General features: G+C 34.9%; 54 protein-coding genes, 3 tRNA genes and 1 pseudogene (2 of these 58 running past the window's edge). 33 read left to right on the top strand and 25 right to left on the bottom strand.

All coding sequences use genetic code 11. From position 1 onward, the window contains the following. Both V5J73_RS13605 and V5J73_RS13600 read left to right on the top strand, forming a co-directional pair. On the top strand, window positions 1-1,229 hold the 3' portion of the coding sequence (locus V5J73_RS13605; protein ID WP_445236427.1) for a prolyl oligopeptidase family serine peptidase. It extends 865 nt beyond the left edge of the window; 1,229 of the gene's 2,094 nt are visible here — the last part of the coding sequence; the start codon falls outside the window, past its left edge; its stop codon occupies window positions 1,227-1,229. A 206-nt stretch (window positions 1,230-1,435) separates the two neighbouring features. Then, complete coding sequence (locus V5J73_RS13600) at window positions 1,436-1,750, top strand: HPF/RaiA family ribosome-associated protein (protein ID WP_338646514.1); 315 nt, start codon at window positions 1,436-1,438, stop codon at window positions 1,748-1,750. A 95-nt stretch (window positions 1,751-1,845) separates the two neighbouring features. Here V5J73_RS13600 and V5J73_RS13595 read toward each other — a convergent pair whose 3' ends face one another. Next, on the bottom strand, window positions 1,846-3,426 hold the full coding sequence (locus V5J73_RS13595; protein WP_338646513.1) for a L,D-transpeptidase family protein: 1,581 nt from the start codon (window positions 3,424-3,426) through the stop codon (window positions 1,846-1,848). 616 nt (window positions 3,427-4,042) lie between these two features. Between V5J73_RS13595 and V5J73_RS13590 the strand changes: the two genes are divergently transcribed. Next, the gene (locus tag V5J73_RS13590) at window positions 4,043-4,552 is read left to right on the top strand and encodes a nuclear transport factor 2 family protein (protein ID WP_338646512.1); all 510 of its coding nucleotides are present in this window, start codon (window positions 4,043-4,045) and stop codon (window positions 4,550-4,552) included. An 89-nt stretch (window positions 4,553-4,641) separates the two neighbouring features. On the opposite strand, the gene V5J73_RS13585 is transcribed toward V5J73_RS13590, so the two are convergent. Both V5J73_RS13585 and V5J73_RS13580 read right to left on the bottom strand, forming a co-directional pair. Further along, window positions 4,642-6,687 (bottom strand): M13 family metallopeptidase, encoded by a 2,046-nt coding sequence (locus tag V5J73_RS13585; RefSeq protein WP_338646511.1) that lies wholly within the window; start codon window positions 6,685-6,687, stop codon window positions 4,642-4,644. Window positions 6,688-6,928: 241 nt separating this feature from the next. Further along, window positions 6,929-8,530 carry a L,D-transpeptidase family protein gene (locus V5J73_RS13580; RefSeq protein ID WP_338646510.1) on the bottom strand — a complete coding sequence of 534 codons (1,602 nt, stop codon included), beginning with the start codon at window positions 8,528-8,530 and terminating at the stop codon, window positions 6,929-6,931. A 212-nt stretch (window positions 8,531-8,742) separates the two neighbouring features. Between V5J73_RS13580 and trmB the strand changes: the two genes are divergently transcribed. The 6 genes from trmB to V5J73_RS13550 all read left to right on the top strand — a co-directional run bounded on the left by trmB (window position 8,743) and on the right by V5J73_RS13550 (window position 12,540). Next, window positions 8,743-9,420, top strand: a complete 678-nt coding sequence (gene trmB / locus V5J73_RS13575) for a tRNA (guanosine(46)-N7)-methyltransferase TrmB (RefSeq protein WP_338646509.1) — start codon at window positions 8,743-8,745, stop codon at window positions 9,418-9,420. Window positions 9,421-9,474: 54 nt separating this feature from the next. Further along, window positions 9,475-10,110, top strand: a complete 636-nt coding sequence (locus V5J73_RS13570; RefSeq protein ID WP_338646508.1) for a LysE family transporter — start codon at window positions 9,475-9,477, stop codon at window positions 10,108-10,110. Window positions 10,111-10,155: 45 nt separating this feature from the next. Then, on the top strand, window positions 10,156-10,485 hold the full coding sequence (locus V5J73_RS13565; RefSeq protein ID WP_338646507.1) for an MGMT family protein: 330 nt from the start codon (window positions 10,156-10,158) through the stop codon (window positions 10,483-10,485). 200 nt (window positions 10,486-10,685) lie between these two features. After that, window positions 10,686-11,813 (top strand): Mrp/NBP35 family ATP-binding protein, encoded by a 1,128-nt coding sequence (locus V5J73_RS13560; protein WP_338646506.1) that lies wholly within the window; start codon window positions 10,686-10,688, stop codon window positions 11,811-11,813. 49 nt (window positions 11,814-11,862) lie between these two features. Beyond that, window positions 11,863-12,102 carry a NifU family protein gene (locus V5J73_RS13555; protein WP_091172742.1) on the top strand — a complete coding sequence of 80 codons (240 nt, stop codon included), beginning with the start codon at window positions 11,863-11,865 and terminating at the stop codon, window positions 12,100-12,102. 120 nt (window positions 12,103-12,222) lie between these two features. Continuing rightward, the gene (locus V5J73_RS13550; RefSeq protein ID WP_035668621.1) at window positions 12,223-12,540 is read left to right on the top strand and encodes a 2Fe-2S iron-sulfur cluster-binding protein; all 318 of its coding nucleotides are present in this window, start codon (window positions 12,223-12,225) and stop codon (window positions 12,538-12,540) included. Window positions 12,541-12,576: 36 nt separating this feature from the next. Here the strand turns inward: V5J73_RS13550 and V5J73_RS13545 are convergent, their stop codons facing one another. The 6 genes from V5J73_RS13545 to V5J73_RS13520 form a co-directional block, all read right to left on the bottom strand. Further along, window positions 12,577-13,302 (bottom strand): SGNH/GDSL hydrolase family protein, encoded by a 726-nt coding sequence (locus V5J73_RS13545; RefSeq protein WP_445236402.1) that lies wholly within the window; start codon window positions 13,300-13,302, stop codon window positions 12,577-12,579. Window positions 13,303-13,365: 63 nt separating this feature from the next. Then, a complete protein-coding gene (locus V5J73_RS13540) occupies window positions 13,366-14,148 on the bottom strand; it encodes a DUF3050 domain-containing protein (RefSeq protein ID WP_338646505.1) in 783 nt (260 codons plus the stop codon). A 91-nt stretch (window positions 14,149-14,239) separates the two neighbouring features. Beyond that, window positions 14,240-15,418, bottom strand: a complete 1,179-nt coding sequence (locus V5J73_RS13535; RefSeq protein WP_338646504.1) for an acyl-CoA dehydrogenase family protein — start codon at window positions 15,416-15,418, stop codon at window positions 14,240-14,242. 236 nt (window positions 15,419-15,654) lie between these two features. Further along, a complete protein-coding gene (locus V5J73_RS13530) occupies window positions 15,655-16,368 on the bottom strand; it encodes a tRNA1(Val) (adenine(37)-N6)-methyltransferase (protein ID WP_338646503.1) in 714 nt (237 codons plus the stop codon). 119 nt (window positions 16,369-16,487) lie between these two features. Further along, entirely contained in the window at window positions 16,488-17,012 is a 525-nt protein-coding gene (gene rimM / locus V5J73_RS13525; protein WP_099713725.1) for a ribosome maturation factor RimM, read from the bottom strand. 15 nt (window positions 17,013-17,027) lie between these two features. Beyond that, a complete protein-coding gene (locus V5J73_RS13520) occupies window positions 17,028-17,585 on the bottom strand; it encodes a 30S ribosomal protein S16 (protein ID WP_338646502.1) in 558 nt (185 codons plus the stop codon). A gap of 200 nt (window positions 17,586-17,785) precedes the next feature. Here V5J73_RS13520 and V5J73_RS13515 point away from each other — a divergent pair, with 200 nt between their 5' ends. Together V5J73_RS13515 and V5J73_RS13510 are read left to right on the top strand one after the other, a co-directional pair. Further along, on the top strand, window positions 17,786-18,271 hold the full coding sequence (locus V5J73_RS13515; protein ID WP_338646501.1) for a DUF6252 family protein: 486 nt from the start codon (window positions 17,786-17,788) through the stop codon (window positions 18,269-18,271). A 155-nt stretch (window positions 18,272-18,426) separates the two neighbouring features. Then, window positions 18,427-18,789 (top strand): RNA recognition motif domain-containing protein, encoded by a 363-nt coding sequence (locus V5J73_RS13510; RefSeq protein WP_099713722.1) that lies wholly within the window; start codon window positions 18,427-18,429, stop codon window positions 18,787-18,789. A gap of 159 nt (window positions 18,790-18,948) precedes the next feature. On the opposite strand, the gene leuB is transcribed toward V5J73_RS13510, so the two are convergent. From leuB to leuC, 4 genes are all read right to left on the bottom strand, one after another. Beyond that, on the bottom strand, window positions 18,949-20,010 hold the full coding sequence (gene leuB / locus V5J73_RS13505; RefSeq protein WP_338646500.1) for a 3-isopropylmalate dehydrogenase: 1,062 nt from the start codon (window positions 20,008-20,010) through the stop codon (window positions 18,949-18,951). Between the two features lie 33 nt (window positions 20,011-20,043). Then, complete coding sequence (locus tag V5J73_RS13500) at window positions 20,044-21,570, bottom strand: alpha-isopropylmalate synthase regulatory domain-containing protein (protein ID WP_338646499.1); 1,527 nt, start codon at window positions 21,568-21,570, stop codon at window positions 20,044-20,046. A 138-nt stretch (window positions 21,571-21,708) separates the two neighbouring features. Next, complete coding sequence (gene leuD / locus V5J73_RS13495; protein WP_099713719.1) at window positions 21,709-22,305, bottom strand: 3-isopropylmalate dehydratase small subunit; 597 nt, start codon at window positions 22,303-22,305, stop codon at window positions 21,709-21,711. Between the two features lie 196 nt (window positions 22,306-22,501). Further along, window positions 22,502-23,896 (bottom strand): 3-isopropylmalate dehydratase large subunit, encoded by a 1,395-nt coding sequence (gene leuC, locus V5J73_RS13490; protein ID WP_338646498.1) that lies wholly within the window; start codon window positions 23,894-23,896, stop codon window positions 22,502-22,504. Window positions 23,897-24,539: 643 nt separating this feature from the next. Between leuC and dnaE the strand changes: the two genes are divergently transcribed. The 6 genes from dnaE (at window position 24,540) to V5J73_RS13460 (ending at window position 32,423) form a co-directional block, all read left to right on the top strand. Next, the gene (dnaE, locus tag V5J73_RS13485) at window positions 24,540-29,084 is read left to right on the top strand and encodes a DNA polymerase III subunit alpha (RefSeq protein WP_338646497.1); all 4,545 of its coding nucleotides are present in this window, start codon (window positions 24,540-24,542) and stop codon (window positions 29,082-29,084) included. 208 nt (window positions 29,085-29,292) lie between these two features. Continuing rightward, window positions 29,293-30,204 (top strand): outer membrane beta-barrel protein, encoded by a 912-nt coding sequence (locus V5J73_RS13480; protein WP_338646496.1) that lies wholly within the window; start codon window positions 29,293-29,295, stop codon window positions 30,202-30,204. A 280-nt stretch (window positions 30,205-30,484) separates the two neighbouring features. Beyond that, complete coding sequence (gene trxA / locus V5J73_RS13475; protein WP_071184740.1) at window positions 30,485-30,802, top strand: thioredoxin; 318 nt, start codon at window positions 30,485-30,487, stop codon at window positions 30,800-30,802. A 168-nt stretch (window positions 30,803-30,970) separates the two neighbouring features. Then, a complete protein-coding gene (locus V5J73_RS13470; RefSeq protein WP_338646495.1) occupies window positions 30,971-31,906 on the top strand; it encodes a DUF58 domain-containing protein in 936 nt (311 codons plus the stop codon). Window positions 31,907-31,992: 86 nt separating this feature from the next. Then, window positions 31,993-32,066 (top strand) — tRNA-Asp (locus V5J73_RS13465). A gap of 283 nt (window positions 32,067-32,349) precedes the next feature. Then, window positions 32,350-32,423 (top strand) — tRNA-Asp (locus V5J73_RS13460). 73 nt (window positions 32,424-32,496) lie between these two features. Here the strand turns inward: V5J73_RS13460 and V5J73_RS13455 are convergent. Then, window positions 32,497-32,997: a DUF456 domain-containing protein gene (locus V5J73_RS13455; protein WP_338646494.1), complete on the bottom strand. Its 501-nt coding sequence runs from the start codon at window positions 32,995-32,997 to the stop codon at window positions 32,497-32,499. A 50-nt stretch (window positions 32,998-33,047) separates the two neighbouring features. Between V5J73_RS13455 and V5J73_RS13450 the strand changes: the two genes are divergently transcribed. Beyond that, window positions 33,048-33,437, top strand: coding sequence for a hypothetical protein (locus V5J73_RS13450; protein ID WP_338646493.1), 390 nt, complete (start codon window positions 33,048-33,050; stop codon window positions 33,435-33,437). A 42-nt stretch (window positions 33,438-33,479) separates the two neighbouring features. Next, a complete protein-coding gene (locus tag V5J73_RS13445; RefSeq protein WP_338646492.1) occupies window positions 33,480-33,956 on the top strand; it encodes a hypothetical protein in 477 nt (158 codons plus the stop codon). Window positions 33,957-34,058: 102 nt separating this feature from the next. On the opposite strand, the gene V5J73_RS13440 is transcribed toward V5J73_RS13445, so the two are convergent. Together V5J73_RS13440 and V5J73_RS13435 are read right to left on the bottom strand one after the other, a co-directional pair. Then, a complete protein-coding gene (locus V5J73_RS13440) occupies window positions 34,059-35,156 on the bottom strand; it encodes a glycosyltransferase family 2 protein (protein ID WP_445236426.1) in 1,098 nt (365 codons plus the stop codon). A 10-nt stretch (window positions 35,157-35,166) separates the two neighbouring features. Next, a complete protein-coding gene (locus tag V5J73_RS13435; protein ID WP_338646490.1) occupies window positions 35,167-36,141 on the bottom strand; it encodes a hypothetical protein in 975 nt (324 codons plus the stop codon). A gap of 23 nt (window positions 36,142-36,164) precedes the next feature. On the opposite strand from V5J73_RS13435, the gene ruvC reads away from it, so the two are divergent. The 5 genes from ruvC (at window position 36,165) to V5J73_RS13410 (ending at window position 39,978) form a co-directional block, all read left to right on the top strand. Beyond that, on the top strand, window positions 36,165-36,719 hold the full coding sequence (gene ruvC, locus V5J73_RS13430; protein ID WP_338646489.1) for a crossover junction endodeoxyribonuclease RuvC: 555 nt from the start codon (window positions 36,165-36,167) through the stop codon (window positions 36,717-36,719). Window positions 36,720-36,783: 64 nt separating this feature from the next. Continuing rightward, window positions 36,784-37,938 (top strand): radical SAM family heme chaperone HemW, encoded by a 1,155-nt coding sequence (gene hemW, locus V5J73_RS13425; protein WP_338646488.1) that lies wholly within the window; start codon window positions 36,784-36,786, stop codon window positions 37,936-37,938. A gap of 92 nt (window positions 37,939-38,030) precedes the next feature. Continuing rightward, the gene (locus V5J73_RS13420) at window positions 38,031-38,816 is read left to right on the top strand and encodes a cyclase family protein (RefSeq protein WP_338646486.1); all 786 of its coding nucleotides are present in this window, start codon (window positions 38,031-38,033) and stop codon (window positions 38,814-38,816) included. Between the two features lie 9 nt (window positions 38,817-38,825). Then, the gene (locus V5J73_RS13415) at window positions 38,826-39,197 is read left to right on the top strand and encodes an MmcQ/YjbR family DNA-binding protein (RefSeq protein WP_338646485.1); all 372 of its coding nucleotides are present in this window, start codon (window positions 38,826-38,828) and stop codon (window positions 39,195-39,197) included. Window positions 39,198-39,267: 70 nt separating this feature from the next. After that, on the top strand, window positions 39,268-39,978 hold the full coding sequence (locus V5J73_RS13410) for a PH domain-containing protein (protein WP_338646484.1): 711 nt from the start codon (window positions 39,268-39,270) through the stop codon (window positions 39,976-39,978). Window positions 39,979-40,060: 82 nt separating this feature from the next. On the opposite strand, the gene V5J73_RS13405 is transcribed toward V5J73_RS13410, so the two are convergent. The 3 genes from V5J73_RS13405 to V5J73_RS13395 form a co-directional block, all read right to left on the bottom strand. After that, window positions 40,061-41,161: a DUF4407 domain-containing protein gene (locus V5J73_RS13405; RefSeq protein ID WP_338646483.1), complete on the bottom strand. Its 1,101-nt coding sequence runs from the start codon at window positions 41,159-41,161 to the stop codon at window positions 40,061-40,063. Window positions 41,162-41,315: 154 nt separating this feature from the next. Further along, window positions 41,316-42,917: a phosphoenolpyruvate carboxykinase (ATP) gene (pckA, locus tag V5J73_RS13400; protein ID WP_338646482.1), complete on the bottom strand. Its 1,602-nt coding sequence runs from the start codon at window positions 42,915-42,917 to the stop codon at window positions 41,316-41,318. Window positions 42,918-42,991: 74 nt separating this feature from the next. After that, on the bottom strand, window positions 42,992-43,384 hold the full coding sequence (locus V5J73_RS13395; protein WP_338646481.1) for a DUF423 domain-containing protein: 393 nt from the start codon (window positions 43,382-43,384) through the stop codon (window positions 42,992-42,994). Between the two features lie 180 nt (window positions 43,385-43,564). On the opposite strand from V5J73_RS13395, the gene V5J73_RS13390 reads away from it, so the two are divergent. Then, the gene (locus V5J73_RS13390) at window positions 43,565-44,935 is read left to right on the top strand and encodes a saccharopine dehydrogenase family protein (protein WP_338646480.1); all 1,371 of its coding nucleotides are present in this window, start codon (window positions 43,565-43,567) and stop codon (window positions 44,933-44,935) included. A gap of 400 nt (window positions 44,936-45,335) precedes the next feature. Then, the gene (locus V5J73_RS13385) at window positions 45,336-45,863 is read left to right on the top strand and encodes a hypothetical protein (protein WP_338646479.1); all 528 of its coding nucleotides are present in this window, start codon (window positions 45,336-45,338) and stop codon (window positions 45,861-45,863) included. A gap of 212 nt (window positions 45,864-46,075) precedes the next feature. On the opposite strand, the gene V5J73_RS13380 is transcribed toward V5J73_RS13385, so the two are convergent. The 6 genes and pseudogenes from V5J73_RS13380 to V5J73_RS13355 all read right to left on the bottom strand — a co-directional run bounded on the left by V5J73_RS13380 (window position 46,076) and on the right by V5J73_RS13355 (window position 51,492). Continuing rightward, entirely contained in the window at window positions 46,076-47,539 is a 1,464-nt protein-coding gene (locus tag V5J73_RS13380; RefSeq protein ID WP_338646478.1) for an energy transducer TonB, read from the bottom strand. Then, window positions 47,536-47,655: pseudogene (locus V5J73_RS13375) on the bottom strand (BlaI/MecI/CopY family transcriptional regulator); the annotation flags it as partial. The gene V5J73_RS13380 and the pseudogene V5J73_RS13375, both read right to left, overlap by 4 nt. A 37-nt stretch (window positions 47,656-47,692) precedes the next feature. Next, entirely contained in the window at window positions 47,693-49,054 is a 1,362-nt protein-coding gene (locus V5J73_RS13370; RefSeq protein ID WP_338646477.1) for a M56 family metallopeptidase, read from the bottom strand. Further along, complete coding sequence (locus V5J73_RS13365; protein ID WP_121363828.1) at window positions 49,051-49,425, bottom strand: BlaI/MecI/CopY family transcriptional regulator; 375 nt, start codon at window positions 49,423-49,425, stop codon at window positions 49,051-49,053. The genes V5J73_RS13370 and V5J73_RS13365 overlap by 4 nt, the downstream gene beginning before the upstream one ends. A 9-nt stretch (window positions 49,426-49,434) precedes the next feature. Next, window positions 49,435-49,860 (bottom strand): hypothetical protein, encoded by a 426-nt coding sequence (locus tag V5J73_RS13360; protein ID WP_338646476.1) that lies wholly within the window; start codon window positions 49,858-49,860, stop codon window positions 49,435-49,437. Between the two features lie 243 nt (window positions 49,861-50,103). Then, window positions 50,104-51,492 (bottom strand): dipeptidase, encoded by a 1,389-nt coding sequence (locus tag V5J73_RS13355; protein WP_338646475.1) that lies wholly within the window; start codon window positions 51,490-51,492, stop codon window positions 50,104-50,106. A 108-nt stretch (window positions 51,493-51,600) separates the two neighbouring features. Between V5J73_RS13355 and V5J73_RS13350 the strand changes: the two genes are divergently transcribed. From V5J73_RS13350 to V5J73_RS13320, 7 genes are all read left to right on the top strand, one after another. Beyond that, a tRNA-Leu gene (locus V5J73_RS13350) sits at window positions 51,601-51,682 on the top strand. 346 nt (window positions 51,683-52,028) lie between these two features. Continuing rightward, window positions 52,029-53,621: a type I restriction-modification system subunit M gene (locus tag V5J73_RS13345; protein ID WP_338646474.1), complete on the top strand. Its 1,593-nt coding sequence runs from the start codon at window positions 52,029-52,031 to the stop codon at window positions 53,619-53,621. Between the two features lies 1 nt (window position 53,622). Next, window positions 53,623-54,813: a restriction endonuclease subunit S gene (locus V5J73_RS13340; protein WP_338646473.1), complete on the top strand. Its 1,191-nt coding sequence runs from the start codon at window positions 53,623-53,625 to the stop codon at window positions 54,811-54,813. Between the two features lie 11 nt (window positions 54,814-54,824). After that, window positions 54,825-55,016, top strand: a complete 192-nt coding sequence (locus tag V5J73_RS13335; protein WP_338646472.1) for a hypothetical protein — start codon at window positions 54,825-54,827, stop codon at window positions 55,014-55,016. 136 nt (window positions 55,017-55,152) lie between these two features. Then, window positions 55,153-55,842: a DUF3800 domain-containing protein gene (locus V5J73_RS13330; RefSeq protein WP_131480014.1), complete on the top strand. Its 690-nt coding sequence runs from the start codon at window positions 55,153-55,155 to the stop codon at window positions 55,840-55,842. Next, on the top strand, window positions 55,832-56,371 hold the full coding sequence (locus V5J73_RS13325; RefSeq protein ID WP_338646471.1) for a hypothetical protein: 540 nt from the start codon (window positions 55,832-55,834) through the stop codon (window positions 56,369-56,371). Before V5J73_RS13330 ends, V5J73_RS13325 begins: the two co-directional genes overlap by 11 nt. 140 nt (window positions 56,372-56,511) lie before the next feature. Further along, window positions 56,512-57,671, top strand: partial view of a type I restriction endonuclease subunit R gene (locus V5J73_RS13320; RefSeq protein ID WP_338646470.1) — the start only. The gene runs 1,678 nt beyond the window's last position; only the first 1,160 of its 2,838 coding nucleotides appear in the window; the start codon lies at window positions 56,512-56,514; its stop codon lies off the right edge, out of view.

The following is a 57,671-nucleotide window of genomic DNA, read 5'->3' as shown; positions in this document are numbered from 1 at the left end:
ATAACATCATCGAAAACGAAGGCGGGAAATTATTCATAGAAACCGACTTGAATGCGCCCAACAAACGTATCGTTACCGTCGATGTTAACAACCCGAAACCGGAAAATTGGAAAGATTTTATTGCAGAAACGGAGAATGTGTTGTCTCCATCAACAGGTGGCGGATATTTCTTTGCGAACTATATGAAAGATGCCGTTTCGGTGGTGAAACAATATGATTATTCAGGAAAATTGGTGCGTGAAATCCAATTGCCGGGCGTAGGAACTGCAGGTGGTTTTGGTGGAAAGAAAAAAGAAAAAACATTGTACTATTCTTTCACAAATTACATCACACCGGGTTCTATTTTTTCATTCGAACCAGCAACAGGAACTTCGGCGGTGTATGAAAAACCAAAAGTAGATTTCGACAGCGAACTATACGAGTCTAAACAAGTATTTTATACTTCCAAAGACGGAACTAAAATCCCAATGATTATAACGCATAAAAAAGGGTTAAAACTTGACGGAACTAATCCAACAATGCTTTATGGTTACGGAGGTTTCAACGTGAGTTTGACACCAAGTTTCAGTATTGCCAATGCCGTTTGGATGGAAAACGGAGGCGTTTATGCCGTGCCTAATTTACGTGGCGGTGGCGAATACGGGAAAAAATGGCACGATGCTGGAACCAAAATGCAAAAACAAAATGTATTTGATGATTTCATCGCAGCAGCAGAATATTTGATTGCTCAAAAATACACGTCGCCTTCCTATCTTGCCATTCGTGGTGGGTCAAACGGAGGATTGCTTGTGGGCGCTACCATGACGCAACGTCCAGATTTGATGCGAGTTGCTTTACCGGCAGTAGGCGTGATGGATATGTTACGTTACCACACCTTTACCGCAGGTGCAGGTTGGGCGTATGATTACGGAACGGCGCAAGATAGCAAGGAAATGTTCAGCTACATCAAAGGGTATTCTCCAGTACACAACGTTAAGGCAGGAGTACAATATCCAGCCACAATGGTGACAACGGGCGATCATGATGATAGAGTAGTGCCAGCGCACAGTTTCAAGTTTGCTGCTGAATTACAGGAAAAACAAACCGGAACCAACCCAACATTAATCCGTATTGATATCAATGCAGGACATGGCGCCGGAAAATCCGTGGCGGCAACCATTCAGGAAAATGTGGATATTCAGGCTTTTACGCTTTACAATATGGGTATTAAGGAATTGCAAAAATTGTAAAGGGATTGTGAGGAACAAAGTAATCATATCACAAATTGATAAGAAGTTCAAAAAACGCTATTCGAAAGAATGGCGTTTTTTTTTGATACCCTATTTAATAATTTTATTGAATAGGGCCTCTTGATTTTCATAATGTTTTATTAATTGACTCGGTTTTTCGTACTTCATTCGGTAAATTTGAGAGACAATCATTAAATACATAAAACATGACAGTACAGATCAACACAGACAATAATGTAGAAGGACATGCACGTTTGAAAGCGTATATTGCAGAGGAACTAGGAACCGCTTTAGCGCGTTTTGAAGATAAAGTAACCCGTTTAGAGGTGCACCTTGCAGATGAGAACAGTGATAAATTTGGTATCAATGACAAACGATGCCTTATCGAAGCTCGTCCAGTAAATATGCAAGCAGTAGCGGTTACTAATCATGCCGATACTACCGAAAAAGCATTTCACGGTGCATTGGACAAAATAAAAAAAGTGTTGGACACTGCTTTCGAAAAACAGAAAGCGTATTAAATAGTTGCCTTTTGGCAAACAAAAAAATGACACTGTCTAAATAAGATAGTGTCATTTTTTTTTGGTTGTTATTCTCTGGAGAAAGAGAGTGTCTTTTATTTGTCAAAAAGTAAAGTTGCTAATGCTTCGTCTCTTTTATAAACATCTTCATAGAAATGAACTACGCCTTCAGTATCTACCCAAGCGGTGAAATAACCAATATAGACTGGAATTTTATTTTTTAAAGTGTACCAATATTCGTCTCCACTATTCATCTTGGTCTCGATTTTTTCAGGATTCCATTTTGGATCATTTTTCATAATCATGGCTGCGAGTTCTCTTGGCTTGGCCACACGAATACATCCGTGGCTAAAAGCGCGATCTTCTTTCCCGAATAAACTTTTGGATGGGGTATCATGCAAATAAATTGCATTTGAATTAGGGAATAAAAACTTGACTAATCCCAATGAATTTTCTGGACCAGGTCTTTGTCTTACATTGCCGTCCTTCCATTCCATATTGTGCTCGGCGAGGTAATTTGGATTCTTTTCAATGGCAGGAAGAATCTCTCTCTTCAAAATACTGGTGGGTACATTCCAATACGGTCGGAATACGATGTATTTCATCGGCGCACTAAAAATTACCGTTTTGTGCATGGCTTTTCCCACGACTACCTTGGATCGTAATTCTGGTTTTCCATCTCTAAAAAAAGTTAGTTCATAAGCTGGAATATTTACTACAATCAATTCTTTTGATTTGGTAATGTCATTAGAAATCCAACGACAACGTTCCATGTTTACCATAATGGTTTTGATGCGATCTGCAACAGAAACATTCATGTACTTGATATGTTCTGGCAGAATTGTTTTGTTGAGGAGATTACCGCTTCTCTTTTTGAATTTTAAAATTCCAGTGGCCAATTCATCATCATATACGGCACTTTTAGAATCTCGGGAAATATCGTCGGTGATAAAAAGACGGGTTCTGATTTGTGCAATTGCCGTTGCACTGTCACCAGGTTTATACGATTTGATTGTTGTGTCAATAGCAATGGATTTCCATCCTCCATTTTTTTCTATTTTGCGGTACTGTTGCAAGACTTCTTTTAATAGATAATATTGTTTTAATACTCCTTTTTCTTCTTTTTGAATTAACGAAGGGTCGATTAACAACGAATCTAAATAATTGACATACGATTGCTTTTTTCGTGGCAAAAACCAACCTAAATCTTTCGTTTTTTGAGCGTCGATACCATCATATACTTTGTCAGCATAAAAAAAGTATAATGCTGAACTCAACAATTCAGTGTCAATAGTTGCTTTTTGATTTTCTTCAGGATTGTCATAGATGTTATCCAGTTTTTCCTTGTACGGAATCACGGTTTCTAGACCTTCCTTGCTCAAATTATTTATCTTATTGTACAACAAACCAGCAAATTCGTTAAGGCCATCCTTGTCAAACCAGATGTAATGAAACTGATGCTTGCGGTATAATTTTTCAACCTCTACTTGGTAAGGTTGTAGTTTTGGATATTTTCCAAAGAAGGTTTTAATTTGGGTGCTATCAAACGCAACTTCTATTGTATTTAAACTGGTTTCAGTATTGGCAGCAAGAGGTGTCTCTTTCTTTTTACAAGAAGCGATGGTAAAAAGCAGTATAAAAACAACAAGTGATAGTGGGTAATGTAACTTTCTCATAATTCGAACTTTAAATCTTAAATCTTTCTGTCTAAAGCAAGACAAAAATACATCAAAACTCAATATGTATTACCGCCGTTGGTTTCCCAGATTAATGTGGTCTATGAGCAAAATTCTACTTTGAACTGCCAAGAATGAAAGTAATAAATTTTTAAAAATCTGGTAGTTAATGAGTTGTAAATTTTGTTTTGATTTTAAAGCTGAGTCTTGAATCAAATAGGAACGTCTAAATCCAAAAATTATGAAAGAATTTAGAGGAATTTTCTAAGTTTTTACTTCAAAAGTTTTGAAGGGTACTATTCTCGTATTTTGGGGTCATTTTGCATTTTTTTTTGAACTTGTGGTTTTGATTTGAAATCGAAATTCAGTTTATAGAAAAGCTAGTTTTATAGGATTAATTTCGTAACCGTATGTTTTTATGCTATCTTTATTTCAAACAGAAATGAGGATGCAGAAATCATTTTAGGAGTATGTTACTGCTTTAGATTTTGTTTTCTTATGAGATTGAAAGGACTGAAAAGCGTAATAAAGGAATTATATAGTCTGTACTGGCAATTAATGTAGAATGAAAAATAAAATTAGATGGAATAAAAACTATGAATAAATACCCAACAATATGAAAAAAATACTAGCTGTTCTTGTCGTTGTAACTTTATCTGGATGCAAAAGCATGATGGAGAATCAAACTGTTTCAAAAGCAAATGTCAATGCGACACTCGATGCTTGGCATAAAGCCGCAGCGGAAGCTAACTATAACAATTATTTCGATTTAATGACAGCTGACGCTGTTTTTATTGGTACTGATGCGACGGAGAATTGGAACAAAATCGCTTTTCAAGCGTATGCAAAACCACATTTTGATAAAGGAAAAGCATGGAATTTTACATCTTTGGAACGCCATATTTATTTTGATGAAACGGGTAAATTAGCTTGGTTTGACGAATTGTTGAATACTCAAATGAAAATTTGCCGTGGGTCAGGCGTTTTAGTGAAAATAGGTCAAGAGTGGAAAATAAAACAGTACGTCTTGTCCATGACGATTCCAAATGATAGCTCGAATGAAGTTGTAAAAGTCAAATCATTCTTGGAAGATGAGCTGATAAAAACATTAAAATCAAAACAATAAATTTATTTAATAGTACCTGTCGGATTATTTTTTACATAAAAAAAACCTCTGTTTAAACAGAGGTTTTTTATTAGCTTTAAATCCTATGATTACCAGATTTTGACTCTTTTCTCTGGAGCCAGATACAAGGAATCGGTAGGCTGTATGTTGAAAGCAGTATAAAACTCAGGAATATTTCGGACTACACCATTAACTCTGAATTTTGCCGGAGAATGAGGATCAGTAGCGATTTGATTTCGCAAAGCTTCATCACGAGTTTTATCTAACCAACATTGTCCCCAGCTTAATAACACGCGTTGTTCACCGGTGAAACCATCTAAAACTGGCGATTCTTTTCCTTCCAGACTCATCTTGTAAGCTTTTAAGGCAATTGATAATCCACCTAAATCGCCTATGTTTTCTCCTTGCGTAAATTCACCATTTACACTAAGGTCAGGAAATGCTTTGAACATGTTGTACTGCGCTACTAATGCGCCCGTTTTTTGTTTGAAAGCAGTTAAATCTTCCGGTGTCCACCAATTGCGCAACACTCCATCTCCATCAAAGGTGCTTCCTTGATCGTCAAAACCATGGCCTATCTCATGGCCAATTACAGCCCCAATTCCGCCATAGTTTGCTGCGTTTTCTACTTTTATATCAAAGAATGGAGGTTGTAATATAGCTGCAGGAAATACGATTTCATTAAGTGGAGGATTGTAATATGCGTTTACAGTTTGTGGAGTCATTCCCCATTCAGTTCTGTCAACAGGTTTTCCTAACTTATTAATTTGTCTGTTGTATTCAAAAGTGGTCGCTTTTTGTTGATTTCCGTACAAGTCACCTTTTACGACTTTCAAGGTTGAATAATCTCTCCATTTGTCAGGATAACCAATTTTTGGGGTAAATTTAGATAGCTTGTCTAAGGCTTGTTTTTTAGTTTCTGGACTCATCCAGTCAAGATTTTTTATGCTTTCCCCGTAGGCTTTAAGAAGATTTTTAACTAAAAGTGTCACTTGTACTTTGGCTTCAGGAGAGAAGTGTTTTTTCACATATACTTTTCCAACGATTTCACCAAGACTATTGTTTACTCTATCAACACCTCTTCTCCATAACGATTGTTGTACTTGTACTCCGTTAAGAGTCTTGCCATAGAAGTCAAAATTCTCATTGTCTAAAGCGGTGTTCAATGATGTTGCCGATCCATGAATGGCGTTCCATTTCAGGTAGGCTTTCCAAGTGGTTAAAGGTGTTGTTTTTATGATGGTGTTGAGCGATTTAATGTAATCAACTTGTGCAACAACGATGTTTTGCTGGTTTATAATTCCGGCATTCTGTAACATGCTAGCCCAGTTAAAATCAGGCATGAGTTGGTTCAAATCTTTAATAGCATATTTATTGTACAGTTTCACGATCTCTCGGGTTTGTTCTTTTTTCATGTGTTGGGCCGCCAAAACAGACTCTAATGCCATGATTTTTTTGGATAAATCAGGAGCATTGGCTATTCCGCCTAGTTGTAGCATCTTCTCAATATGGATTACATATTTTTTTTGAATTTCCTTAGACTTGGCATCTTCAAGAGAGTAATATTCTCTTTCGGGTAATCCTAAACCACCTTGCCAAGAAATAAGCATGTATTGCGTTGGATCTTTTAAATCTTCCATAACCGAAACTGAAAAAGGAATGTTGCTTCCAGATTTATTGGCATATCCAAAATACGCAGCTAGATCAGTGTAGTTGTTTATTGCATCAATTTTTTTGAATTCAGGAAGTAAGGGGCTAATTCCTTTTTGATCTCTCATTTTAATATCCATGTAGGCATCATAGAAATCTCCAATTTTTTGTTCATCGGAACCAGGTGCAAAATCACCTTTGGAGGAAGCTTCGATAATCGCTTTTACGTCTTCTTGCGATTTTTCATAAACCATATAACCAGCACCATAAGAGGCTTTGTCATCTGGTATTTTAGTGTTTTTTTTCCAGGTTCCGTTGACATAGGTGTCAAAATTGTCACCTGGTTTGGTGGATATATCCATGTTTTCCTTGTTGATTCCGGAAAGGAGCGGGTCTGGATTTTCAGAAGAGTTAAACGCGCCTAGCAACAAAATGGACGATACCAACAGGAGTTGTGTTTTAATTGGATATTGTTTTGGTTTCATAAGTTGGATTTTAGAATATAAATGTAATTAAAAAAAGCAACGTTTTTATAATAAATTGATTAGTAAACACTTAAAATAAAATAGTTTTAATAAAAAGACTTCATCCATTGATTTTACTGATTTGGATAGTTTTTTTAACAAAATAGATAAATGTTAAAGAGCCACAAGCTTTGTAATTTATAAAAAGTAAATGCATTCTTATCAGATGCCATGATAAAAACATTACATAGAAAGAATACATTTACTTAGAATCATCAGAGAATAGGAGTTCTGCTAAGCGGTCGTCTCTTAAGTAGATGTCGTTGTAAAAACTTATTTCTCCAGCATCATTGACCCAAGCGGTGAAATAACCGATGTGAATTGGAATTTTCTTTTTTAGGATATAAGGCGTTTCTTTTTCACCTTTCATAGCTTCATTGATGCGTTCTGTAGGCCAGTCTGGATCGTCTTTTAAAATTAAAAAAGCTAGTTCTTTGGCTTTTTCGATATTAATACAACCATGACTGTAAGCTCGATATTCGTATTGAAATAAATCTTTGGACGGCGTATCGTGTAAATAAATAGCATCAGAGTTTGGAAAGACAAACTTAACCAATCCTAAAGAGTTCTTGGGTCCTGGTTTTTGTCTGGCATTCCCTTTGTTCCATTCGATATTGTGTTTTTCTAGGTAATTTTCGTCCCGTGCGATAGCGTCCTTGAGTTCGTTTTCAATGATACTTTTGGGGATATTCCAATAAGGGCTAAATACTATTTTAGTTATATTACTGCTGAGAACAACCGTTTCGGTCATGTTTTTACCCACAAGCACTTTTGATTCTAATATAGGCACTCCATCTTTTTTATAAAAGAGTTTGTAAGATGGAATGTTTATAATGATATATTCTTTTGATTTTGTGAGATTTGGGCTAATCCATCGACAGCGTTCCATGTTTGCTACTATAGTTTTGATGTGTTTCTCGATGGGTATATTCATGCGTTGAATGTGTTTGGCTGCAATGAGATAATCCATTTTATAGCCATTTCTTTTTTTGTAATTCAATATGGCAGCCATTAATTCCTCGTCATATATGTTGCTTTTAGAGTCTTGTTTTAAATCACCTATAACGACAAGTCGCTGTCTTATTTGGCCAATGGTTTTTGAGCTGTCCTTTGGTTTGAATATTTTTTCTAAAGAATCTATTACTATGGGATTCCAATCATTGTTTTTTTCTATTTGGCGGTATCTTTTTAATACGTCGCGCAGTTTGTAATATTGTCCAAAAAGTTCTTGTTCATTTTTTCCGAGTAATTTAGGATATACCAATAAAGAGTCTAAAAGATCTTCATAGGATAGATTCTTTCGCGGTAAAAACCATCCCATTTCTTCTATTTTTTCAGTATCGATTCCCCGGAATACTTTTTTAGCATAAAAAAGATACATGTAGGACAGCATAAGTTCAGTTTCAATCTGTGATAAATCTGAATGAGAACTATTAAATACAGCATCAATTTTTTCTTTATAGGCTATTCGAGATTTTAAACCTTCTTCTTCTAGCTGATTAACCTTTGAATATAATAAGTTGGCAAATTCAATCAGACCTTTTTTGTCAAACCAAATTGAAGTGTAATTTCGTTTTTTATAGAGCGCTTTTACATCGGATTGGTATTTTTTTAGATTGGGATATTTTTTAAAAAACACAGGAATAAAAGTGCTGTCAATTTGTGTAGTAGCTTTATTAATGGAATATTTTGATAAAGTATAGACAAGGGAAGTTTCGTCAACCGTTGTGTTGGTATTACGGTAAGCAAAGGCAAGTAAAAAACCAAATAATAGAACTGCGATGGATAAAACAAAGTTTTTCATAGCATGGTTATTTATATAAAGATAAAGAAATAATGCATGGTTTAAAAGTGAATTAACAAGGATGTTAAGAGTTGAACGGTTTAGCATTACTCTAATTTTCAAAACGTTTTTTCATTTTTTTGCTTCTAGGCTGTTCAGTCTTATATATTTCCTTAATTTTGCCACCTGAGGCCTATTGGTCGAACGGTACGAAGTAAAAATATTCTAAAAAAGTGGGAAGCAAAAATAAATTAAAAAGGTTCAAGGAAAACGAAACATTTACTAACGTTTTTCAACCAACGAGAGAAGAGGTAGTAGGAGATTTATTTCCGCTTAAAGGCAAATGGAATTCGGAATTCTTCAAAAATGATAATCCATTAGTATTGGAATTAGGCTGTGGAAAAGGAGAATATTCAGTAGGACTTGCCGAAAGATATCCAAATAAAAACTTTGTAGGAATCGACATCAAAGGAGCGCGTTTTTGGCGTGGTGCAAAGACAGCTGTGGAGACTGGATTGCACAATGTAGCTTTTATCAGAACTCAAATTGAATTAATCAATCATATTTTTGCTGAAAACGAGGTGGACGAAATCTGGATTACTTTTCCAGATCCACAAATCAAATACAAACGTACGAAGCACCGAATGACGAATTCTGAGTTTTTGCAGTTGTATAAAAAAATTCTCAAAAAAGACGGCGTTGTAAACTTGAAAACAGATAGCGAGTTCATGCATGGTTATACTTTAGGATTGTTACACGGGGAAGGGCACGAAGTTTTATATGCGAATCACAATGTGTATGTTAATGAAGGAAGTCCGGAGGAAGTGACTGCATTTCAAACTTTTTATGAAAAACAATATTTGGAAGTTAACAAAGCAATTACGTATATTCGATTTAAAATTAAAGAATAAGTTTACATTTATATCTGTAATAATTTCTCTTTTTTGAATATTTGAATCTTGTCTATGAATTTAATTACTTCCTTATTTTTGGGTTTTGTTACTGCTTTTGTAGGGATTACACCTCCGGGATTAATCAATATGACGGCTGCCAAAGTGAATATGAGAGAAGGTAAGACAAGCGCTTATTGGTTTGTTTTAGGAGCAGTAATTGTAATTTTTTGCCAAGCTACACTAGCCATATTGTTTGCTAGATATATTGATGGTAGACCAGATGTGATTGTTTTATTGCGAGAGGTGGGATTTGTCATCTTCTCTGTATTGACTATTTATTTTTTGCTGATCGCCAAAAAGCCAAAGGCTAAAAAAGGAAAAATTAAAAAGAAAAGTACATCTACCCGTTTTTTTCTCGGAATGTTGCTTTCGGGACTTAATTTTTTCCCTATTCCGTATTATGTTTTTGTAAGTGTTACTTTGGCTTCCTATAAATTGTTTGTTTTTGATATTTCTCATGTTTTTATTTTTGTAACAGGAGTGGTATTAGGTTCTTTTCTAGTTTTTTATTTATACATCACTTTCTTCCAGAAAATAGAAGGCAAAACGGATTATATGATGAAAAACATGAACACAATCATAGGAAGTATAACAGGTTTGATCGCTTTAATCACATTGATTAATATTATTCGATATTATTTGGTGTAGTATTTAAGCCGAATTAAAATTCCGAAATATCTGATTTTGTAACCCATGGCAAACGATAATTTTTTCGAACGTGTATATGAAATTGCAAGACAAATTCCTTACGGAAAAGTCACCTCGTATGGCGCCATAGCAAAAGCTTTAGGAACGGCTCGCTCTGCTAGAATGGTGGGCTGGGCAATGAATGCCTCGCATAATCTTGAAGATGTTCCAGCGCATCGGGTGGTCAATCGAAAAGGATTGTTGACTGGAAAACTTCATTTTGACGGAACTAATCTCATGCAGCAATTACTGGAAAACGAGGGAATAACTGTTGTTGATAATCAAATCATGGATTTTGAAGAACATTTTTGGACACCTCAGGTTCGTATTGAGTGACCTTTTTCGGTTCGTTACTGTAAGTTTTTTAGAGTCAAAAGAATAATTTCGCTAATAATCGCGCTCAATTTCTTCATCAATAAATGCAATACAAATCCTTTATAATAAGAACTTTTCATAGTATCTTTGTAATCTGAAATCAGTTTAAATAAAGATAATATTCTGGCGCTAAAATGCCAATAGAAAAAAGTTAACTAAAAATGAAATTAGATAGAAAAGACATTCTTAAAGCCTTAGAAACGATTACTATAGCTGGAGAAGGGAAAAATATGGTTGAAAGTGGCGCAATAGCAAATGTGATTACTTTTGGCGATGAGGTTGTAGTAGATTTAGTATTACACACACCAGCAATGCATATTAAAAAACGTGCTGAAGACGATATCAAAAAAGCAATTCTTGAATTAGTTTCTCCTGAAGCTAAAATAAAAATCAATAGTAAAGTTGACGTCCCAGACAAGCCAGAAATAAAAGGAAAATCAATTCCAGGAATAAAAAACATTATAGGTGTTGCCTCTGGTAAAGGAGGAGTTGGGAAATCTACTGTGACTGCAAACTTAGCGGTATCACTAGCAAAAATGGGTTTTTCAGTAGGAATCCTAGATGCTGATATTTACGGACCATCTATGCCAATCATGTTTGACGTAGAAAATGAAAAACCAATCTCAGTAACGGTTGATGGGAAATCAAAAATGAAACCTGTTGAAAGCTACGAAGTAAAAATGTTATCTATAGGATTTTTTACAGCGCCAAGTCAAGCAGTAATCTGGAGAGGACCTATGGCTTCTAAAGCGTTGAACCAAATGATTTTTGATGCAGACTGGGGAGAATTAGATTTTATGTTAGTCGATTTGCCACCGGGAACAGGTGATATTCACCTTTCTATCGTGCAATCATTGCCTATTACGGGTGTTGTAATAGTAAGTACTCCACAAGCAGTAGCTTTGGCCGATGCCAAAAAAGGAGTTTCTATGTTCATGTCAGAAGCTATAAATGTTCCTGTTTTAGGAATTATTGAAAATATGGCGTATTTCACACCAGAAGAATTACCTGAAAATAAGTACTATATCTTTGGAAAAGAAGGAGCTAGAAATCTTGCAGAAGACCTAGAAGTTCCATTTCTAGGCGAAGTGCCAATCGTACAATCCATACGTGAAGCAGGAGATTACGGTCGTCCAGCAGCAATGCAAACGGGTTCTATTATTGAAACAGTTTTCGAAGGAATTACTAGAAATGTAGTTCAAGAAGTAGTCCGTAGAAACGAAAGTTTACCTGCCACTGAAGCTGTGAAAATTACAACTATGGCCGGTTGTTCAGCAGTAAAAAAATAAAAATTAGAATCTTTCAATTTTCTAATCTTTCAATCTTTAAATAAAGAAAATGACAACAGAAGAATTATTAGTAGAAGTTCAAAAAGCACTGGAAGAAATCAGACCTTTTTTGAATTCTGACGGTGGTGATATTACACTAATTTCCATCGAAGACGACAAACACGTAAAAGTGCGTCTAGAAGGGGCATGCACGAGTTGTAGTGTGAATCAAATGACGCTAAGAGCAGGTGTGGAAACTACCATTAAAAAGTTTGCTCCCCAAATTGAAACTGTTGTAAATATCCTGTAAAGGCTTATGATTTGTTCCTTTTAAGAAAAAAAACTACTTAAGTAGTGTGCTTTTGTCTTAAAAGGACTGGTCTTGCCGTTGCCTCTACGAAACTCATAACTTATAACTCACAACTGATTTATGGATGTATTAATAAAAATTAAAGATAGAGAAGGAGTAGTGCATGAATTACAAGCTCCTACAGATATGGCTATGAATATCATGGAATTATGTAAAGCCTATGAACTTCCTGTAGAAGGAACTTGTGGCGGAATGGCCATGTGTGCTTCTTGTCAATGTTATGTTCTTAATGATGTGGCTTTACCAGAAATGGGCGATGATGAGGAAGCCATGCTATCAGAAGCATTTTACGTAAAATCAAACAGTCGTTTGGGCTGCCAAATCCCAATTACAGAAAGCCTCGAAGGATTAGAACTGGAGCTGGCTCCAGAAAATTAAAAAAATGCATCGAGTTTCTAAAACAAGATGCATTTTTTAGTTTAGTAAAATAGTTACTGCTTTTGGCACAATTCGTTCTACAAATAAAGAATACGCTAATTCCGAAGGATGTAATCCGTCTTGAGCTACTAGATTTTTATTGGTCAAACCTTGTCTGGTGATGTCAGTTATATTTATAAATAGTATCGTATTGTCATCGCAGTATTTTTTTGCAAAAGTATTATACTGATCTATTGCTGTAGAAATTGTTGTTTGATTTCCTGATGCTTGACCAAAAGGAGTATAAGCATAATCTGGAATAGAAACCACAATTACATTCGTTTTATCCCCTTTTGCAAGAGCAATAGCTTTGTTTACTAATTCAGGAAATTCTTTTTCATATAACGAAAAAGGCTTGTTTTGATATTGATTGTTTACGCCTATTAGCAGTGTTACTAAATCATAATTTGAAGTTGGATTTTGTGTATTTATGGCCGAAATTAAGTTGGTGGTAGTCCAACCGGTTTGTGCAATAATTTTTAAAGAATAGGTATTGTTCGAATTTAAATTGCCTAAGCTTTTTGATAATTGTGCGGGGAATCTACACGTTTCACAAACGCTCTGTCCAATGGTGTAGCTATCTCCAAGGGCTAAATAAGTGTAGGATTTGGTTTGAGTTTGTGGAGGTATAATTGTTGAACTAGGAACGGGACTTTCAGTGCTACAGCCCGCTACCAAAAGGAATAAAAAGAACGCAACTATTATTTGTAATTGATTTTTCACTATTTTAAAAATTGGTGTTACTCATTTCTAAATAATAGTTACGTTTATTTGAAAGTATTGGTTTTATGCCAATTCAACATTCATTAGTATCGTTTCTTCGATAGCATCCCAAAGTCCAATGCGTTTCTCTAATGCTAAAATTGAAATTTCTTCTACGTCTGACCATTTTTGAGCATCTGTTCCGCAAAGCTCCGTAATCATTTTCATAGCCATTGGACCATGATCATCAGCATCTAATTCGATATGTCTTTCGAAATAATAAATCAGTTTGCTCAAATCAGTTTCCGGGAAATTTTCTTGAAAATTTTTCAAAATTTCGGTAAACATACTTGGGATTAGATCTTCTCTTCCAAAAGTGAATGCTGCAGCAATTTCATGAGATTTACCTTCGTCAATAACTCTAAAGGTAAAGTCTAGGAATGCCTTGATGTTTGGGTGTAAGTTACTTGTTTTAATAGCAACAAAGATGTTTTTTAGCGAATTTACTTCGGATAAGAAATGTTCAATTCCGGTTGTATTTGCGCCACAAGCCTCCATAGCTTCAATGTACATTTCATAATGACTTTGACGACGGCCATCAATTGTCAAATCTGACTCTTCGGCAAGTACTATTTCGTTTATTAAATACCTGGTTTCAGGATTTTGAGTAGCAAACCAAGGAGTTGTTGTACACGTTAATTTAGATTGTAATGCTTTTAATAAAGACATGAAATCCCAAACGGCGTAGACGTGGTTTTCAAGAAAACACCGTAAGTCCTCTATGTTTTTTACTTTTTTATATAAAGAATGTTGTAACAATAGTTCTTTCTGGGGCTGAATGCTATTGTTGATGGTTTCAATATTCATGAGTGGTATTTTTATGTAAATATAAAAAAGCTTCTTGTTTCCAAGAAGCTTTTTCGATCAATTTTATAAATACTTTAATAGTTGTTGATTACTATTTAAAGGCTGGAATTCCAGTAATATCCATTCCTGTAATCAGTAAGTGAATGTCGTGGGTTCCTTCATAGGTTATTACGGATTCTAGATTCATCATGTGTCGCATGATTGAATATTCACCTGTAATTCCCATTCCGCCTAACATTTGTCTAGCTTCACGAGCAATGTGAATCGCCATGTCTACATTGTTTCTTTTGGCCATTGAGATCTGAGCCGTTGTTGCTTTGCCTTCGTTTCTTAAAACGCCTAATCTCCAAGTCAATAATTGTGCTTTAGTGATTTCAGTGATCATTTCGGCCAATTTCTTTTGCTGTAATTGTGTTCCTGCAATAGGTTTGTCAAACTGGATTCTTTCTTTAGCGTAACGCAGCGCCGTATCGTAACAATCCATCGCAGCTCCAATAGCGCCCCATGCAATTCCGTAACGCGCTGAATCAAGACAACCAAGTGGTGCTCCTAATCCAGATTTATTTGGTAATAGGTTCTCTTTAGGTACTTTTACATTGTCAAAAATCAATTCTCCAGTTGAGGACGCACGAAGTGACCATTTATTATGCGTTTCCGGAGTAGAAAAACCTTCCATTCCGCGCTCTACGATTAAACCGTGAATTCTTCCTTCTTCATTTTTTGCCCAAACAATAGCAATATCAGCAAATGGTGCATTTGAAATCCACATTTTGGCACCATTCAATAGATAATGGTCGCCCATATCTTTAAAGTTGGTTATCATACTTCCTGGATCAGAGCCGTAATTAGGTTCTGTTAATCCAAAACAGCCCATAAATTCTCCAGTAGCTAATTTAGGTAAGTATTTTTGGCGTTGTTCTTCATTCCCATATTTCCAAATTGGATACATCACTAAAGAAGATTGTACAGATGAAGTGGAACGAACACCAGAATCACCGCGTTCAATTTCCTGCATAATTAAACCATACGATATTTGGTCTAAACCTGCGCCACCATATTCTTCCGGAATGTAAGGTCCAAAACCGCCAATTTCACCCAAACCTTTAATGATTTGTTTTGGGAATTCTGCTTTTTGAGCATATTCTTCTATAATAGGAGACACTTCACGTTTTACCCATGCACGGGCAGAATCACGTACTAGTTTGTGTTCTTCTGTTAGTAAATCGTCTAAGTTATAATAATCTGGTGCTTGAAATAGATCTGGTCTCATGGTTAGGTAATTTTTATATGATGCAAATTTACGTAAAGAAATATAACAAAAGCATTAACAAATGTTATATTTTTTTGTTTTTAAGAAAAAATGACGAATTTCGAAATCAAATAAGTGGTACTTTAAACTTTGATTTAAAAAATAAATCGAGGCTTACTAATTTACAATAAAATAATAAATGTTGTTTGAAATTTGTGTTAAATGAAATGGTTGCTGTAGATTAGTAAAATCCTGAATTACATTTTCAAATAAAAATCTTTTGTCAATTCGATATATTCCGGGGTGTATTGATGTCTTGAAGTCTCGATAATTAATTCGTCAATTGGAAAATCAATAGTTTCTTTTCGGGTAAATGCGAGTAAGCTACGCTTTATTTCGGAAGTTGGAGTTCCTTTTACGCGAGTGATTTTAATTGGATGCAGTTTGTATTCATTGGCTAAAGCCAAGAAATTTTCTTCTTCTTTGAAAGGAATGATTACTGCGAATATTCCGTTTTCAGAAAGTAGTAAAGCGGCAGCTTCAATTAAATCTTCAAAAGGCATAGCGTCAGCAAAACGGGCTAAATCGCGTTGCTCGTTTTCGGATTTGTAATCGTCAGTGTAAAATGGAGGGTTGGAAACAATTAAATCGTACTCGTCTTCTGGTTCTTCTACAAATTCGTCTAAACCGGCATGAAAACAAAATAAGCGATCACTCCAGGGGGAGTTTTCAAAATTATGTACAGATTGTTCGTATGCTTCTTCGTCGATTTCCAAAGCGTCAATTTGTTCTGCGTTGCTTCTTTGTGCAAGCATTAAAGCGATTACGCCTGTTCCGGTTCCAACATCTAAAATGCTAAAAGGGTTGTTTTCAATGGGTGTCCATGCACCAAGTAAAACGCCATCTGTTCCAATTTTCATGGCACAACGATCTTGTTGGATTGAAAATTGTTTAAAGCGGAATTGGGACATAGAGATTTCAGATTGAAGATTAACGATTTTTGATTGCAGATTTTAGCAACTGAATACTTTGATTTTAGATTAACGATTTTTTCGATTAACCGAATAAACAAATAATCGATTAAACTTTTCTAAAGATACATTTCGATTAATCCTTCAGGCAAGTCCATGATGACTTTTTTATTTTCCCTGTCAATTTTTACAAGAAAATGGTCAATCATAGGAATAAGAATTTCTACATCGCCGTTTAAAACTTCAAATAATGGCTGAGCAGTAGTGTCATTTATGGATTCAATTTTTCCAACAATACCAAGGCGTTTGTCTTCAACTTCAAAACCAATTACTTCATGAAAGTAGAATTTATTGCCGGTAAGTTTTGGCAACATATTTAAGGGAAGATATAAGTCGTTGCCTATGACAGCATCGGCATCTTCTTCGGTATTCATATCTTCAAAACGAATTCTAAGAAAGTCGTTTTTGTGCAGTGAACTGCTTTCAATAAAAAAAGGAACCAAGTGTTTGTTGCATTCAACAAACACTGATTCCAAGTTTTCGTATAACTCAGGTTCGTCTGTGTCTAAATAGGCAAGAACTTCCCCTTTGAAACTAAATTTTTTAGCGATTTTACCTAAGTAGAAACAATCTTCTTTACGCATCTTCGCCTTCTAAAATTATGCTTCAGTTGTTTCGTTATTTTCTTCTGCAGCAGGAGCTTCTTCAGCTTCAACTTCAGCAACTTCTTCAACAGCTGGAGTTGCAGCAGCGATAGCGTCAGCTTCTGCTTGAGCAGCTGCAGCTAAACGTTTAGCATTAACTTCTTGTTCTGCTTTGAAAGCTTTTGCTTTGTCAGCAGCTTGTGCTTTAGTCAATCCTTCTTTTTTAGCGTCAACTTTTCCTGCTTTAGCTTCTAACCAAGCAGCTAATTTTGCGTCAGCTTGTTCTTGAGTTAAAGCTCCTTTACGGATACCTCCATCAAGGTGGTGTTTCAATAAAGCTCCTTTGTAAGAAAGAATTGCTTTTGCAGTATCAGTTGGTTGAGCACCATTGTGCAACCATTTTACTGCACTATCAAGGTTTAATTCGATAGTTGCTGGGTTAGTATTTGGATTGTAAGTACCAATTTTTTCTAGGTATTTACCATCTCTTTTTGAGCGAGCATCTGCTGCTACAACCCAGTAAAAAGGTTTTTGTTTTTTACCGTGTCTTTGTAATCTAATTTTTACTGACATAATCTTGTGATTAAATTTTGAGGTACTCGACCTCGATTAATTAAGGGTGCAAAGATACATTTTTTATCGATAAATACTAATTCAATAGGTATTTTAATGAATAGTAATGTTTTAGGTATTGCTGTGTTTTTATTTTTTGGCGCAATTTTATTTTTTTAAGGTCTAATGTTATACTTTTGTTCCTCTAAAAGATGCATTTTATGAAAAAATATACTTTGTTTATTGTTATGCTTTTTTCTTTAATCTCTTGTGAAGAGAATATTACTTTTAATAATCCTTCGCTTCAAGGAATGAAGGACAATGTTTTTTGGCGAGGCGTGCAATCTAAAGCAACTTTAGGCGCTGATGGCTCGTTGCTTATAGAATCTTTTACTGCAAATGAGACTTTGTCTTTAAAAACTACATCTACTGTTGCTCAAACTTATTTTTTAGGAACCAGTGAGTCTAAGAAAGCTATTTATGCGGTTACTGATGCTACTAATGGATTAGTAACTTATTCCACGGGTTTTGGTATTGGAGAAGGACAGATTGTGATAACTCAATATGACGCTATTAATAATACTGTCACTGGTACTTTTAAGTTTAATGCAAAAAATACAAACGATAACTCTTTAGCCAATCCTTTTGTTAATTTCCAACAAGGAGTTTTTTATAAGGTTCCCGTTGTTAGTTCTCTTGTTCAGTAATCTACAACGAGTTGCTCTGCTAAACTAGCATGAGTATTTACATTGCGATATTGATTTGCTTTTTTTGAAATTAAAATAAAAACATAAATAAGCTAATATATAGTAGATTAGAAAAAAATTAGAGTACATTTGTTCTATTATTTAAATAAGTACATATGAATATTTTTGTTGGAAGCCTTCCATTCAGTATTGAGGAAGCAGATTTAAGAGAGTCTTTCGAGGCTTACGGAGCAGTTGATTCAGTTAAAATTATTACTGATAAATTTACTGGAAGAAGTAAAGGATTCGGTTTTGTTGAGATGCCAAATGATGACGAAGCTCAAAAAGCAATTGACGAATTGAACGGAGCTACTGTTCAAGGACGTGCAATCGTAGTAAACAAATCTGAGCCTAAACCAGAAGGTGAAAGAAGAAGTTTTAACAATAACAGTCGTGGTGGAGATTCACGCGGTGGTTATGGTGGTGGAAACAGCCGTGGTGGAGACAACCGTGGTGGTGGAAACAGAGGAGGATATTAATATTTTTTTCTAGCTATAAAAAAAGGTGTCAATGAAAATTGACACCTTTTTTGTTATTTATTATTTTGCTTAAAGTTGAGTAAAAGCTAAAAAGTGTGTTGTTCTTCAGGTTGTAGTTTTAGCTATTACTCAATTTTTAAACAATATAGTTTTTATAATTTATAGATTAGCAACTAACCAGTCACCGACTTCACTAGTTTTGTATGCTTTTGAGTCTTTAGAAGCTAAATCCTCGGTTACAATTCCTTGTTCCAATGATTTGTTAACGACTATTCTAATAGCTTCTGCTTCTTCTTTTAATCCAAACGCATCTTCAAACATCATCGCTGCAGATAATACAGTCGCTAGTGGATTAGCAATATTCAATCCTGTTGCTTGTGGATATGATCCGTGAATAGGCTCGTACAATGAAGTATGTTCTCCTACTGATGCTGAAGGCATTAATCCCATAGAACCTGAAATTACAGAAGCTTCATCTGTTAAAATATCACCAAATAAGTTTTCTGTAATCAATACGTCATATGAATTCGGCCATTGTACCAAACGCATGGCAACAGCATCAACGAATTCATAACTAACAGTTACCTCAGGATAATCCTTTTCCATGGCTTGTACAGTTTCTCTCCATAAACGAGAAGTTTCCAATACATTGGCTTTGTCCACACAACACAATTTTTTAGAACGGGTCATCGCTAGTTCAAAACCTTTCTTAGCTAAACGTTGTACTTCTGCTCTTGTGTACACGCAATTGTCAAAAGCGGTTTCGCCATCGTCTCTTCTTCCTTTTTCTCCAAAATAAATTCCTCCGGTAAGTTCTCTCAAGAAAACCAAATCAGTTCCTTCAATGCGTTCTCTTTTTAACGGAGAATTGTCAATTAAAGATGGGAATGTAAAGGTTGGACGTACATTGGCGAACAAGCCTAATTTTTTGCGCATCAATAATAAACCTTGCTCTGGACGAACTGGAGCGCTTGGGTCATTATCATATTTGGGATGACCAATGGCTCCGAATAAAACAGCATCAGCAGCCATACAAATTTCATGCGTTTCGTCAGGATAAGGAACTCCAACGGCATCAATGGCACAAGCTCCAGTAAGAGCTGGTGTCCACGTGATTTCATGATTGAATTTTTTTGCAATAGCATCCGAAACTTTTACAGCTTCATGGATTACTTCAGGTCCAATTCCGTCTCCGGCTAAAAGGGCTATTTTAAATTTCATTAGGTCTATTTTATATTAATGTATTTCTATTTATTATTGGGCAGCAACAACATTCAACATTTTTTGGGTTGCTATTATTGCGGCAACTGTTTGGTCTGAATCCAGTCCTCTGGTTTTGAATTCTTTTTCATTATTCGTCCATGTAATTATGGTTTCGCATAATGCATCAGAACTACTTCCTGGTGGAATTCGTACAGCATAATCAATCAATTTTGGCAATTCTAAATTTTTGCTTTTATATATTTTTGCCAATGCATTCATAAAAGCATCAAATTGTCCGTCACCTTGTGCATGCTCTTCAATGACTTCTCCATCTATTTTTAAAGATAGCGTGGTGGATGGGCGCATTCCTTTGGCATGGGATAAAATGTAGGATGCTACTATTATTTTTTCTTCATAAGTCTGGCTGTCCAAAACATCAGAAATGATATAAGGCAAATCTTCTTTGGTAACCGTTTCTTTTTTATCGCCCAATTCAATGATGCGTTGTGTAACTAATTTTAAGTCTTCGGGATTTAATTTCAACCCCAATTCTTGCAGGTTTTTCTCTATATTGGCTTTTCCAGATGTTTTTCCTAATGCATATTTTCGTTTACGTCCAAAACGTTCCGGAAGTAAATCATTAAAATATAAATTATTTTTATTGTCACCATCAGCATGAATACCTGCCGTTTGCGTAAATACATTGTCGCCAACGATAGGTTTGTTGGCAGGAATTCTATAGCCGGTGAAAGTCTCGACTAATTTACTCACAGAGTATAATGAAGATTCTTTTACACCGATTTCTATTTGCGGTAAAAAGTCATTAATTACGGCAACAGTACTTTCAAGAGGAGCATTTCCAGCACGTTCTCCCATTCCGTTTACGGTTACGTGTAGTCCATGAATACCCGCTTTTACTGCTTCCATTACATTTGCGATGCTTAAATCGTAGTCGTTGTGTGCGTGAAAATCAAAATGAGTTTCAGGGTATCTTGTTATAATTTTCGAAATAAATTCAAAAGTTTCAGAAGGGATTAAAACGCCTAAAGTGTCTGGTAATAAAACTCTTTTGATGGGTTGTTTGGTCAAAAAATCTAAATATTGAAACACATATTCAGGTGAATTACGCATTCCGTTACTCCAGTCTTCTAAATATACATTGGTCTCAATATTGTTTTCTTGAGCTAATGCTATTGTTTCTGCAATTTCGGTAAAATGTTGTTCGGGTGTTTTCTTTAACTGATGTGTTAAATGGTTAAGAGATCCTTTGGTTAATAAATTCTGGACTTTAGCTCCAGTTTTTTTCATCCAATCTATTGAAAGTCCGCCATCAACAAAGGTTAAAACTTCTATTCTATTAGAATATTCTTTCTCATCAGCCCAAGTCATAATTCCTTTTACGCCCTGAAATTCTCCTTCGCTCACGCGTGCTGAGGCAATTTCGATTCTATCAATATTTAATTCTTCCAGTAATAATTGTGCAATGGTTAGTTTTTCTGCAGCAGAAAATGATACTCCCGAGGTTTGTTCCCCGTCACGGAGTGTCGTATCCATTATTTCAATTTTTCTTTTTTTCATTATAAATTTGATGCTAAAAGTGGTTTTGACTTCAGTAATTTGAAATCTTGCTGTTGTGTTTTATAAAAAGGTAAAAGCAGTTATCTGGCTTAACAATACTATTGAGCTTAAGATAACTGCTTTTTTATTGTTTGTTTTTTAGTAAGGAAGGGTATTGGCAAACCCAACAATCTCTTCTTTGATGTTTTGTAAATAGTCAATATCATCAAAACCATTCAACATATTATTCTTTTTGTATCCATTGATGTCAAAAGATTCTTTTGCACCAGTTGCTAACAAAGTAATAGTTTGTTCTTGTAAGTTGATTTCCAATTCTGTTTTTGGATCAGCTTCAATAGCGTTGAAGATTGTTTCGGCAAATTCCGGACTCACTTGTACCGGTAAAACACCAATGTTTAAACAGTTTCCTTTGAAGATATCAGCAAAGAAACTGGAAACTACAGCACGAAATCCATAATCGTAAACTGCCCAAGCTGCGTGCTCTCTTGAAGAGCCCGAACCAAAGTTTTTTCCGCCGACTAATATTTTTCCGCTGTAAGTTGCGTCATTCAATACGAAATCTGCTTTTGGAGTATCGTCTCCATTATATCTCCAGTCTCTGAACAGATTGTCACCAAAAGCTTCACGTTTAGTAGCTTTCAAGAAACGTGCTGGGATGATTTGATCGGTATCTACGTTTTCTATTGGTAGTGGCACTGCACTACTGGTAAGTATATTAAATTTATCGTATGCCATTTTATTTTTGATTTTTAATTAACGATTTCTGATTTTTGATTTACCGTGAGGAAAATGTAATCTTAAGCGCCAACTAATATTATTTTATATTCTATAATTTAAACTGAATGTTGTGTCGATTTTAACGAAATCTGAAATGCTATGCCAATTCGCTGAAGCTCGGGTCAAAAATCGTTAATATACATTCTGAAATCTTTTAAAATAAATCTCTAGGATCTGTTAGTTTTCCGGTAACTGCTGCAGCTGCGGCCATAATCGGACTTGCCAATAATGTTCTTGAACCGGGACCTTGACGACCTTCGAAGTTTCTGTTGGAAGTACTTACTGCATATTTTCCGGCAGGAACTTTATCATCGTTCATCGCTAAACAAGCCGAACAGCCTGGCTGACGCAATACAAAACCAGCTTCAGTAAGAATATCTAATAATCCTTCTTCTTTAATCTGAGCTTCTACTACGTGTGAACCTGGAACCAACCATGCGGTAACATTATCTGCTTTTTTTCTGCCTTTTACAATTTCTGTAAAAGCTCTGAAATCTTCAATTCTACCATTGGTACAACTTCCCAAGAAAACAAAATCAATTGGTTTGCCAATCATTACGTCGTTTTCTTCAAAGCCCATGTAAGCCAAAGACTTTTTGTACGTTTCCTCGCCACCTTCTACTTGGTTGGCGTTTGGAATATTTTTTGAGATACCAATTCCCATTCCAGGATTGGTTCCGTAAGTAATCATTGGTTCAATATCTGCGGCATTGATGTTTAATTCTGCATCAAAAATTGCATCAGCATCTGTTTTCAAGGTTTTCCAATATTCAACAGCTTTTGTCCAAGCTTCGCCTTTTGGAGCATATAATCTTCCTTCTAAGAAATCAAATGTTTTTTGGTCAGGAGCAATCATACCACCACGAGCACCCATTTCGATACTCAAGTTACAAACGGTCATACGACCTTCCATAGACATGTTTTCAAAAACGTCTCCGGCGTATTCTGCAAAATATCCGGTACCTCCAGAAGTAGTTAATTGAGAAATAATATACAATGCGACGTCTTTTGGACCAACACCTTTACTCAATTCACCATTTACGTTGATACGCATTTTCTTTGGTTTCGGTTGCATGATACATTGTGTCGCCATCACCATTTCAACCTCCGAAGTTCCAATACCAAAAGCAATTGCGCCAAAAGCACCATGTGTAGAAGTATGAGAATCTCCACAAACAATAGTTGCGCCTGGCAAAGTAATTCCGTTTTCAGGACCTACTACGTGAACGATACCATTTTTTTGGTGACCTAATCCCCAATGCGAAATACCATATTCAGCTGCGTTATCTTCTAATGCCTTAAGTTGATTGGCAGATAATGCATCTTGAACCGGTAAATGTTGATTTATAGTTGGGGTGTTGTGATCCGCAGTAGCAAAAGTGCGCTCTGGATATAATACTGAAATTCCTCTTTCTTTCAAACCTAAAAAAGCTACAGGACTAGTAACTTCATGGATGAAATGACGGTCAATAAAAAACACGTCTGGTCCATCTTCAATTTTACGCACCACGTGCGAATCCCATACTTTGTCAAATAATGTAGTACTCATTTTAATATGTTTTTAATGTATTTTTTTATAGCCAAGTTGGCTAAGATGATAACAATGAAAGCAAAACTAAAAAAAGAATCAAGTCTTTATTTTTTAATATTGCATTATATACGATACCCAAAATCGTATTAGTGAATTTCTTTGCTGATTTTTATCTTTTGGGTTTCTTTTTTAAAAGTGTGATTCTTTATTTAGAGATGATAAAAAATCAATTTCTTGCTGTTTTTTATATTTGTAGAATCGATAAAAAAAGCTTTTAAAAAGCTATTATATTTATGAATATTTAATTAAACGGAACTAAAATTAACTATTTTTTAATTTTAAATTCACTATTTCACTTTCATTGAAACTGTTTTTCGATGTGATTTTCTTAGTTAATGGCATATTTTTTCGACGTATTTCAGTATTTTTTTTTGATGAAATACTACGACATCCAAAAAATCATTACGGACTCTTTTTATCTTTTTAACAAGATACTATCAAGCTGATTTGTTGAAAGTGATTGTAGTTTTAATAGGAGAATAGTACAGGAAAATAAATTTGTTTTTTGTTGATAACTTACTTCTATTCTACCCTAAAAAAAACTAAATTTGAAATTCATTTTTTGCGATTTTTCAAAATCACAAACACTTCAAATCCAGATATGTACTTAATATTCGATACCGAAACTACAGGATTACCAAAGCGTTGGGGCGCACCCATTTCAGATACGGACAACTGGCCGCGTTGTATTCAAATCGCTTGGCAGTTGCACGATGATATGGGAAAACTAATCGAGCATCAAGATTATTTGGTGAAGCCCGAAGGTTTTAATATTCCGTATGACGCGGAACGAATCCACGGTATTTCGACTGAATTGGCAGAAGCCGATGGTATTTCGTTAGCAGAAGTTTTGGAGAAATTCAATATCGCTTTAGGCAAAGCCAAATTTATTGTGGGTCAGAATCTAGGTTTTGATATCAACATTATGGGTTGCGAGTTTTATAGAATGGGAGTGGAAAGCCAAATGAGTTCGATGCCAATTTTAGATACTTGTACCGAAGTTACCGCTTCCTTATTGAAATTGCCGGGTGGTCGAGGAGGAAAATTCAAACTGCCTACATTAACGGAATTGCACTCTTATCTTTTTAATAAACCTTTTGGCGAAGCGCACAACGCGACTGCCGATGTCGAGGCAACCACGCGTTGTTTCCTAGAGTTAATTCGTCGTGATGTTTTCACAAAAGAGGAACTGGATGTGCCTGCCAGTTATTTTCAAGACTTTCAAAGCAAGAATCCAAGTGAGATTAAGCTCATTGGTTTAAAACATATCAATCTCAAGGAAGCTTCGGATAAAATCCGTCAGCAGTTTGGCGAAAAACAAGCACCAGCCGTTTCAAGAGCAGAGCTTTCTGAGAATAAAAAAGTACTTATTGATGCGCCTTTCGTGCATTTGCACAATCATACGCAGTTTTCGGTGTTGCAGTCTACGATTAGTATTGCGGCATTGGTAAAAGCGGCGGCACAACAAAAAATGCCTGCGGTTGCCATGACGGATCATGCGAATTTGATGGGTGCTTTTCATTTTGTACGTGATATTTTATACCATAATAAGGCGGCTGAAGCCAAGAATAAAGCGGCAATCGAAAATGGTGAAGAGCCTACCGAAGTTCCGATGAAGCCAATAGTAGGTTGCGAATTTTTTGTTTGTGAAGACCATAAAAACAAGTCGGTTAAGGATAATGGATACCAAATAGTACTTTTGGCGAAGACCAAAAAAGGCTATCATAATTTGGCTAAAATGTCTTCCATCGCTTATACGGAAGGTTTTTATTATGTGCCAAGAATCGACAGGAAAGTCATTCAGGAATTCAAAGAAGATATTGTTGTTTTGTCTGGGAATTTGTATGGCGAAATTCCAAATAAGATTTTAAATATTGGTGAAAATCAGGCCGAAGAAGCCTTAATTTGGTGGAAAAACGAGTTCAAGGAAGATTTTTACATTGAGGTGATGCGTCACAATCAAGAAGATGAAAATAGGGTGAATGACTCATTGATTTCATTGGCCAGAAAACACGATGTCAAGATTGTAGCGACAAACAACACCTTTTATATAGATAAGGAAAATTCGAATGCACACGATATTTTACTTTGTGTGCGTGATGGTGAAAAGCAGACAACACCAATAGGTCGCGGTCGTGGCTATCGTTACGGATTGCCGAATCAGGAATATTATTTCAAGTCGGGAGACGAAATGAAACAGCTTTTTGCCAATTTGCCTGAGGCAATTTCGAATATCTCTGAGATTGTAGATAAGATTGAAATTTTCGATTTGGCACGTGAAGTTTTGCTTCCAAAATTTGAAATTCCGGTCGAGTTTAATGATCCTGAAGATGAAAAAGACGGTGGCGTACGAGGCGAAAATGCGTATTTGAGGCATCTTACTTTTGAAGGAGCAAGAAGACGATATCCAATAATTACTGAAGAAATTCAGGAACGATTGGATTTTGAATTGTTGACGATATCCAATTCTGGTTATCCGGGTTATTTCCTGATTGTACAGGATTTAATTGCTGAGGCGAGAAGTATGGGTGTTTCTGTAGGCCCTGGTCGGGGATCTGCTGCAGGTTCGGTGGTCGCGTATTGTTTGAAAATTACCAACATCGACCCATTGATGTACAACCTGCTTTTTGAGCGTTTCCTGAATCCAGATCGTGTGTCATTACCCGATATTGATATCGATTTTGATGATGAAGGTCGTAGCAGTGTAATGGATTATGTGATTAGAAAATACGGCTCGAAACAAGTGGCACAAATTATCACCTACGGTAAAATGGCTACTAAATCAGCTATTCGTGATACCGCTCGTGTACTCGATTTGCCTTTGTTCGAAGCAGATAAAATTGCCAAGTTGATTCCAGGAATGATGCCTTCTAAATGGAATTTAGCTCGTTTTTTAAATGAGAAAGAAGACACTATTAAGAAGGCCGTTCGTCCGGAAGAATACGATAAAATTAAAGAATTAATAGGACTTGCTAATGAAGATGATTTAGGTGGAGAAACCATTCAGCAAGCCAAAGTTTTAGAAGGAAACCTAAGAAATACAGGAATTCATGCTTGTGGAGTAATTATTACGCCAAGCGATATTACGAATTTTGTTCCTGTGGCTACGGCCAAAGATTCGGATTTATATGTGACTCAGTTTGATAACTCGGTTGTGGAAAGCGCTGGTTTGTTGAAAATGGACTTCTTGGGTCTGAAAACCCTAACTTTGATAAAAGATACCGTTAAATTAGTCAAATACAGAAGTGGAATTGACTTAAATCCGGATGAATTTCCAATTGATGATGTCAAGACGTATGAGCTTTTTCAACGCGGAGAAACAGTAGGGATTTTTCAGTATGAGAGTCCAGGAATGCAAAAATACATGAAGGAATTAAAGCCGACTGTTTTTCCCGATTTGATTGCGATGAATGCCTTGTATCGTCCAGGTCCAATTGCTTACATTCCGAGTTTTGTCAAACGAAAAAATGGCGAAGAGGAAATTATTTATGACTTGGATGCCTGCGAAGAATTACTAAAAGATACCTACGGAATTACCGTTTACCAAGAACAGGTAATGCTTTTGTCCCAAAAATTAGCGGATTTCTCGAAAGGTGATGCCGACGTTTTGCGTAAAGCGATGGGGAAAAAGCAAAAAGACGTTTTGGATAAAATGAAACCCAAATTTATCAGTCAGGCTGCCGCCAAAGGGCATGCCGAAGATAAGTTGGAGAAAATATGGAAAGACTGGGAAGCCTTCGCGGAATACGCTTTTAATAAATCACACTCTACTTGTTACGCTTGGATTGCGTATCAAACCGCTTATTTGAAAGCCAATTATCCAGCCGAATATATGGCTGCGGTATTGTCGAATAACATGAGTGATATCAAGCAGGTTTCGTTCTTTATGGAAGAATGCAAGCGTATGGGATTACAAGTTTTAGGACCGGATGTAAATGAGTCATTTTATAAATTTACTGTAAATGACGATTATGCGGTACGTTTTGGAATGGGTGCCATAAAAGGGGTAGGCTCTGGTGCTGTAGCAACGATTGTGGAGAATAGAAAAGATGGAAAATACAAATCGATTTTTGATTTAGCAAAGCGAATTGATTTGCGTGCCGCTAACAAAAAAGCAATTGAAAATTTGGCTTTGGCAGGAGGATTTGATTCTTTTGGTGACACCACTCGAGCGCAATATTTTCACGACGATGGCGATGGAATTACATTTTATGAAAAAGCGATTCGGTATGGATCGAAATTTCAGGAAAATGAGAATTCTTCTCAAGTAAGTTTATTTGGGGATACTAGCGAAGTGCAAATTGCCGAGCCTATCGTGCCTCCTTGCGAGGATTGGAGCACGATGGAAAAACTCGCTAGAGAAAAAGAAGTGGTAGGGATCTATATTTCGGGACATCCATTAGATGATTTTAGATTTGAAATGAAATATTTCTGCAATTCAAAATTAGAAGCGCTTAAAAATATGGAGGCATATGTGGGTAAAACCCTTGCTTTTGGCGGTATCGTTTCTAATGTGCAAAGGCGTATAGCTAAAAACGGTAAGGAATGGGCTATTTTTAACTTGGAAGGTTTTGATGAAAGTTTTGAATTTAAAATATTCAATGAAGAATATTTGAATTTTCATCGCTACTTGCTGCCTAATAATTTTGTTTATTTTAAAATACTGATAAAAGATGGCTGGGTAAATAGAGACACTGGAAAAAAATCAGAACCCAGAATACAGTTTACGGATGCTAAGCAATTGCAGGATGTATTGAGTATTTTTGCTAAAAAATTAGTCTTGCTTTTGAATATATCCGATTTGGAAACAGGTTTTATTCATAAATTAAGCCACTTATTTCAAGAGAATAAAGGAGATAATACCGTTTCTTTTGAAATTATGGAATTAGAAAAAACAAGAAGGCTCGTTCCTATTGCTCCTATTGAAATAGAAAATGAAGAAGAGGTTTTTGTCGATGAGAATGAAGATTCCGAAATCGAAGTTATGGGGGGGCCAGAGACAAGTGTTGTAGCAAAAGTGGAGGAAGTCGAAGAAATAAAAGTGGTCACTAAATTAACAATGCCGAGTAGAAAACTAAAAATCAAGATTTCTAATGAATTGTTGACGGAATTGGATAAGATGAAGATTAATTTTAAGTTGAATTAAAGTACTGCGATTTATAAACAGAACTTAAATAATCTTACTTTGAGTTTGTGATTGAATGTGTAAAAGTATGAAATTGAATTGTTTTTATTCGTTTTGTAAACTGTTGATTGTTATGCTTTAGTCATTTTTGGCATACAATCAGGGGTATTTGTTATTAAATTTTTAATATAAATGGTTTATTTTTGTATAAATGATAATAAACGAAATTATGAAAAAGCAGTTGTTTTTATTGGGGTTTGCTATTTGTTCTATGACAATGGTGGGGCAAACGGAAAAGAAAGAAAGTTGGTATTTTAAATTAGGTGGATCTTATTTTGTTCAAACCGCTGCAACTGAGTTTCCTACTGTAGGAGGTAATGCCGCACTGAATAAAACCTATGTTGGCGGTAAATTAGTTTCTGAAGAAAGTGTTACGGGTTCATTTGGTGAAGGTTTTAGAACAGGAGCAACACTTGATTACAGATTTAATACGCGTTTGGGTGTTGAAATGGGAATCAATTATTATTCAAGTACTGATAAAAGAATGGCTCAAACAACGACAGATCAAATTTTTGTTTCAGGAGGTCGTCCGGTTTATAATTTTAAATCAGTAGGACAAATTACTGCTTTTGATTTAGCACCTGCTTTGGTTTTGTTTTTGGGGGAACAAAATGGTTTTGAACCGTACACAAAAGTAGGAGTTCTTGTTCCTATTCATGGGGATTTAGAAATTACAACAGATGCAATTACGCCTTCAGGTATAGCCAGTCCAGCTACTTTGACTGTTCATAGTGTGGATAAGGTGAAGCCAAATCCAACAGTTGGTTTCATGGCGACATTAGGAACGTCTTATAAATTAGGAAAAAATATTTCTGCTTTTGCAGAATTGGAATACCGTAATTTTACCGTTCATGGGAAATCTAAAGAAACAACTGAATTTATTGTAAATGGTCAAAATGCTTTGGCGGGTAGAACTCAAGCTCAGATTCATACCAATTATGTAGATCGTTTGGATGTAAATTCAAATAATGCTTCAACTAATCCAAATGGATTGGATTCTACTAAGTCAATGGATGAATTAAGTTCTTATGTTGGAATTAGTGGTCTTGGTATGACATTAGGGTTAAAGTATAGCTTGTGATATAGCTTTTTTATGCGTGTACGGATGTGTGAAAACGCATCCCATTTTTGTCAAAAAAATAGGTTTATGAGACGTGGTTTTCTTAGCTGTTATGGTAGTTGTATTTCTGGAATAGGAAATAGATTAAGATAATCAATAGGATTGGCTCAAATAACAATTGACAATACACATATAGTCAAAACTAATTTGCGAATGACGTTTGATTGGTTTTTAATTTCTAAATTTGTAACCGAGATTGAGGCTTAAAATACTCAAACGATAAACTTAAATAAAAATAAATATGGCATTAGCAATAACAGACGCTACTTTTGAAGAAGTAGTTTTGAAATCAGACAAACCAGTAATGGTAGATTTTTGGGCAGCATGGTGTGGACCTTGTAGAATGGTTGGGCCAATCATTGACGAGTTAAGTAATGAATACGACGGAAAAGTTGTTGTAGGAAAAGTAGATGTTGATGCAAACCAAGAATTTGCGGCTAAGTACGGAGTGAGAAATATTCCAACTGTATTGGTTTTTCATAACGGAGAAGTAGTAGGAAAACAGGTAGGTGTTGCTCCGAAACAAACTTACGCTGATAGTTTAGACGCTTTGTTGTAATCAGTAGATTATGATTTATATAGAATCTGAAAAGATTCAAATAAAAGGTTTGGCGAAAGTCAAGCCTTTTTTTTGATTTAACCTGAATTTATTTCAGCTTCTTGATTAAGTTTTGTTTCTGTACTGTTTTAATTTTTAAATCGTTCAATCTTTTAATACATTTGAGATATGAAGATAGAATCGCAAATAGAAAAAATATCGAGTTTTCAGCATTTGGAGTTACTAGCCAATCAAGTTGTTGAAGGTTTTATTTCGGGAATGCACAAAAGTCCGTTTCATGGCTTTTCGGCAGAATTTGCGGAGCATAAAGTGTATAATGTTGGCGAAAGTACAAAACATATCGATTGGAAGTTGTTTGCCAAAACGGATCGTTTGTATGCCAAACGATTTGAGGAAGAGACTAATTTGCGCTGTCATATTATTATCGATAATTCCTCATCAATGCATTACCCGAAACTAAAAGACAGTCAAGATTTTTATGAGAACAAGATCGGGTTTTCAGTTTTGGCCTCAGCTGTTTTAATGAATTTGTTGAAGAAGCAGCGCGATGCTGTGGGAATAAGTGTGTTTTCGGATACATACGAGTACTACGCGCCTGAAAAAGGCAGTGATCGCCATCACCGAATGATTTTGAATAGACTAGAAGGACTTTTAGAAAAGCCTACGGTCAAAAAAAGTGCTGATACGGTAACTTTCTTGCATCAAATAGCCGAAAAAATCCACCGCCGTTCAATGATTATTTTATTTACGGATATGTTCCATTCTGGCCCCGAAGGATCAGATGAAGCTCTTTTTAATGCCTTGCAGCATTTGAAACACAATAAGCACAAAGTGGTTTTATTTCATGTTGTCGATAACAAAACAGAGCTGAATTTTGACTTTGATAACGCGCCAAGGAAGTTTATTGATGTAGAAACAGGAGAAGAGGTGGCTCTTTTTGCTGATAATGTGAAGGACGAATACGAAAAACAAGTAGAAAATTACTTTAGAAAACTCGCTTTAACCTGTTCGCAAAACCGAATAAAGTATATTCCGGTGAGTGTAGGTGAAAGTTTTGAAAAAATATTGATGACATACTTGGTTGAAAAACAAAACTTTGGATAATACAGTAGAATTTTATCAAATATTTTTTTAAAAAATGCTTGTGTAAACGGAAATCTATTGTATCTTTGCCACCGCAATAACGCAGAGGTTTGGTAGTTCAGTTGGTTAGAATACATGCCTGTCACGCATGGGGTCGCGGGTTCGAGTCCCGTCCAGACCGCAATATTGGGGAAAGCCTTTCGTAACAGAAAGGCTTTTTTGCCCCATAAGGTTTTTAACGTTAGTTGTGTTGTTTGCTACGAATTTGTAACTCGTAGCGGGTTTAGTAGTTAGACCAATGAAAAGCTTTCCACCCTGGTGGATAGCTTTTTTGATTTTACAGAAAGCATGTTGAATAGTTCCATTGGTTAGAATATAGGCCTATTATCTCCTCTTTTTTTGACGAGGCTGTTGTTACTCCAGAACTAGATTTAAGAATTGGAATGTTATAAATTAAAAATATTGGTTTGGTAGTTCAGTTGGTTAGAATACATGCCTGTCACGCATGGGGTCGCGGGTTCGAGTCCCGTCCAGACCGCAATATTTTGAGAAGCCTTTCGTAACAGAAAGGCTTTTTTGTTTCAATGATGTTTCTAAATAAGGTGGATGGTTTAAAATAGCTCTGCCTTATACTGCCATACAATCCAAACAAATAATCCCAAATGCATTACGCAAACTACAAATTTCATAAAACTAGAAGCGAGAAACCCTATTAAGGAACCAGCGGCGGATTTCAGAGCCCTATGATGGTCTTTAAAGTCGTAAATAAGTTCTCCTACTAGCGCACCCACAAAAGGCCCAATAAGGAACCCAAAAGGAATAGGAGCTAGGATTCCAACAACTAATCCAATATTAGTTCCCCAAACACCATAAGAACTTCCTCCAAATTTTTTTGTGCCTTTAGCCGGAATCACGTAATCTAAAACAGTTAAGATTATCGTAATCAATAATGAAATTCCTAAAATCCAATAATTTGCCGGAACTGCCTTCGTCAAATAAAGTAATACCAATCCAACCCAGCTAATACTTGGCCCTGGTAAAACTGGTAAAAAACTACCAAAAATGCCCAAAATCATGCAGAGAAAACCAAAAAGTAAAAGCAATACATCCATAACTATTTTTTTAGTAAATTTGAACCCACCAAAGCAACACTAACGCGCTTATGAAACGGATTAAAATAATTCTTTCTTTTTCAGTCATGTTCTTTTTTGCTTTTTCTTATTGGGCTTTAAACGCCCAAGAAAAAAATGTAAATAGTAAGGACATGCTTTTAAAAGAAACTATTTATAACCAAAACAGAGTAAAAGTATTAAATTTTTCATTGAAACAATTTGATGCACTTTTTTTTGAATTTTCCGATAAAAAATCAAATCCAGATCTAGTGTTGACAAAAGAGGAGTTTTATAAATATACAATTCAGATTGCTATTTTTTCAGACCGATTAGCGGCTCTGTATCCAGATCAAAAAGAAATTGCTGCGGAAAATAAAAAGAAATGGTTTGCTGAAAACTATGAAGATTATTTGCTTTCAAAAGCATCTCAAAAAAAATAATTGTATTTTTATAAAATATTAGTTCCATTCAAAAACAAAACCTTGAAGCAGTATTACCTCTTTTTCGTCTTTCTAATTTTTAATTCCTGTCAATATGTTGACAAACAAATCCCTTCGGAAAAGGAATTGTTGCAAAAGGAACTGAAATCCATCAACTGGAAAGAAGTCGATGAATACCCATCTGTTGTTGATTGCGAAAAAATAGAAGATAAAAAACAGCGTCAACAGTGTTTTTTTGAAGTTTTAACTCAGCTAATTCAGGAAAAATTAAGTATCGATACTCTTTCGATACTCTATCCAGAACTGGATACTATAGAGGTTAAGGTTACTGTTTTTCCAAACGCAACGATGAAATTTGAGCCGCAATTCCCCAAAGATTCTGTCGCCTATGACACAATAAAAATTGATAGTATTTTGAAAGCCCGTTTGGTTGATTTCCCAAAAATTAACCCCGCCATAAAACGCGGAATTCCCGTAAAAACCCAATTTATACTTCCGGTTATTCTAAAAGTAGAGTAGTTTTTCTAGAGCTGCTTCCAGCTGTTCACTGTATCTTTTTCTTTTTTAAAGGAAAAAAGAAAAAGAATGCCGTTTCCATCTGGGCTAGGGCATTAGTGTAAATTAGAATTTTCGGCCTTTCCATTCGTATTTTCCAAACAAAGAATACAAAGCTACGCTCACACTAAAAAAAGGATAGAACAAACTGCTCAAAATCAAATACTGTATTTTGGTCTTGGTTAAAAATTCATTGGCTTTGTAAATCAAAACGGTATCAACTGAAAACTTCAAAGTAAATAATAAAAAGACATTCTGAAGAGCAGTTAAACCGAAGACCCAAAAACCAAGAACGAAGAGCCAACTCAGATTTCCCGCAAATACTAACAACCCCAATCCTTTTCCGAAAGTACTTTGATACGAACTTGTTTTGGATGCCCAACGTACACGCTGATAGAATAACGATTTCCAATCGTTTAATGGTTTTGTAGTGATAATTGTATTTTGAGATTTTAGATAATGAACTTTTTCAGGAAACTGGGCAGTCACTTTTTGCAACAAGAAAACATCATCACCGCTGGCAATTCCATCGTTTCCTTCAAAACCGTTCAGCTTTTTAAAAAACGATTTGGTATAAGCAAAATTAGCACCATTACACATAAACCCTTTCTTAATTCCAAAACTTCCAATTGTTGCTCCTTGTAAACTCGACAAATCCAACTGCTGGAAATGATGCAAAAATGAATTGCCACAATCATACGTAACCGCCCCGGCAATCATAGTAATATCATGAAGCTGAATATAATTGTCCAAGGTCAATAACCAGTTTGCATTGACAGTGCAATCGGCGTCAGTGGTGATAATCCAATCCGTATTTACAATTTGCATCGCAGTTACGATGGCGTCTTTCTTCGGTGAATTGGAAACTCGAATGTTCTTTATAACCGAAACTTTAAATTTTAAATTTGGAATTCTAAACGATTCCTCAGATTCATCATCGACTAAAATCACTTCGAATAATTCCACCGGATAATTCAACTTTGATAAACTCTCTATTAGAATGGGCAGATTTTCGGCTTCATTCCGGAAAGGAACAATAATCGAGAATTTTGTTTTTGGCGTTAAGCCGGTATATTCAATTGTATTCACTTTGGTAAAACCATAAATCAGGACAATTATCGCTAAGCAATAAAAGAGGATTATTATGAGTAAAACAATTGTAATCATAATTATTTTATAAAATTTCGTCTCCCTCTTCTTTGGAGAGGGTTGGGGAGAGGACTTTAAAATTCAATACATAATATGTGCCAATTGTCACGGGTAAAACCACATTCAAAAACCACATTAAAGTCGAAATGAAAATCACAATCCATTCGTTAACGCCCAAAATTCCAAAGAAATACACTGCTACACTTCCTTTGACGGCAAAGTCCAAAAACTGAAAAGTAGGCAACGACGACGCTAGAAAATAAACACTAGTAATGGCGGCTATAAGAGTGAGATAAGGTAAATTGACATCAAAAGCAAGAAACAAAAAGTAGTATTGGTGTGAAAAAACTAGATAACGACATAGCCCAAAAAATAGATTTTTTTGATGAATCCGTTTGGGGATTTCATTAATTTTATGAATCAGTTTTTCGATAGAATAGCCTTTGATTGTGATTTTTTTAATCGAAAATAAAACGATACTAACAAGCAGTAGCATTCCAAATAGTAGTGTTACCGTTTGGGTAGTAATGATATGGTATTGTGCATTGAAATACAACAACCCGAAAATTCCAAAAATAACAGTCAATATCATTTGGATTCCGTTGCAAATCAGGTTCAAGAAAATCACTTTTTTAGTGTTTGATTTATCAAAAAACAAGGCTTTTCCGGCATATTCGCCCACGCCATTTGGCGTAAAAAGTCCTGCGGTCAATGCACCAAGAACTTGTTTTGTTGCTTCGCTCAAAGATATTTTATGGATAAACTCGACTAAGTTTTGCCATTTCAAGATTTCAAAAAACCGATTCAATACACTCAATAACAAAATAAATGCAATCCCGCCAACGGATTGATTTTTTTGGAATAAAACAATGAATTTCTGCCAATCGAGTTTATCGTTATTGGCCAATTGATTGTAAATAAAATAAAACGCACCGCCCACAATCAAAAGTTTGATTAGAAGTACGAGGAATTGCTTAGTTTTGTGTGGAATTGTAATCATTACTGCAAAATAACAAATTAAAATTGGCAAACGAACGCATCATATTAGGAATTGACCCCGGAACAACGATTATGGGTTTTGGATTGATAAAAATTGTCAATAAAAAAATGGAATTTTTGCAATTGAATGAATTGCAATTGTCCAAATACGACAATCACTATCAAAAACTAAAAATCATTTTTGAGCGTACGATTGAATTAATCGATACACACAATCCTGATGAAATCGCAATCGAAGCCCCTTTTTTTGGTAAAAACGTACAGTCGATGCTGAAGTTGGGACGTGCGCAAGGCGTAGCCATGGCAGCGGGACTTTCGAGAGATATTCCAATTACCGAATACGAACCAAAGAAAATCAAAATGGCGATTACCGGTAACGGAAACGCCACCAAAGAACAAGTTGCCAAAATGCTTCAGCAACTTTTAGGGCTGAAAGAATTACCTAAAAACCTAGATTCCACCGATGGATTGGCAGCCGCAGTTTGTCATTTTTTCAACTCTGGAAAAGTGGTTGGCACTAAAAGTTATACCGGTTGGGATGCTTTTGTAAAACAAAACGAAGAACGAGTTAAAAAATAGTAATCAGTAATCAGTATTCAGTTTGCAGAACTGACCACTGACCACTGATTACTGACCACTAATTATGTCAGGAATCTACATTCATATCCCTTTTTGCAAGCAGGCGTGTCATTACTGCGATTTCCATTTTTCGACTTCGATGAAGAAGAAAGAAGAGATGGTTTTGGCTATTGCCAAAGAAATTCAAATGCGTAAAAGCGAGTTTGAGCTTCTCGACGGCGCTCGAAGTGACAATAAAATTGAGACCATTTATTTTGGTGGAGGAACGCCAAGCGTTTTAACTTCTGAAGAAATTAATTTTTTGATCGCTGCAGTTTATAGCAATTATTCTGTGATTGAAAATCCCGAAATCACACTGGAAGCCAATCCTGATGATTTGTCAAGCGAACGAATAATCGAATTGTCTAAAAGTAAAATCAATCGATTAAGCATAGGAATCCAGTCTTTTTTTGAAGACGATTTACAAATGATGAACCGTGCTCATAATTCGGCGGAAGCCAAAAAATGTTTGGAAGAAGCAACTCAGTATTTTGACAATATTTCCCTTGATTTAATCTATGGAATTCCGGGAATGAGCAATGAGAAATGGAAACAAAATATAGAAACAGCATTGTCTTTTGGGATTCCGCATATTTCTAGTTATGCCTTGACGGTAGAGCCAAAAACGGCTTTGAATAAACTGATTCAAACAGGAAAAATTGCAGCGCCTAAAGATGAAGTCGCACAAGAACATTTTGCTGTTTTGGTCGAAACGCTCGAAGCCAATGATTTTATTCATTACGAATTATCAAATTTTGGGAAGGAAAACTATTTCTCCAAAAACAATTCGGCATATTGGCTTGGGAAAAAATACATTGGAATTGGTCCTTCTGCGCACAGTTATGATGGCATTTCGAGAAGTTGGAATGTGTCGAATAATTCCCTTTATTTAAAATCGATTCAAGAAGATAAATTGCCTAATGAAATAGAAATCCTTTCGATTACGGATCGTTACAACGAATATGTTATGACTGGTTTACGAACGATTTGGGGAGTTTCTTTGAATAGAATCAAAACTGAATTTGGAATTATTTATTTGGAATATTTGAACAAACAATCTCAAAAATTCCTTAATGATGATTTAGTTTTTATCGAAAATAACATTCTAAAACCGACTCCAAAAGGAAAGTTTTTGACAGATGGAATTGCATCAGATTTATTTTACTTAAATTTGAAATAACATATAACCACTAAGAACACAAAGAAGGCGCAAAGCCCACTATGCTTTGTGATCTTGGTGATAATCTTAGTGCCCTTTGTGGTTAAATAATTATGATTGCAACTATTGATAACTTTAAAGTCGACCTATCAAAACCCATTGATATTTCGATTCCTTTAACGAATACAGATGAAAACCCAATTGCTTGGTATATCGATAAACCAGTAATTGAACCTGTAGTTTTTGGGGATTGGATAGGGAAAGTTTCGGAAGGAAAATCATCTACCAATTTCAATAACATTTTCTTCAACCCGCACGGGCATGGAACTCACACTGAATGTCTGGGTCATATTACACGGGAATTTTACAGCATTAATCAGTCGTTGAAACAGTTTTTCTTTCTGGCTGAATTGATTTCGGTTGTGCCGGAATTGCAAGGGGAAGACTTGGTGATTACACTGGATAATATTTTGAATGCGCTCGAAGTGACAATGAAATTAGGTGTTTCAAAAGAAGCCCTAATCATTAGAACACTTCCTAATTTTAAAATAAAAAAATCTTTAAAATATTCAAATACTAATCCGCCATATTTGGAGGAAGATGCTGCGCGTTTCATTAGCGAAAGCGGGATTAAGCATTTATTGATTGATTTGCCAAGTGTGGATAAAGAAAAAGATGATGGAAAATTACTGGCTCATAAAGCCTTTTGGAATGTAACCGATGTTAATAATCTGAATGCTGATGCACGATTGGACTGTACGATTACGGAGATGATTTTTGTTTCAGATGAAGTGAAAGACGGCACTTATTTACTGAATTTACAAATCGCATCTTTTGAGAATGACGCGAGTCCGAGCAAGCCTGTTTTGTATGCTATATTAAATGAGAAATCAAAATAATTTTAAAAAATGAATTTAGAAACGTACTACGAATATTGCTTGTCTAAAAAAGGAGTGACGGAACATTTCCCTTTTGATGAAGATACTTTAGTTTTTAAAGTAGGCGGAAAAATGTTTGCATTATCGTCTTTAAGTCAATGGGAAAAAGGACAACCATCAGTCAATTTGAAATGCAATCCAGAGCGTGCCGAGGAATTACGTGCTGAATATGATGACATTCAACCCGGTTTTCACATGAGTAAAACCCATTGGAATACAATTGCTGTAAATGAATCAGTTTCGGATGCGCTTGTTAAAGAGTTGATTGATCATTCCTATGAATTGGTTTTCAAAAGTTTAACAAAGAAATTGCAAAACGAAATTCAAGAATTAGAAAATTAGGCATTACTTTTGCGAATAAATTTGGATTAAAAAAATATAAACTCGTACTGAAATAAATTCAGCATATCATATGAAAGAACAATTTAAGAAGTTTTTAAACGAAGAACAAGACCCAAAAGCTATTGAGAAAATCGCTTCAAAATTGAGTGATTTATTGATGAAAAATGAAGAAATAGGATATATTGCTGTTCAAAAAAAACCAGCGATTACCGTTTTGCCTGATAGTATTGTAATGACGAATAAAAGAATTATCATCTGTCAGCCTAAAAATCTGGGACTATCTATGAATTTTATTGATTACACGTGGGACGAGATAGAAGGTACGTTTGTGAAAGAAAATATTTTGGGTTCTGAGTTTTCTTTTACAACGAGAACTAATATGGAAGTTTCTATTGATTATATCCCTAAAATTCAAGCGAGAAAGATTTTTACTTACGCCAAAGAACAATTGGATATATTAAAAGTTGGGTCTGTATTAAACGCAACAATGATGGATGAAGTTCCAGTTTCTCCAATAGAAGAAGTGGAGATTGTTGAAGAAATGGAAACGGAAGAAGTGACCAGTTTTGCTGAAATAATGCCAGTTTCACAACCCAATTTCACTGCTGAAAATCAAGAATTCGAAGACGTTCCATCAACTCCAAAAGACAAATCGTTAAGTGATTTATCTCAAGATGAGCTTTTTGAAAAACTACAGAATTATAAAAAATTATTGGACAACGGATTGATCTTGCAAGGCGAATACGACGCTTTCAAAAAAGAAATTTTGAGTCATATGTAATTAGTCTTAAAGCCGAAAGTCCTAAAGTCAAAAGATAGTTGTACCTTTTGACTTTAGGACTTTCGGCTTTATAACATTTAGACTACAGCGTTCTTTTCTGCTTTTCTACAAAATTATTGGATTGTAATTCTAATAAATCGGTAGCATTTTTTCGTTGCAAATCATACAGTTTTTTATCCTCAGCAATATCTCCGTAGACTTTATCGTGCATCGTGGCGCTAGTTTTTACTAACAACGTGCGCTGGTATTTGTCTTGTTCGATTGTTGCTTTTAAAGCCGTTTCTAAATCTTCTGATTTATAGTCGTATTCCCCTTTTGGAGATAAAAGTTTAGCAATAATAGGAGAGGTTTCAATGGCTAAAAACAGCAACATTATAAAAAACGAAGGCAGCCACGGTAATTTATCCAAGGCATTGATTCGTGCCATTAAACCGTCAAATCCATCAATGATAGGTTGGGTTTCGGTAACTTTCTTGTCTAAATCAGTTTGCAGCGTTTTGGTGTTTTTCTCCATTACTGCAATTTTAGCCAAGTTGGTTTTTTGTAAGGTGTCCAATTCTTTTTTGGCCAAATCATGTTTGGCAATTTTTTCTTTAAAAACGGGACCTTTGCCTAATTTTTTAGTTCCTGCGGTTCCTTCGGCTTCAGTGATGTAGGTTTCATACAGCGTATTTACTTCTTTCTCTTTGTTTGTGATTTCGGACTTTAATTTATCGATTTCTATTTTATTTTTATCCAAATCGGATTTGAAATAGTTGGCTACTTCTTTTTTATTGGCTAAAGCCATAGCGTTTTTCTCTTTTAGTAAAACAGTATTGATTTCTTTTTCAAAGATTTTAATTTCCAATGGTTTGGAAATAACGATAGCAATGATTACTGCCAAAATAATTCTGGGTGTAGCTTGTAGAAATTCACTTCCAAATTGGTCTCTTTTTCGAATAGTAGAGACAATAAAACGATCTAAATTAAAGATAAGTAAACTCCAAACGATACCAAATGCGATTGCCGAATATATACTGTCAAAGACGGTAAAAAGTGCGTACGAACTAGCAAGGAAAGCCATTACAGCAGTGAAGAATACAGTGGCGCCAATACCTACATATTTGGTTTGTTCGCCTTCGGAACAGCCTTCAAGTAAGTCTTTGTCAGCTCCGGAGCAAAGGATAAAAAATTGTTTGAACATGATTGATTGATTTTTTGATTGATTGTTTGCAAATTTAACGCCAAAAACTGAATCTTGGTATAAATAGTTGATTTGTTTTTGTTTACTGATTTTTATGCAAAAAAATAAAGCCGCTCTTTACGAACGGCTCTACTGGTTTTGAATTAATATTAACTTAAGCTAATGGCGCTCCTGCCATAATCTCGGCATTGGCAAATTCTTCAAATTTGGCGAAGTTAGCTTTGAATTTTTGAGCTAATTCTACCGCTTTTATATCGTATAGTTCTGGGTCTTCCCAAGTATTTCTCGGATTTAATATTTCACTTGGAACATTTGGACAGGTTTGCGGTTTTGCAATTCCAAATACTTTGTGGTTGTCATAAGCTACATTGTCTAATTCTCCGTTTAAAGCAGCGGTAATCATAGCACGCGTGTATTTCAATTTCATTCGGCTTCCTATTCCGTAAGGACCACCTGTCCAACCTGTATTGATTAACCATACTTTTACATTGGCATCTTTCATTTTTTTGCTCAACATTTCAGCATATTTTGTTGGGTGTAATGGCATAAATGGTGCGCCAAAACAAGCTGAGAAATTAGGCTGAGGTTCTGTAATTCCAGCTTCAGTTCCAGCAACTTTTGCAGTGTATCCAGAAATAAAATGATAAGCTGCTTGTCCTGGAGTTAATTTAGAAATTGGAGGTAATATCCCGAATGAATCGGCCGTTAAGAAAAATATGTTTTTTGGATTTTTCCCAATGGAACCCGGTTGTATGTTATCAATATGAAAAATAGGGTAACTTACACGTGTATTTTGAGTGATAGAAATATCCTCAAAATCAACTTCATTAGTGTCGTTATTGATGATTACATTTTCAAGGATTGCTCCTTTTTTTATGGCTCTAAAAATGTCTGGTTCGTTTTCTTCGGATAAATTGATCACTTTTGCATAGCAACCGCCTTCAAAGTTGAAAACCGTATTTTCATTAGTCCAACCATGTTCATCGTCACCAATTAATTTTCGGTCTGGATCAGCTGATAAAGTAGTTTTTCCGGTTCCTGACAATCCAAAGAAAATAGCTGTGTCACCATCTTTTCCAACATTGGCACTGCAATGCATTGGTAAAGTATTTTTGAAAACTGGCAAAATGAAATTCAAAGCAGAGAAAATTCCCTTTTTCATTTCACCTGTATAGCCAGTTCCGCCTATTAAAACAACTTTTCTTGTAAAGTCAAGAATGGCGAAATTGCTTTGACGCGTTCCGTCTACTGCTGGATCTGCCATAAAACTTGGTACGCATAAAAGAGTCCATTCTGGGTTGAAATTTGCTAATTCTTCCATTTCAGGTCTCAAAAACATGTTGTAGCAAAATAAATTTGCCCAAGGAGTTTCTGTGATTACACGAACATTTAATCTATAATTGGGGTCAGAGCATACATAAGAATCTCTAACGTAAATTTCTTTGTCTGATAAATAAGCGGTAACCTTGTTGTATAAAGCTTCAAATGCTGCTGGTTCAAAAGGGATGTTTACTTTTCCCCACCAAACTTGATTTTCACTGATACTGTCTTTTACGATATAACGGTCTTGCGGCGATCGTCCAGTATATTCTCCTGTATTCACTGCTAATGCTCCAGTAGAAGTCTCAATTCCTTGACCTGTTTTTATAGTTATATCTTGTAATTCTTCAGGGGATAACTGGTAATGAATTTTGGCATTTTCAATTCCTAATTCTTTTAACGAAATCGATTGCGAGAAAAGCGTGTTATTGTCCATAAATTTATTATTGTGTAGTTTCTTTTTATAGACTGCAAAAGTAGAAATTATATTTCAGTTAGCCTTTGATTCTTCTAATTTTGTGATTTTTTATTCATAATAGTCAGTAATAAAACGCTCCAGCCCAGTATTAATAGGAGTCCGCCAATAGGAGTAACGAATCCGATAATTTTAAAATCAAAAGAAGTAAGGTCGTTTGTCGCTAATAGATAAATGGAGCCAGAGAATAAAATTACTCCAAAAAGCACTAAAAAATAGATCGTTTTTTTTGTTTTTTGAGCAACGTCTTTCAGTAGTCCTAAAAACAATAAAAACAATGCATGGTACATTTGATAGCGTACACCGGTTTCAAATGTAACTAATTGCTCCACAGAGAGTACTTTTTTTAGGGCATGTGCGCCAAAAGCTCCTAAAATTATAGCGATCATTCCTAAAATAGTTGCCGTCGAAAGTATCTTTTTGTTCATTTTGATTGTCTTTGATGCAAAAGTATTTCTTCTCTAATGAATTTAAAAGGATTTGCAACGATAGTTTTATCTAGAAAGGTTGAATATTTGAAAACGGTTTTTTAATTTATTACAAAATAAACAATGTCGAGTTGTTATAAATACAACATTTTTGTATGTTTGTGTTATAAATATATAAAAATGAGAACAATTTTAATCATTGGGGCAGGAAGATCAGCTTCATCTTTGATTCAGTATCTTTTAAATAAATCTGAAAAAGAGAATCTGCATCTTGTTATTGGTGATTTGTCTTTGGCTTTAGCCCAAAAAAAGACAAACAATCACCCCAATGCAACGGCAATTGCATTAGATATTTTTGATGAAGATCAAAGAAAAAAAGCGGTGCAAATTGCTGATATTGTTATCTCGATGTTGCCGGCTCATTTGCATATTCAAGTGGCCAAAGATTGTATTATTTTCAAAAAACACTTAGTTACCGCTTCCTACGTGAGTGATGCGATGCAGGAATTGGATGCTGCCGCAAAGGAAAATAATCTGATTTTCATGAATGAAATCGGACTTGATCCAGGCATTGACCACATGAGTGCCATGAAAGTGATTGATGAGATTAAGGAAAAAGGCGGTGAAATGATTTTATTCGAATCCTTTTGTGGTGGACTTGTAGCTCCGGAATCCGATACGAATCTTTGGAATTATAAATTTACTTGGGCACCACGCAATGTAGTTCTTGCGGGTCAGGGTGGCGCTGCCAAGTTTATTCAGGAAGGGACTTATAAATACATTCCGTACTGTAATTTGTTTCGCAGAACCGAGTTCTTGCAAGTGGAAGGCTATGGTCGATTCGAAGGTTATTCGAATCGCGATTCGTTGAAATACCGCAGTGTGTATGGCTTAGATAATGTGCTTACGTTATACAGAGGAACGATTCGTAGAGTGGGTTTCTCGAAAGCGTGGAATATGTTTGTGCAATTAGGAATGACGGATGACAGTTACGTTATGGAGGATTCGGAGAACATGAGTTACCGCGAATTTGTGAATTCGTTCCTGCCCTATCATCCCACGGATTCTGTAGAAATTAAAACCCGTTTGATTCTGAAAATTGACCAAGACGATATCATGTGGGACAAATTATTAGAACTCGATTTGTTCAACCCAAACAAGAAAGTAGGTTTGAAAAATGCTACTCCGGCGCAAATTCTGGAAAAAATATTGACGGATAGTTGGACGCTTCAGCAAGATGATAAAGATATGATTGTCATGTATCACAAATTTGGATACGAATATAATGGCAAAAAAGAACAAATAGATTCCAAAATGGTTTGCATTGGTGACGATCAAACCTATACAGCCATGGCAAAAACTGTAGGTTTACCCGTTGCCATGGCGACCTTATTAATCTTGAATGGTAAAATCACGACTCCGGGAGTGCAATTGCCTATTCGTAAAGAAGTTTATGAGCCTATTTTGAAAGAATTAGAAGAATACGGTGTTGTTTTCAAGGAACAATCCATGCCGTATTTAGGATACAATCCGGATAAAGAGTTTAGTTAGTAGTTTTTTTAGATTTTTAGTTTGATAAATCCGCTCCTCTTGAAGCGGATTTGTTTTTTAAAATTCTTTATTTATCCTGAGCGTAGCCAAAGTATGGGCGTGACCCTGCAAATTGCTTCGTCGTTCCTCCTCGCAACTTCGGGTCGGGCTGTTCGCTGCAATCTTTATGTTTTTTAACCTGAAATAAATTCAGGTTAAAAAACATAAAGGATTTTCGCTGCCATCCCTCACGCAACGCATTCCATTGACGCACCGTTTTTTTACTAAATTGTAAGAAAATTTTAATATATTTGGAAAACGCAAGGTAAGGCAGACCTTCGTCAATCTAACGAGATTTAGGTGTATGTACGAAGTTTTGTTTTGGTTATATACAAGTTATGGGTTATTATAAATAGAAAATATGCACTTATTTGACGACTTAATATATAGAACCACAGTATTTACTTTAAACGTATTAGAAGAGACACGTGCTAAAGCTATAGAAGAACTGCAAACAGGAGGTTCAACAATTGCCGTTAAGAATCTGCAAGCGATTCAGTTACAAAAAGTAATTATTGCTGTTGGAATGTTTTCATTATTCGAATCAATGTTACAAGAAGGCTTATCGTGCAGAAATGGTTTTGAGGAAGCAAAAAAAATACTTGTTCAAGCTGGAAATATTACTCTTAAAAATAATTTCGAAGAATTTATTTGCGCTATAAACGTATTGAAACACGGAAAGGGGAAAAGTTATAATGCTTTAGTTTCGCAATCAACTAAATTACCTTTCAAAATAAAATTAATTGGAGAAAATTTCTTTGAGGAAGGTGATGTTGCAGAAGTTTCTACTTTAATTGAAGTAAATGACAAATTTGTTTTGGATTGTGCTGAATTGATTGAAAACGTGTCGAAAGAAATCAGAAACGAACGCTCTGACTTTTTTTTGTAGTCCATATCAGATGAATAAACACAAGTTGGAAAAAAGAATAACATCGCACAGCAGCCATTTTGATATAGTTGTAATTTAGTGGTATTGCCGTTTCGCATCAATTTTTCGTTAAGCCGAAAACTAAAAGCTTACGAATTCCCCACCTTCCAAAATTCATAAAAAGTTAGTAAAAAGAAATCCGCTTCTTTTGAAGCGGATTTCTTTTTTTACAATTACACCTTTCCAGATTGAATTGTGATTGGTAAGCTATACATTACTCTCACAGGGACACCGTTCATTTTTCCGGGAATCCATTTTGGGCATATTTTCAAAACACGGATGGCTTCTTCACCGGTTCCAAAACCAATATCTCGTATGTTTTTTATGTCGCTTAAACTGCCGTCTTTTTCTATAACAAAGGTGATGTATACTTTTCCTTTTAAGTTAGGTTGTTCTGGAGTTTTAAAATTATTACCTACAAATTTGTAAAATTCCATTATTCCTCCCGGAAAATCTGGTTTTTCGGTTATTCCAGCAGTATTATAGACTTCATTTTCCCCTTTTTGGACAAACTTATTTTTAGAATCGTACGCATCAATTTCAATTACTTCAGGAGCTCCTTTGCTTAATGTTGCCAGAAGTTCTTCGTTTGTAGGCAATTCTTTTTCTTTTGATAGGATAGAAGGTATAGCTCTCTTTTCCACAGGAGTTAGTTCATTGTATTTTTTTTCGCTGGCAACCTTTCCTTTTTCATCTTTGATTTTAAAAGTAGTTTTGTCGTAATACGTTTTAATTAAATTTCCTGGTTTCGCAGGAGTAGTTTCTTTTTTTACATTGGTTTCTTGTGCAACGACTTTCGTACACAATAAAAACAATAAGGCAGTTACTACAGGAATTAGCATTGCTTTTTTTAATAAAGCTTCTGTTTTTGATGTGGTTTTTGTCATCATAAGTAATCGTTTTTTAGTTATTAAATAATTCAAATTACTGGCCAAGTAAAAAGTTTGGTTCTCGTTCGCTTTCGATAGTAATAAAGATTGGTAGAACGGAACATTGTTATAGAAGGTCACTACTTTCTCATCAGCAAGAAATTCGTGGTTGAGTTGTATGGCTTTTTTGTAAAAAATAAAAATAGGGTTGAACCAAAAAACGGTTTTCAATAGTTCGATGAATAAAATATCCAAAGTATGTTTTTGGGTTACATGCGTAAGTTCGTGTGTGTACAGTTCAGCTTCAATTTGACGGTTGTTGTATTCCGTCTCGTTTATGAAAATCGTATTCAGGAAAGTATGCGGCAACGTTTTTTCGGGCACCAAAATCAATTTGGCATTCTTATAATCAATTGGTGTATTCGACTTCATTTTAGAAGAAATCTTACTGATATTACTGAAAAAGCGTATCGCCAAAACGAGTGTTACTAGAGCATACAAGCTCCATAATCCTATTTCCAGATAGTTAGTTTCCTCCAGTATTACTGTGCTTCCTTGCAGTATCTGGATATTTCCCGCATTGACTGTAGGTTGTGCTATTTCCTGAATCACTTCAATAGTTATAAATGGAATTACCATCGAGAAAACAAGACTGAACAACAAATAAAACCTATTGAAAATGTGTATTTTTTCTTTTTCCAAAAACAAATAATACACTGCCAGTAGCACGAATAAAGTAATTGTCGATTTGATTAGAAAGTCGCTCATTTTTTCTTTTTTAGAATTTCACTGTCGATTATTTTCTTGAGATCTTCCAGTTCCGTTTGAGACAAATTCGTTTCTTTAGTAAAGAAAGAAGCAAATTGCGAAGCTGATTCAGGAAACATAAATTTGGCTTTTGTAAATCAATTGATTCTTTAACTATTTGGTTCTTATAGGTCTGACATTTTTATTATTTGAAAGTGTAACTTCTACTTTCTCTCCGGAGAATTTCTTATGCGAGTTTTTTAAATTTTTATCAAAATAATTATGTGTGTAAAAATTATATTGAAAGGCTTGCGGGAATTTTTTGCTTCTAGCATTTTTTGAAACGCTACTTCCTTGAAAAAAAGCAATATCAGTCGGTTTAAAGTTGTTTAACGATTTATTGTTTTGGTGAACCCCATCAATCCAAATGGCGTATTTTTTAGAATTTTTAAAGCCTTCTAATTCTTGAATTGTTGGTGATTTTTTTTCAAGAGCAGTTGGAACATATAAAAAAGCTTTTTTCTTGTACTCTTCACTTAAGTCTTCATATTTGGTGTCAATTTTCTTGTTTTTTACAAGGTCGTGAATGACCACTCTTACTCCAGCGTAGTATTCATCTTTTCGGGAATCGTTGGTTGCTGTAAGTTTAGTTTTGGTGGTAACTTGTGCAGTATTTTTTACTTGAGCAATAGTTTTGAAACAAAACAGGAAAAATAGTCCGGATAGAACCGGAATCAAAATGATTTTCTTCGCAATTGATTTTGAGTTTGATGTGGTTTTTGTCATCATGAGTAATCGTTTTTTAGTTATTAAATAATTCAAATTACTGGCCAAGTAAAAAGTTGGGTTCGCGTTTGTCTTTGAGAGTAACAAAGATTGGTAGAACGGAACGTTGTTATAGGAGGTCACTACATTCTCATCGGCAAGAAATTCGTGGTTGAGTTGTATTGCTTTTTTGTAAAAAATAAAAATAGGGTTGAACCAAAAAACGGTTTTCAATAGTTCAATGAATAAAATATCCAAAGTGTGTTTTTGGGTTACATGCGTGAGTTCGTGTGTGTACAATTCAGCTTCAATTTCACGGTTGTTGTATTCCGTTTCGTTAATGAAAATTGCATTCAGGAAAGTATGCGGCAACGTTTTTTCGGGAACCAAAATCAATTTAGCATTCTTATAATCAATTGGTGTATTTGATTTCATTTTAGACGAAATCTTACTGATATTACTAAAAAAACGGAACGCCAAAACGAGTGTTACTAAACCATATAAACTCCATAATCCTATTGCCAGATAGTTAGTTTCCTCCAGTATTACAGCGCTTCCTTGCAGTATCTGTATATTTCCCGGATTGACTGTAGGTTGTGCTATTTCCTGAATGACTTCAATAGTTATAAATGGAATTACCATTGAAAAAACAAGGCTGAACAACAAGTAAAACCTATTGAAAACGTGAATTTTTTCTTTTTCCAAAAAGAGATAATACACTGCCAGTAGCACGAATAAAGTAATTGTCGATTTGATTAGAAAGTCGCTCATTTTTTCTTTTTTAGAATTTCACTGTCTATTATTTTCTTAAGATCTTCCAGTTCCGTTTGCGATAAATTAGTTTCGGTGGTAAAGAAAGAGGCGAATTGTGATGCCGAATTGTTGAAAAAATTACTAATCAATCCGTTGACGTGTTTCGAGAAATAATCGGTTTTCTTGACCAAAGGATAATATTCCCGTGAGTTCCCAAATTCGTTGTAGGCGACAAATTGCTTGTCAATCATTCTTTTCAATAAAGTAGCAATCGTGGTGGTTGCGGGTTTTGGTTTTGGATAGGCTTCAAGTAAGTCTTTCATGAAGGCTTTCTCGAGTTTCCAAAGGTGTTCCATTACTTGTTCTTCTGCGTTCGTTAGTTGTTGCATAGTTATTTTTTATTTGGTGTAAATTTCTTGAATGGGTAATCCTTTTTCATAAATTTTGGTTCCCAGTAAAACTCCTTCGGAGTCATAAAATGTCCATTCTCCTGTGGGCAGCCATTCTATTTTTGAATTTATAATTGCTTTATTAGAAGCGCCTATTTGTTGAATTTTTCCTGTATTGTGATATTTGATGATGTGGCAACTATTTTTTTTATACTTTTCTTTTGTAGTTAATCGATCGCTGATATACTCTTTCCAAGTTCCAATTTTTTCTCCTTTTTTGTATCTTCCTGTTGCGCTGGATTCGATATTCATGAATTTTTCCGTTTGGATCCATTTGCCAGTTTTTAATCCGTTTTTGGTTTGATTAATTTTGCAGCTAGTGAGGCTTATGCACAAAAGAATGATGATGATTGAATACTGGTTTTGATTTTTCATTTCTACAGATTAAAACATTGCTCTACAAATGTAGAATATAAAATCAAATAAACAAGTTTTTAGAGAAAAATATTTTGGTAGTCAGCGGTTTGCGTTAAGGATGGGAGTGGAAATCCTTTTTATTTTTTTGTTTTAAAAAATAAAAAGATTGAGAACGGACAGCCTGACCCGCTATTTTCGGCGGGGAACGCCCAAAAAAAATCCGCCCTGTTTAGAGCGGATATAGTATTTAATGAAAGGAATTTATTTTGATAACTCCACAAAATATTTATAAAACAACGGGATAGTTTCAATTCCTTTTAGGTAATTGAAGATCCCGAAATGTTCGTTTGGCGAGTGAATGGCATCGCTGTCCAGACCAAATCCCATTAGAATAGTCTTGCTTTTCAGTTCTTTTTCGAATAACGCTACGATAGGAATACTTCCTCCTGAACGCACCGGAATTGCGGGAACGCCAAAGGTTTCGGTGTATGCCATATTTGCGGCTTTGTAGCCAATACTGTCTATTGGGGTTACGTAACCTTGTCCGCCATGATGCGGTTTTACTTTTACGGTAACGCCAGCAGGAGCAAGGCTTGTGAAGTGTTTTGTGAAAAGTTCGGTGATTTCCTCCCAATCTTGATTTGGAACCAAACGCATCGAGATTTTAGCGAAAGCTTTGCTGGCAATAACGGTTTTAGCACCTTCTCCGGTGTAACCACCCCAAATTCCGTTGACATCTAGTGTTGGTCGAATGGAGTTACGTTCGTTAGTTACATAACCTTTTTCGCCATAAACATCATTAAGGTCCAATGCTTTTTTGTAATTGTCTAAATTGAAAGGTGCTTTGGCCATTTCAGCTCTTTCTTCTAGGGATAATTCTGCTACATTATCATAGAAACCGGGAATGGTAATGTGGTTGTTTTCATCATGAAGCGAAGCAATCATTTTAGACAACACATTGATAGGATTGGCAACAGCTCCTCCGTACAATCCAGAATGCAAATCACGGTTTGGTCCCGTAACTTCTACTTCTACATAACTCAACCCACGTAATCCGGTTGTGATTGACGGTTGCTGATTAGAAATCATTCCGGTATCCGAAATTAAAATCACATCATTTTTTAGTTTTTCCTGATTGCGTTCTACAAACCAACTCAAACTTTTAGAACCAATTTCCTCTTCGCCTTCAATCATGAATTTCACGTTGCAAGGCAAAGTATTGGATTGCACCATATATTCTAATGCTTTTACGTGCATGTACATTTGGCCTTTGTCATCACAAGATCCACGGGCAAAAATAGCGCCTTCGGGATGAATTTCTGTTTTCTTGATTACGGGTTCAAAAGGTGGAGAAGTCCATAATTCCATTGGGTCTGGCGGTTGTACATCATAATGTCCGTACACTAAAACAGTAGGCAAGTTAGGATCAATGATTTTTTCACCATATACGATTGGATAACCTGGAGTATCACAAATTTCAACAAAATCGCAGCCTGCTTTTTCTAAACTGGCTTTTACGGCATCAGCTGTTTCAAAAACATCGTGAGAGTATGCGGTGTCGGCACTTACGGATGGGATTTTTAATAATTCGATTAACTCGTTGATAAAGCGGTCTTTGTGTTCTTGAACGTATGCTTTAATATTTTCCATTATTTGAATTTTGTTTATATTTCAAAAGTACAAAAAAGAGTATGAATAATTTTTATCAAAATTGTTTTGAAAATTGGAAGTTAAGTGTATCTTTGCACCCACAATTGCGCGGATATGGTGAAATTGGTAGACATGCCAGACTTAGGATCTGGTGCCGCAAGGCGTGTAGGTTCGAGTCCTATTATCCGCACTTAAACCCTAACTATTAGATAGTTAGGGTTTTTTATTTTAAAACCTGCCCAACCATTGCCCAACCGTATAGAAAAATCATTTTTATTTTGTTTTCTTTCTATGAAGATTTGGTTACGGTATAGTCGCATTCATGTAAATTCTTTTACCATTTTTACTTTTTTGACCTAATAAAAATGAAGAAGTGAAAGATGACTCTTAAAATGACATGATTACATTCATACCTTCTTTTTGAATAAGTACCAATATTGATAAATCCTTGGTCCCACAAAAACTAAACAATCAAGTTTGACTTGAAATAAATAATTTAAAATCCTACATTTAGACCTTTAAACAAAAAATCAATAATGTCAGACGAACAAAAGAAACTCTTAGAAACCCAATTATGGGCGATTGCCAATATCCTAAGAGGTAAAATATCAGCCAATCAATTTCAAGATTACATACTAGGTTTTATTTTTTACAAATACCTTTCGGAAAAATTAGAAAAAAAAGCAAATGAGTTTCTGAAAACGGATGGAATTCGATTTAGTGAAATAGAGGAAAACAGTACTGATGGAAAAGAAATTTTAGAAGCGTTAAAAGAAGCCACTGTCGATGCCTTAGGTTATTTTCTGAAACCTTCGGAGCTGTTTTCAAACATAGCCAAAAAAGGAAATGCAAAGGTTATTAATCAAGATGATGAAGAGCAAATTCAAAGCACTTTTATTCTAGAGGACTTAGCCAATGTATTGAATTCTATCGAAAAAAGTACCATGGGTTCTGAGAGTCAAGACGATTTTGACAACTTATTCTATGATATTGATTTAAACTCTACTAAAATTGGTCGTACGACTAAAGACCGTAACGATGTCATTGTAAAAATACTTACGGCCCTTGACGAAATTGATTTTGATCTTGATAATACCGAAGGTGATGTTTTGGGTGATGCGTATGAGTATTTGATTGCAAAATTTGCAGAAGGTGCCGGACAAAAAGCAGGTGAGTTTTACACGCCGCAACAAGTATCGAGTATCTTGGCGAAAATTGTGACTACTCGCAAAAGCAAGTTAAAATCAGTTTATGACCCAACATGTGGTAGCGGATCGCTGTTGCTTCGTGTAGCGCGTGAAGTAGAAGAAGTAGGGCATTTTTACGGACAAGAACAAAACCGTACGACTTACAACTTAGCGCGAATGAACATGATTTTACACGATGTCAATTATCATAAGTTCGATATTAAAAACGAAGACACGCTCGAAAAACCACAACACTTAGATTTTAAGTTTGATGCCATTGTAGCTAATCCTCCTTTCTCGGCAAAGTGGTCTGCAAATCCTATTTTTACCAATGACGAGCGATTCTCGCAATACGGCAGACTGGCACCAGGAACCAAAGCTGATTTTGCTTTTATCCAACACATGGTGCATCAGTTAGACGATAGTGGTATTATGGCGTGTATTGCGCCGCATGGCGTATTGTTCCGAGGTGCTGCCGAAGGACATATCAGGAAATATTTAATTGAAGATTGCAACTACATTGATGCCATTATTGGTTTGCCGTCTAACTTGTTTTATGGCACGAGTATTCCAACCTGTATTTTGGTTTTAAAGAAATGCAAAGAAACGCCCGAAAACATATTGTTTATTGATGCCAGTAACGATTTTGAAAAAGTAAAAAATCAAAATGTATTACGTGAATTCGATATTGATAAAATTATTGAAACCTACCAAAATAGGACTATAATAGACAAATACTCTAACGTGGCAACGCTCGAAGAAGTAAAAGCCAACGATTATAATTTAAATATTCCTCGCTACGTAAATACGTTTGAGGAAGCAGAAAGTATAGATATTAACGCCATTGCTGATAAATTACAAGCAGTCGACAATAAAATGGCAGCAGTTGAAAATACAATTGCATCATTTTGTGCAGAGTTAAATATTAAAACTCCTTTTTAGTATGGAAACGTTACAACCAAAATTAAGGTTTCCTGAGTTTGATGGAAATTGGTATAGAAAATTATTTAAGGAAACTTGTCAAGTCAATCCATCAAATAAAAAACTACCTACAAAATTTATTTACATAGATTTAGAGAGTGTTAATGATGGCTTGTTATCTAAAGAAAATGAAATATTACTTGATGATGCGCCTAGCAGAGCTCAACGACTTTTAGCAAAAGAAGATGTTTTATTTCAAATGGTTAGGCCATATCAAAAAAACAACTTATATTTTGATAAAGATGGAGATTATGTAGCATCAACAGGATATGCTCAATTAAGAGCAAATGCAAGTTCCAAATTTCTTTTTCAATATTTACACAATCAAAAATTTGTTGATAAAGTAATTGAGAAATGTACTGGTTCAAATTATCCGTCAATAAATTCAACAGATTTAGCAAATATATTTGTCGTTTTTCCCGAAAATAATGAACAAACCCGCATCGCCAATTTCCTTTCATCAGTAGATGAAAAACTAAACCTTTTAAAAGAAAAACGCGCCCTTTTAGAAGAATACAAAAAAGGCATCATGCAAAAAATCTTCAATCAAGAAATCAGGTTTAAAGATGATAATGGAGAGGATTTTGGGGAGTGGGAGAATGTTGTTTTAGGTAATGTTAGTGATGTCAGAGATGGTACTCACGATAGCCCAAAATATGTAGACAATGGATATCCCCTAATTACTTCAAAAAATCTAAATTCAAATGGAAAACTTGATTTCAATAATGTAGAATTTATTAGTCAAATAGACTTTGATAAAATTAACAAAAGGTCTAAAGTAGATATTGGTGATATTATTTTTGGAATGATTGGTACAATTGGAAATCCTGTATTATTAAAATCTGATGAATTTGCTATTAAAAATGTTGCATTAATAAAAGAAAAGCAAGTTTTAAAGAACAGTTTTTTAATACACTTTTTAAATTCGAGTTTAATTCTAAACCAATTCAAAAAAGAGAATGTTGGTGGAACACAAAAGTTTCTATCATTAGGTATAATAAGAAATTTAGATATTTTATTACCATCAATTGAAGAACAAACCAAAATCGCTAATTTCCTTTCGGCAATTGATGAAAAAATAGAGTTAGTATCCAATCAAATACAAGACACCCAAGAATATAAAAAAGGGTTGTTACAGCAAATGTTTGTGTAAATAAAACCACCATGGAAAATAAAAAAATTATCGATTACATTATTTTAGAAATGGAATCAAAAGAGCTTCTTGTATTTGAGGTTTTAAACAAGATTAAAGAAGGATATCTTCCATTAGGAGGAATTTCATTGGCTGTAGATTCTGGAAAATTGTCAGTTTTTAAACATTTTGCTCAGGCTATGGTTAAATATGCGGATGAATAAATGATATCCTAATCTTAATTAATGCTACAAGCATCAACTAATTGTTAGTAAAAGCCTTTGTTGTGGTTCAAATTAATGATAATCAATAATGTAGTTAAGTGAAAAAAATTGATGAAACAACCATTTATTTAAAAATATGGAAGTAAAAAAAACATATAATATTTATTGTGACGAAAGTACACATATAGAAAATGATGGGCAGCCCTATATGATATTAGCATATATAAGTACGCCTTACCATTTGTTGCAAATGCACAATAAAAATATTCGTGAAATGAAAATGGAGCATTTTTATCGTGGCGAAATGAAATGGAGTTCCATATCAAAGTCACAATACCCATTTTATAATAAATTAATTGATTATTTTTTTAGTAATGACGAATTAAATTTTAGAGCAATTGTTATTGATAAATCGCAATTAAATCACAAAAAATACAATCAAGATCATAATACGTTTTATGATAAGATGTACTATCAATTGCTCAACAAAAAAATATATCCAGATTTTCACTACAATATTTATTTAGATATAAAAGATACAAATTCTTACGTCAAGGCAAGAAGCTTGAAAAAATACCTAGAAAGAGATTATAATAATATTAGAAATTTACAAATTATCCGTTCCTATGAAAGTGAATTAATGCAACTTTCTGATGTTCTAATGGGAGCTATCAATTATAAATTAAGAGGTTTAAATAAAGTAACTGCCAAAAATAATATTATTGAAAAAATTGAAAAATTGCGCTGCAAACCATTAACAATGCAAACAAAAGAAGCTGAAACAAAATTCAATTTATTTTTTATCGATTTGAAAAATGGCAACTAATTATATAAAAAGGTACAAAGCATTACTTGAATTAAATCATCTCAATGAATACGACAGAAGAGTTTCCTTAAAAGCTATTTTTGATCGAGATATTGCTGATAATGATAATTTTAATTTTAACGCAAAAATTATAAGACCTTTAAAAAAAGAAGATGTAATTGATGTAGAATCTTTATTTAAACATCTTACCTATAAAACAGAAAATGAAACGGATAACAAAGGTAAAATAATCAAAACTAGAGATTGCTTTGATTTTGAACGATCAAAAAGATTGCATTGGATATTACCTCACGTAGAGAATAAAATTCCAGATGAAATACAAGTTTTTAGTGCTAATAATAGAGTGAAAAATAAAGATGTAATTCGTACTTATATCCATAATGTTCAGGAGAATTATATTATCATTTTAGAACCACAGAGAAGTGGGCAAGATTATTATTTTATTACCGCTTATTATTTAGAAAAGAAATATGGAGGTTTAAATATGATAAAGAATAAGTATAAAAATAGGCTTGATAAAGTGTATTAAACCGCAAAATCCGGTACACATCGGGGCGTATCGGATTTCGTAATTCAATTCTCCTAGTGTGGTAGAATGAACAGTGCAAATATATAAAAATAAAGCCATAGTTTTAAACATATTAACTAAGTTATTAACATTTTTTATAAATGACATCACAATCCGAATTAATTTTAGAACAAAACATAGTCAATCAGTTAGCAGCTAATGGGTACGATAAAGTAACTATTAAAGATGAAAATGATTTACTAGTCAATCTCAAAAAGCAATTAGAAAAACACAATAAAAAAGTATTTTCGGATAATGATTTTAAGCAGATACTGAATCATTTAACCAAGTCTAATAATGTTTTTGAAAAAGCTTTATTGCTTCGCGATAAGTTTGCTTTCAAAAATGATAATAACGAACTGGTTTATGTGGAGTTCTTAAATATGGATTTTTGGTGTCAGAATGAGTACCAAGTAACTAATCAAATCACGGTTGAAGGAACCTATAAAAACCGTTATGATGTAACGATTTTAATTAATGGTTTGCCCTTGGTGCAAATAGAATTAAAGAAAACAGGTTTAGAACTGAAAGAAGCCTACAACCAAATCAACCGCTACCAAAAACATTCTTTTTCAGCCAATACAGGTCTGTTTAATTATGTGCAGTTATTTGTAATCAGTAACGGAGTAAACACTAAATACTTCAGCAATTTTGGAAACAAAAAACCGGATTACAAACAAACCTTCTTTTGGACCGACGAAAATAACAAACGTATTTCTAAACTAGAGGATTTCGCTAATACCTTTTTAGAGAAATGTCATTTGTCTAAAATGATCACGAAATACACTGTATTGCACGATTCTGATAAAATGTTGATGGTATTACGTCCGTATCAATTTAATGCCGTAGAACGCATTATTGATAAGGTAAAAAATAGCAATCACAACGGTTATATATGGCACACTACAGGATCGGGTAAAACCTTAACGTCGTTCAAAGCCAGTCAAATATTATCCCAATTACCAAAGGTAGATAAGGTAGTTTTTTGTGTAGACAGACAAGATTTAGATTACCAAACCGCCAAAGAATTCAATGCCTTTAAACCCGATTGTATTGATCCAACCAATAACACGGCCAATTTAGTACGTCAGTTTAAAGACGGCAATAGTAAGTTGATTGTTACGACGATTCAAAAATTATACAATGCTATTACGAGAGAACACCATCTTAAAACAATGGATGATCTCAAAAATAAAAAGATAGTTTTTATTTTTGATGAATGCCACCGCTCTCAATTTGGAGACACGCATAAAAAGATTAC

Origin of the sequence: Flavobacterium sp. KS-LB2, assembly GCF_036895565.1 — a bacterium.
GTDB lineage: Bacteria > Bacteroidota > Bacteroidia > Flavobacteriales > Flavobacteriaceae > Flavobacterium.
Note: the sequence above shows the minus strand (reverse complement) of the source record. Positions and strands in the feature narration are given on the sequence as shown.

Bases quoted from the DNA above. Each gene is read 5' to 3' on its own strand.
- V5J73_RS13600 (WP_338646514.1), top strand. From the start codon at position 1,436: ATGACAGTACAGATCAACACAGACAATAATGTAGAAGGACATGCACGT.
- V5J73_RS13595 (WP_338646513.1), bottom strand. From the start codon at position 3,426: ATGAGAAAGTTACATTACCCACTATCACTTGTTGTTTTTATACTGCTT.
- V5J73_RS13590 (WP_338646512.1), top strand. From the start codon at position 4,043: ATGAAAAAAATACTAGCTGTTCTTGTCGTTGTAACTTTATCTGGATGC.
- V5J73_RS13585 (WP_338646511.1), bottom strand. From the start codon at position 6,687: ATGAAACCAAAACAATATCCAATTAAAACACAACTCCTGTTGGTATCG.
- V5J73_RS13580 (WP_338646510.1), bottom strand. From the start codon at position 8,530: ATGAAAAACTTTGTTTTATCCATCGCAGTTCTATTATTTGGTTTTTTA.
- V5J73_RS13570 (WP_338646508.1), top strand. From the start codon at position 9,475: ATGAATTTAATTACTTCCTTATTTTTGGGTTTTGTTACTGCTTTTGTA.
- V5J73_RS13565 (WP_338646507.1), top strand. From the start codon at position 10,156: ATGGCAAACGATAATTTTTTCGAACGTGTATATGAAATTGCAAGACAA.
- V5J73_RS13560 (WP_338646506.1), top strand. From the start codon at position 10,686: ATGAAATTAGATAGAAAAGACATTCTTAAAGCCTTAGAAACGATTACT.
- V5J73_RS13555 (WP_091172742.1), top strand. From the start codon at position 11,863: ATGACAACAGAAGAATTATTAGTAGAAGTTCAAAAAGCACTGGAAGAA.
- V5J73_RS13550 (WP_035668621.1), top strand. From the start codon at position 12,223: ATGGATGTATTAATAAAAATTAAAGATAGAGAAGGAGTAGTGCATGAA.
- V5J73_RS13540 (WP_338646505.1), bottom strand. From the start codon at position 14,148: ATGAATATTGAAACCATCAACAATAGCATTCAGCCCCAGAAAGAACTA.
- V5J73_RS13535 (WP_338646504.1), bottom strand. From the start codon at position 15,418: ATGAGACCAGATCTATTTCAAGCACCAGATTATTATAACTTAGACGAT.
- V5J73_RS13530 (WP_338646503.1), bottom strand. From the start codon at position 16,368: ATGTCCCAATTCCGCTTTAAACAATTTTCAATCCAACAAGATCGTTGT.
- rimM (WP_099713725.1), bottom strand. From the start codon at position 17,012: ATGCGTAAAGAAGATTGTTTCTACTTAGGTAAAATCGCTAAAAAATTT.
- V5J73_RS13520 (WP_338646502.1), bottom strand. From the start codon at position 17,585: ATGTCAGTAAAAATTAGATTACAAAGACACGGTAAAAAACAAAAACCT.
- V5J73_RS13515 (WP_338646501.1), top strand. From the start codon at position 17,786: ATGAAAAAATATACTTTGTTTATTGTTATGCTTTTTTCTTTAATCTCT.
- V5J73_RS13510 (WP_099713722.1), top strand. From the start codon at position 18,427: ATGAATATTTTTGTTGGAAGCCTTCCATTCAGTATTGAGGAAGCAGAT.
- leuB (WP_338646500.1), bottom strand. From the start codon at position 20,010: ATGAAATTTAAAATAGCCCTTTTAGCCGGAGACGGAATTGGACCTGAA.
- V5J73_RS13500 (WP_338646499.1), bottom strand. From the start codon at position 21,570: ATGAAAAAAAGAAAAATTGAAATAATGGATACGACACTCCGTGACGGG.
- leuD (WP_099713719.1), bottom strand. From the start codon at position 22,305: ATGGCATACGATAAATTTAATATACTTACCAGTAGTGCAGTGCCACTA.
- leuC (WP_338646498.1), bottom strand. From the start codon at position 23,896: ATGAGTACTACATTATTTGACAAAGTATGGGATTCGCACGTGGTGCGT.
- dnaE (WP_338646497.1), top strand. From the start codon at position 24,540: ATGTACTTAATATTCGATACCGAAACTACAGGATTACCAAAGCGTTGG.
- V5J73_RS13480 (WP_338646496.1), top strand. From the start codon at position 29,293: ATGAAAAAGCAGTTGTTTTTATTGGGGTTTGCTATTTGTTCTATGACA.
- trxA (WP_071184740.1), top strand. From the start codon at position 30,485: ATGGCATTAGCAATAACAGACGCTACTTTTGAAGAAGTAGTTTTGAAA.
- V5J73_RS13470 (WP_338646495.1), top strand. From the start codon at position 30,971: ATGAAGATAGAATCGCAAATAGAAAAAATATCGAGTTTTCAGCATTTG.
- V5J73_RS13455 (WP_338646494.1), bottom strand. From the start codon at position 32,997: ATGGATGTATTGCTTTTACTTTTTGGTTTTCTCTGCATGATTTTGGGC.
- V5J73_RS13450 (WP_338646493.1), top strand. From the start codon at position 33,048: ATGAAACGGATTAAAATAATTCTTTCTTTTTCAGTCATGTTCTTTTTT.
- V5J73_RS13435 (WP_338646490.1), bottom strand. From the start codon at position 36,141: ATGATTACAATTCCACACAAAACTAAGCAATTCCTCGTACTTCTAATC.
- hemW (WP_338646488.1), top strand. From the start codon at position 36,784: ATGTCAGGAATCTACATTCATATCCCTTTTTGCAAGCAGGCGTGTCAT.
- V5J73_RS13420 (WP_338646486.1), top strand. From the start codon at position 38,031: ATGATTGCAACTATTGATAACTTTAAAGTCGACCTATCAAAACCCATT.
- V5J73_RS13415 (WP_338646485.1), top strand. From the start codon at position 38,826: ATGAATTTAGAAACGTACTACGAATATTGCTTGTCTAAAAAAGGAGTG.
- V5J73_RS13410 (WP_338646484.1), top strand. From the start codon at position 39,268: ATGAAAGAACAATTTAAGAAGTTTTTAAACGAAGAACAAGACCCAAAA.
- V5J73_RS13405 (WP_338646483.1), bottom strand. From the start codon at position 41,161: ATGTTCAAACAATTTTTTATCCTTTGCTCCGGAGCTGACAAAGACTTA.
- pckA (WP_338646482.1), bottom strand. From the start codon at position 42,917: ATGGACAATAACACGCTTTTCTCGCAATCGATTTCGTTAAAAGAATTA.
- V5J73_RS13395 (WP_338646481.1), bottom strand. From the start codon at position 43,384: ATGAACAAAAAGATACTTTCGACGGCAACTATTTTAGGAATGATCGCT.
- V5J73_RS13390 (WP_338646480.1), top strand. From the start codon at position 43,565: ATGAGAACAATTTTAATCATTGGGGCAGGAAGATCAGCTTCATCTTTG.
- V5J73_RS13385 (WP_338646479.1), top strand. From the start codon at position 45,336: ATGCACTTATTTGACGACTTAATATATAGAACCACAGTATTTACTTTA.
- V5J73_RS13380 (WP_338646478.1), bottom strand. From the start codon at position 47,539: ATGAGCGACTTTCTAATCAAATCGACAATTACTTTATTCGTGCTACTG.
- V5J73_RS13370 (WP_338646477.1), bottom strand. From the start codon at position 49,054: ATGAGCGACTTTCTAATCAAATCGACAATTACTTTATTCGTGCTACTG.
- V5J73_RS13365 (WP_121363828.1), bottom strand. From the start codon at position 49,425: ATGCAACAACTAACGAACGCAGAAGAACAAGTAATGGAACACCTTTGG.
- V5J73_RS13360 (WP_338646476.1), bottom strand. From the start codon at position 49,860: ATGAAAAATCAAAACCAGTATTCAATCATCATCATTCTTTTGTGCATA.
- V5J73_RS13355 (WP_338646475.1), bottom strand. From the start codon at position 51,492: ATGGAAAATATTAAAGCATACGTTCAAGAACACAAAGACCGCTTTATC.
- V5J73_RS13345 (WP_338646474.1), top strand. From the start codon at position 52,029: ATGTCAGACGAACAAAAGAAACTCTTAGAAACCCAATTATGGGCGATT.
- V5J73_RS13340 (WP_338646473.1), top strand. From the start codon at position 53,623: ATGGAAACGTTACAACCAAAATTAAGGTTTCCTGAGTTTGATGGAAAT.
- V5J73_RS13335 (WP_338646472.1), top strand. From the start codon at position 54,825: ATGGAAAATAAAAAAATTATCGATTACATTATTTTAGAAATGGAATCA.
- V5J73_RS13330 (WP_131480014.1), top strand. From the start codon at position 55,153: ATGGAAGTAAAAAAAACATATAATATTTATTGTGACGAAAGTACACAT.
- V5J73_RS13325 (WP_338646471.1), top strand. From the start codon at position 55,832: ATGGCAACTAATTATATAAAAAGGTACAAAGCATTACTTGAATTAAAT.